Source organism: Salirhabdus salicampi (assembly GCF_024259515.1).
In the GTDB taxonomy this organism is placed as follows: Bacteria; Bacillota; Bacilli; order Bacillales; family Alkalibacillaceae; genus Salirhabdus_A; species Salirhabdus_A salicampi.
Map to the genome: position 1 here is coordinate 1 of NZ_JANBWE010000005.1, position 57,671 is coordinate 57,671.

General features: G+C 38.3%; 52 protein-coding genes, 2 tRNA genes and 2 riboswitches (1 of these 56 running past the window's edge). Of the genes, 46 read left to right on the forward strand and 8 right to left on the reverse strand.

All coding sequences use genetic code 11. The features are described 5' to 3' along the window. Window positions 1-48: 48 nt before the first annotated feature. The 6 genes from NLW78_RS13340 to tsaD all read left to right on the forward strand — a co-directional run bounded on the left by NLW78_RS13340 (window position 49) and on the right by tsaD (window position 3,843). A tRNA-Asp gene (locus NLW78_RS13340) sits at window positions 49-125 on the forward strand. Window positions 126-236: 111 nt separating this feature from the next. Further along, entirely contained in the window at window positions 237-1,202 is a 966-nt protein-coding gene (gene thiL / locus NLW78_RS13345) for a thiamine-phosphate kinase (protein WP_254497652.1), read from the forward strand. Window positions 1,203-1,212: 10 nt separating this feature from the next. Continuing rightward, window positions 1,213-1,671, forward strand: a complete 459-nt coding sequence (tsaE, locus tag NLW78_RS13350) for a tRNA (adenosine(37)-N6)-threonylcarbamoyltransferase complex ATPase subunit type 1 TsaE (RefSeq protein WP_254497653.1) — start codon at window positions 1,213-1,215, stop codon at window positions 1,669-1,671. Then, on the forward strand, window positions 1,668-2,366 hold the full coding sequence (gene tsaB / locus NLW78_RS13355; protein WP_254497654.1) for a tRNA (adenosine(37)-N6)-threonylcarbamoyltransferase complex dimerization subunit type 1 TsaB: 699 nt from the start codon (window positions 1,668-1,670) through the stop codon (window positions 2,364-2,366). The genes tsaE and tsaB overlap by 4 nt, the downstream gene beginning before the upstream one ends. After that, window positions 2,363-2,809, forward strand: a complete 447-nt coding sequence (gene rimI, locus NLW78_RS13360) for a ribosomal protein S18-alanine N-acetyltransferase (protein ID WP_254497655.1) — start codon at window positions 2,363-2,365, stop codon at window positions 2,807-2,809. Before tsaB ends, rimI begins: the two co-directional genes overlap by 4 nt. After that, window positions 2,806-3,843, forward strand: coding sequence for a tRNA (adenosine(37)-N6)-threonylcarbamoyltransferase complex transferase subunit TsaD (gene tsaD / locus NLW78_RS13365; RefSeq protein WP_254497656.1), 1,038 nt, complete (start codon window positions 2,806-2,808; stop codon window positions 3,841-3,843). Before rimI ends, tsaD begins: the two co-directional genes overlap by 4 nt. 317 nt (window positions 3,844-4,160) lie before the next feature. Here tsaD and NLW78_RS13370 read toward each other — a convergent pair whose 3' ends face one another. Then, window positions 4,161-6,113, reverse strand: coding sequence for an ATP-binding cassette domain-containing protein (locus NLW78_RS13370; protein WP_254497657.1), 1,953 nt, complete (start codon window positions 6,111-6,113; stop codon window positions 4,161-4,163). 136 nt (window positions 6,114-6,249) lie between these two features. Between NLW78_RS13370 and NLW78_RS13375 the strand changes: the two genes are divergently transcribed. Then, a complete protein-coding gene (locus NLW78_RS13375) occupies window positions 6,250-6,909 on the forward strand; it encodes a redox-sensing transcriptional repressor Rex (RefSeq protein ID WP_254497658.1) in 660 nt (219 codons plus the stop codon). 109 nt (window positions 6,910-7,018) lie between these two features. Then, window positions 7,019-8,428: an MDR family MFS transporter gene (locus NLW78_RS13380; protein WP_254497659.1), complete on the forward strand. Its 1,410-nt coding sequence runs from the start codon at window positions 7,019-7,021 to the stop codon at window positions 8,426-8,428. Window positions 8,429-8,456: 28 nt separating this feature from the next. Here the strand turns inward: NLW78_RS13380 and NLW78_RS13385 are convergent, their stop codons facing one another. Further along, the gene (locus NLW78_RS13385; RefSeq protein ID WP_254497660.1) at window positions 8,457-8,663 is read right to left on the reverse strand and encodes a YdiK family protein; all 207 of its coding nucleotides are present in this window, start codon (window positions 8,661-8,663) and stop codon (window positions 8,457-8,459) included. Between the two features lie 6 nt (window positions 8,664-8,669). Beyond that, the gene (locus NLW78_RS13390) at window positions 8,670-9,383 is read right to left on the reverse strand and encodes a CPBP family intramembrane glutamic endopeptidase (protein ID WP_254497661.1); all 714 of its coding nucleotides are present in this window, start codon (window positions 9,381-9,383) and stop codon (window positions 8,670-8,672) included. A 270-nt stretch (window positions 9,384-9,653) separates the two neighbouring features. Between NLW78_RS13390 and groES the strand changes: the two genes are divergently transcribed. The 16 genes from groES to NLW78_RS13470 all read left to right on the forward strand — a co-directional run bounded on the left by groES (window position 9,654) and on the right by NLW78_RS13470 (window position 28,361). Continuing rightward, the gene (groES, locus tag NLW78_RS13395; RefSeq protein ID WP_254497662.1) at window positions 9,654-9,938 is read left to right on the forward strand and encodes a co-chaperone GroES; all 285 of its coding nucleotides are present in this window, start codon (window positions 9,654-9,656) and stop codon (window positions 9,936-9,938) included. A gap of 64 nt (window positions 9,939-10,002) precedes the next feature. Continuing rightward, entirely contained in the window at window positions 10,003-11,643 is a 1,641-nt protein-coding gene (gene groL / locus NLW78_RS13400; protein WP_254497663.1) for a chaperonin GroEL, read from the forward strand. 1,044 nt (window positions 11,644-12,687) lie between these two features. Then, a complete protein-coding gene (gene betA / locus NLW78_RS13405; protein WP_254497664.1) occupies window positions 12,688-14,376 on the forward strand; it encodes a choline dehydrogenase in 1,689 nt (562 codons plus the stop codon). Window positions 14,377-14,600: 224 nt separating this feature from the next. Further along, window positions 14,601-15,377, forward strand: coding sequence for an IclR family transcriptional regulator (locus tag NLW78_RS13410; RefSeq protein ID WP_254497665.1), 777 nt, complete (start codon window positions 14,601-14,603; stop codon window positions 15,375-15,377). Between the two features lie 13 nt (window positions 15,378-15,390). Then, entirely contained in the window at window positions 15,391-16,809 is a 1,419-nt protein-coding gene (locus NLW78_RS13415) for a sodium:solute symporter family protein (protein WP_254497666.1), read from the forward strand. Next, on the forward strand, window positions 16,802-16,996 hold the full coding sequence (locus NLW78_RS13420; protein WP_254497667.1) for a hypothetical protein: 195 nt from the start codon (window positions 16,802-16,804) through the stop codon (window positions 16,994-16,996). Before NLW78_RS13415 ends, NLW78_RS13420 begins: the two co-directional genes overlap by 8 nt. A 14-nt stretch (window positions 16,997-17,010) precedes the next feature. After that, window positions 17,011-17,628 carry a pyroglutamyl-peptidase I gene (gene pcp / locus NLW78_RS13425; RefSeq protein WP_254497668.1) on the forward strand — a complete coding sequence of 206 codons (618 nt, stop codon included), beginning with the start codon at window positions 17,011-17,013 and terminating at the stop codon, window positions 17,626-17,628. A gap of 64 nt (window positions 17,629-17,692) precedes the next feature. Continuing rightward, on the forward strand, window positions 17,693-18,409 hold the full coding sequence (pxpB, locus tag NLW78_RS13430) for a 5-oxoprolinase subunit PxpB (RefSeq protein WP_254497669.1): 717 nt from the start codon (window positions 17,693-17,695) through the stop codon (window positions 18,407-18,409). An 18-nt stretch (window positions 18,410-18,427) separates the two neighbouring features. After that, the gene (locus tag NLW78_RS13435) at window positions 18,428-19,195 is read left to right on the forward strand and encodes a 5-oxoprolinase subunit PxpA (protein ID WP_254497670.1); all 768 of its coding nucleotides are present in this window, start codon (window positions 18,428-18,430) and stop codon (window positions 19,193-19,195) included. Next, on the forward strand, window positions 19,195-20,169 hold the full coding sequence (locus NLW78_RS13440; protein ID WP_254497671.1) for a 5-oxoprolinase subunit C family protein: 975 nt from the start codon (window positions 19,195-19,197) through the stop codon (window positions 20,167-20,169). The genes NLW78_RS13435 and NLW78_RS13440 overlap by 1 nt, the downstream gene beginning before the upstream one ends. A gap of 190 nt (window positions 20,170-20,359) precedes the next feature. After that, window positions 20,360-21,322 carry an AAA family ATPase gene (locus NLW78_RS13445; RefSeq protein WP_254497672.1) on the forward strand — a complete coding sequence of 321 codons (963 nt, stop codon included), beginning with the start codon at window positions 20,360-20,362 and terminating at the stop codon, window positions 21,320-21,322. After that, complete coding sequence (locus tag NLW78_RS13450) at window positions 21,319-22,581, forward strand: DUF58 domain-containing protein (protein ID WP_254497673.1); 1,263 nt, start codon at window positions 21,319-21,321, stop codon at window positions 22,579-22,581. Before NLW78_RS13445 ends, NLW78_RS13450 begins: the two co-directional genes overlap by 4 nt. Next, the gene (locus NLW78_RS13455) at window positions 22,581-24,767 is read left to right on the forward strand and encodes a DUF4129 domain-containing transglutaminase family protein (RefSeq protein ID WP_254497674.1); all 2,187 of its coding nucleotides are present in this window, start codon (window positions 22,581-22,583) and stop codon (window positions 24,765-24,767) included. Before NLW78_RS13450 ends, NLW78_RS13455 begins: the two co-directional genes overlap by 1 nt. 33 nt (window positions 24,768-24,800) lie before the next feature. After that, a riboswitch (purine riboswitch) is annotated at window positions 24,801-24,902 on the forward strand. A gap of 89 nt (window positions 24,903-24,991) precedes the next feature. Beyond that, the gene (gene guaA, locus NLW78_RS13460) at window positions 24,992-26,533 is read left to right on the forward strand and encodes a glutamine-hydrolyzing GMP synthase (RefSeq protein ID WP_254497675.1); all 1,542 of its coding nucleotides are present in this window, start codon (window positions 24,992-24,994) and stop codon (window positions 26,531-26,533) included. Window positions 26,534-26,619: 86 nt separating this feature from the next. Beyond that, window positions 26,620-26,721: riboswitch (purine riboswitch) on the forward strand. 111 nt (window positions 26,722-26,832) lie between these two features. Continuing rightward, window positions 26,833-28,179 carry an NCS2 family permease gene (locus tag NLW78_RS13465; protein WP_254497676.1) on the forward strand — a complete coding sequence of 449 codons (1,347 nt, stop codon included), beginning with the start codon at window positions 26,833-26,835 and terminating at the stop codon, window positions 28,177-28,179. 108 nt (window positions 28,180-28,287) lie between these two features. Beyond that, window positions 28,288-28,361: transfer RNA gene (locus NLW78_RS13470), tRNA-Ile, on the forward strand. Between the two features lie 40 nt (window positions 28,362-28,401). Here NLW78_RS13470 and NLW78_RS13475 read toward each other — a convergent pair. Next, on the reverse strand, window positions 28,402-28,833 hold the full coding sequence (locus NLW78_RS13475; RefSeq protein ID WP_254497677.1) for an Hsp20/alpha crystallin family protein: 432 nt from the start codon (window positions 28,831-28,833) through the stop codon (window positions 28,402-28,404). Window positions 28,834-28,958: 125 nt separating this feature from the next. Here NLW78_RS13475 and NLW78_RS13480 point away from each other — a divergent pair, with 125 nt between their 5' ends. Both NLW78_RS13480 and NLW78_RS13485 read left to right on the forward strand, forming a co-directional pair. Next, window positions 28,959-29,507 carry a DUF2179 domain-containing protein gene (locus tag NLW78_RS13480; protein WP_254497678.1) on the forward strand — a complete coding sequence of 183 codons (549 nt, stop codon included), beginning with the start codon at window positions 28,959-28,961 and terminating at the stop codon, window positions 29,505-29,507. A gap of 26 nt (window positions 29,508-29,533) precedes the next feature. Beyond that, the gene (locus NLW78_RS13485; protein WP_254497679.1) at window positions 29,534-29,743 is read left to right on the forward strand and encodes an NETI motif-containing protein; all 210 of its coding nucleotides are present in this window, start codon (window positions 29,534-29,536) and stop codon (window positions 29,741-29,743) included. A gap of 21 nt (window positions 29,744-29,764) precedes the next feature. Here NLW78_RS13485 and NLW78_RS13490 read toward each other — a convergent pair whose 3' ends face one another. Next, window positions 29,765-30,043: a YgaP family membrane protein gene (locus tag NLW78_RS13490; RefSeq protein ID WP_254497680.1), complete on the reverse strand. Its 279-nt coding sequence runs from the start codon at window positions 30,041-30,043 to the stop codon at window positions 29,765-29,767. A 73-nt stretch (window positions 30,044-30,116) separates the two neighbouring features. On the opposite strand from NLW78_RS13490, the gene NLW78_RS13495 reads away from it, so the two are divergent. The 3 genes from NLW78_RS13495 to NLW78_RS13505 are packed head-to-tail and all read left to right on the forward strand — an operon-like array spanning window position 30,117 to window position 33,323. Continuing rightward, window positions 30,117-31,853, forward strand: coding sequence for an adenine deaminase C-terminal domain-containing protein (locus NLW78_RS13495; RefSeq protein ID WP_254497681.1), 1,737 nt, complete (start codon window positions 30,117-30,119; stop codon window positions 31,851-31,853). Window positions 31,854-31,897: 44 nt separating this feature from the next. Further along, window positions 31,898-32,995: a DUF3048 domain-containing protein gene (locus NLW78_RS13500; RefSeq protein ID WP_254497682.1), complete on the forward strand. Its 1,098-nt coding sequence runs from the start codon at window positions 31,898-31,900 to the stop codon at window positions 32,993-32,995. Window positions 32,996-33,026: 31 nt separating this feature from the next. After that, window positions 33,027-33,323 (forward strand): YerC/YecD family TrpR-related protein, encoded by a 297-nt coding sequence (locus NLW78_RS13505; protein ID WP_254497683.1) that lies wholly within the window; start codon window positions 33,027-33,029, stop codon window positions 33,321-33,323. A gap of 39 nt (window positions 33,324-33,362) precedes the next feature. Here the strand turns inward: NLW78_RS13505 and NLW78_RS13510 are convergent, their stop codons facing one another. Further along, a complete protein-coding gene (locus NLW78_RS13510; RefSeq protein WP_254497684.1) occupies window positions 33,363-34,748 on the reverse strand; it encodes a glycine--tRNA ligase in 1,386 nt (461 codons plus the stop codon). Window positions 34,749-35,147: 399 nt separating this feature from the next. Between NLW78_RS13510 and pcrB the strand changes: the two genes are divergently transcribed. The 11 genes from pcrB to rlmD all read left to right on the forward strand — a co-directional run bounded on the left by pcrB (window position 35,148) and on the right by rlmD (window position 50,211). Further along, window positions 35,148-35,849, forward strand: a complete 702-nt coding sequence (gene pcrB, locus NLW78_RS13515; protein ID WP_437181981.1) for a heptaprenylglyceryl phosphate synthase — start codon at window positions 35,148-35,150, stop codon at window positions 35,847-35,849. 29 nt (window positions 35,850-35,878) lie between these two features. Beyond that, window positions 35,879-38,062, forward strand: a complete 2,184-nt coding sequence (pcrA, locus tag NLW78_RS13520) for a DNA helicase PcrA (protein WP_302328578.1) — start codon at window positions 35,879-35,881, stop codon at window positions 38,060-38,062. Between the two features lie 14 nt (window positions 38,063-38,076). Beyond that, window positions 38,077-40,083, forward strand: coding sequence for an NAD-dependent DNA ligase LigA (gene ligA, locus NLW78_RS13525; protein ID WP_254497686.1), 2,007 nt, complete (start codon window positions 38,077-38,079; stop codon window positions 40,081-40,083). Window positions 40,084-40,096: 13 nt separating this feature from the next. After that, window positions 40,097-41,314, forward strand: a complete 1,218-nt coding sequence (locus NLW78_RS13530) for a CamS family sex pheromone protein (RefSeq protein ID WP_254497687.1) — start codon at window positions 40,097-40,099, stop codon at window positions 41,312-41,314. A 135-nt stretch (window positions 41,315-41,449) separates the two neighbouring features. After that, window positions 41,450-43,000, forward strand: coding sequence for an L-glutamate gamma-semialdehyde dehydrogenase (gene pruA, locus NLW78_RS13535; RefSeq protein WP_254497688.1), 1,551 nt, complete (start codon window positions 41,450-41,452; stop codon window positions 42,998-43,000). An 84-nt stretch (window positions 43,001-43,084) separates the two neighbouring features. Continuing rightward, window positions 43,085-44,146, forward strand: coding sequence for a hypothetical protein (locus NLW78_RS13540; RefSeq protein ID WP_254497689.1), 1,062 nt, complete (start codon window positions 43,085-43,087; stop codon window positions 44,144-44,146). 203 nt (window positions 44,147-44,349) lie between these two features. Beyond that, entirely contained in the window at window positions 44,350-44,640 is a 291-nt protein-coding gene (gene gatC / locus NLW78_RS13545; RefSeq protein WP_254497690.1) for an Asp-tRNA(Asn)/Glu-tRNA(Gln) amidotransferase subunit GatC, read from the forward strand. A gap of 15 nt (window positions 44,641-44,655) precedes the next feature. Continuing rightward, window positions 44,656-46,128, forward strand: coding sequence for an Asp-tRNA(Asn)/Glu-tRNA(Gln) amidotransferase subunit GatA (gatA, locus tag NLW78_RS13550; protein WP_254497691.1), 1,473 nt, complete (start codon window positions 44,656-44,658; stop codon window positions 46,126-46,128). Further along, complete coding sequence (gene gatB / locus NLW78_RS13555; RefSeq protein WP_254497692.1) at window positions 46,125-47,555, forward strand: Asp-tRNA(Asn)/Glu-tRNA(Gln) amidotransferase subunit GatB; 1,431 nt, start codon at window positions 46,125-46,127, stop codon at window positions 47,553-47,555. The genes gatA and gatB overlap by 4 nt, the downstream gene beginning before the upstream one ends. Window positions 47,556-47,814: 259 nt before the next feature. After that, on the forward strand, window positions 47,815-48,705 hold the full coding sequence (locus NLW78_RS13560; RefSeq protein ID WP_254497693.1) for a diacylglycerol kinase: 891 nt from the start codon (window positions 47,815-47,817) through the stop codon (window positions 48,703-48,705). 111 nt (window positions 48,706-48,816) lie between these two features. Next, window positions 48,817-50,211 carry a 23S rRNA (uracil(1939)-C(5))-methyltransferase RlmD gene (gene rlmD / locus NLW78_RS13565; RefSeq protein WP_254497694.1) on the forward strand — a complete coding sequence of 465 codons (1,395 nt, stop codon included), beginning with the start codon at window positions 48,817-48,819 and terminating at the stop codon, window positions 50,209-50,211. A 160-nt stretch (window positions 50,212-50,371) separates the two neighbouring features. Here the strand turns inward: rlmD and NLW78_RS13570 are convergent, their stop codons facing one another. Both NLW78_RS13570 and NLW78_RS13575 read right to left on the reverse strand, forming a co-directional pair. Beyond that, window positions 50,372-50,584, reverse strand: coding sequence for a hypothetical protein (locus NLW78_RS13570; protein ID WP_254497695.1), 213 nt, complete (start codon window positions 50,582-50,584; stop codon window positions 50,372-50,374). Continuing rightward, entirely contained in the window at window positions 50,577-50,753 is a 177-nt protein-coding gene (locus tag NLW78_RS13575; RefSeq protein WP_254497696.1) for a hypothetical protein, read from the reverse strand. Before NLW78_RS13575 ends, NLW78_RS13570 begins: the two co-directional genes overlap by 8 nt. Window positions 50,754-51,048: 295 nt before the next feature. Between NLW78_RS13575 and NLW78_RS13580 the strand changes: the two genes are divergently transcribed. The 6 genes from NLW78_RS13580 to NLW78_RS13605 all read left to right on the forward strand — a co-directional run. Further along, window positions 51,049-52,731, forward strand: a complete 1,683-nt coding sequence (locus tag NLW78_RS13580) for a formate--tetrahydrofolate ligase (protein WP_254497697.1) — start codon at window positions 51,049-51,051, stop codon at window positions 52,729-52,731. Between the two features lie 260 nt (window positions 52,732-52,991). After that, window positions 52,992-53,681 (forward strand): beta-phosphoglucomutase, encoded by a 690-nt coding sequence (pgmB, locus tag NLW78_RS13585; protein ID WP_254497698.1) that lies wholly within the window; start codon window positions 52,992-52,994, stop codon window positions 53,679-53,681. Window positions 53,682-53,744: 63 nt separating this feature from the next. Then, window positions 53,745-54,764 carry a LacI family DNA-binding transcriptional regulator gene (locus tag NLW78_RS13590; RefSeq protein ID WP_254497699.1) on the forward strand — a complete coding sequence of 340 codons (1,020 nt, stop codon included), beginning with the start codon at window positions 53,745-53,747 and terminating at the stop codon, window positions 54,762-54,764. A gap of 130 nt (window positions 54,765-54,894) precedes the next feature. Beyond that, complete coding sequence (locus NLW78_RS13595) at window positions 54,895-55,824, forward strand: carbohydrate ABC transporter permease (protein ID WP_254497700.1); 930 nt, start codon at window positions 54,895-54,897, stop codon at window positions 55,822-55,824. Continuing rightward, a complete protein-coding gene (locus NLW78_RS13600; protein ID WP_254497701.1) occupies window positions 55,818-56,660 on the forward strand; it encodes a carbohydrate ABC transporter permease in 843 nt (280 codons plus the stop codon). Before NLW78_RS13595 ends, NLW78_RS13600 begins: the two co-directional genes overlap by 7 nt. 93 nt (window positions 56,661-56,753) lie before the next feature. Next, window positions 56,754-57,671: the 5' portion of a zinc-binding dehydrogenase gene (locus tag NLW78_RS13605; protein ID WP_254497703.1), read on the forward strand. It continues 141 nt past the right edge of the window; the window shows 918 of its 1,059 coding nt (coding positions 1-918); the start codon lies at window positions 56,754-56,756; its stop codon lies off the right edge, out of view.

The following is a 57,671-nucleotide window of genomic DNA, read 5'->3' on the forward strand; positions in this document are numbered from 1 at the left end:
GCTCATAACCCGAAGGTCGTAGGTTCAAATCCTACCCCCGCAACCAATGGTCCGGTAGTTCAGTTGGTTAGAATGCCTGCCTGTCACGCAGGAGGTCGCGGGTTCGAGTCCCGTCCGGACCGCCATTACATAAACATACGATGAATATGATATAATCAAACCTTAGGAGACTCTCCTAAGGTTTTTTCAATACTCAGGAAATGATTAACGATATTAACCATAATAGGGTGAACAACATGGATGAATTTTCATTTATAAAATCAGTAACTCCATCTACTTATTATCAATCCACACTTCAAAAGGGAATTGGTGATGACGCGGCTGTGTTTCAACCGAATTATGAATCAGTCGTAACGTCTGTTGATACAATGGTTGAGGGTGTACACTTTCGGTTGGATACGATGGAGCCTTATCATATTGGCTATCGTGCTCTTGCAGCTAATATTAGTGATCTTGCCGCTATGGGAAGTAGACCAGCATATTACTTAGTTTCTCTCGTGATTCCGAAAACGTGGACTGAAGAACAACTACATGATTTATACACAGGTATGAATACTTTGGCTAACCGTTATCATATGGACCTAATAGGTGGAGATACTGTGTCAGGAGAACAACTTGTTATTTCTATAACAGTAATGGGTTATGTGCAGAACGGGAAAGAGCGATATCGACATAATGCAAAGGCAGGGGATATCATATTTGTGACAGGCAGCCTAGGTGATTCTGCATTTGGTCTTCATTTACTTATGCATGAAAACAGGAGAGACGAATACTTTATAAATCGTCATCGCCTGCCAACACCTCGTGTAGAATTCTCCCTAAAAATGCTTTCAATTAATCGGCTATGTTTAAATGATGTAAGTGACGGTATTGCTAATGAAGCAAATGAAATAGCAGAGGCATCTAACGTTGATATGCATATTGATTACAACAAATTACCAATAACAGGTGATATAAAGGCACTTCCGAAAAATATGCAGAAAAGGTTCGTACTATCCGGCGGAGAAGACTTCGAGTTAATTGGTACAGTTGCACAAGCTGATTGGCAAGATGTTTTACAGGCAGCAAAGAAGGCAAATATAAATGTAAGTAAAATTGGCTATGTTGAAACGAGGTCAAAAAGAGACCCCGTTGTGTATTTATATGACGCAGATGAACAGTTACAACTACAAAAAACAGGTTATACACATATAAAGAAGTAAAGGTGATATGATGGAAAGCACATGTAGTATGAAAACAAATAATCCGGATGAAACAATTCAGTTTGCACAAAAGCTCGGACGATTGTTAAAAGAAGGCGACGTTATTACATTAGAAGGTAATATTGGGGCAGGAAAAACAACATTTACAAAAGGTTTAGCGAAGGCCTTAAACATAAAGAGAACAGTGAACAGCCCAACCTTCACCATTGTTAAGGAATATGAAGGTTCCCTTCCTTTATATCATATGGATGCGTATCGCCTTGAAGATGGTGTAGAAGACATTGGCTTTGATGAATATTTTCATAGTGATGGGATTACGGTAGTAGAGTGGCCACAAAATGTAAGTGAATTTTTGCCACGTGACTATTTGAAAGTTATGATTGAGTATGATGGGGAAGCGCAAAGAAAGATAACATTAGAACCAGTCGGTAGTCGGTTTCAAACCATTTGCAAGGAGTTAACAAAATGAACATACTAGCAATTGATACATCAAATCAAGTTATGAGTGTCGCAGTTTTACGTGATAATGAAATCATAGCTGAATTTACGACAAATATAAAGAAGAATCATTCCGTTCGACTCATGCCTGCGATACATCGGACAATGGAGGAAGCAAACATAAAACCTAAGGAGTTGGACAAAATTGTTGTTGCCAAAGGTCCTGGGTCTTATACCGGTGTAAGGATCGGCGTTACAACAGCCAAAACAATGGCATGGTCACTACAAATTCCACTTGTAGGCGTATCAAGTTTAGAAGTTGCAGCATATAATGGCTGTTTATATGATGGACTTATTTGTCCTTTCTTTGATGCCCGTAGAGGTTTAGTCTATACAGGCTTATATGAAAGTGACGGACATACATTACAGCTTAAATTAGGAGAACAAAACATATTAATGACAGAATGGCTTGAGAAGTTGAAGCATGAAGAAAGAAAAGTGTTGTTCATAAGTCAACACCTTTCCATTCATAAAGATACGATTTCCTCAATATTAGGTTCGGATTCTGTTTTTCCTTTAGATGTCCAGAATACTCCTAAAGCATCATTACTAGGAATCATAGGGGCAAACCGAGACGGTGAAAATATACATACATTTGCACCAAACTATTTACGGCTACCTGAAGCAGAAGCGAAATGGTTAAAGGATAATGAGGGAAAAGGATGAGCGAAGTGAATATTCGTCATATGAGGTGGGAAGACATTGCTGAGGTGATTGAAATAGAGCGTTTGTCTTTCAGCTCCCCATGGACGAAGCAAGCATTTGAAAAAGAAATTGCCAACAATATGTACGCATCCTACTATGTCATGGAGTTTCGTGGGAAAATTGTTGGGTACTGTGGATTATGGATTGTGATTGATAATGCACAAATAACAAATATTGCGATATTACCTAACTATAGAGGAAAAGGTTTAGGAGAGAAACTCTTTCAGTACGTACTTGTACAGGCTAGAAATCAAGGTGTTGAGCTACTATCTCTTGAAGTAAGGGTATCGAATGTTCGAGCCCAAAAGATGTATCGGAAATTTGGATTACAACCAGCCGGTATACGAAAAAATTATTATCAAGACAATAATGAAGATGCTTTAGTAATGTGGGTGAAATTATGATAAACGATAAAAACCAGTATATATTAGCAATAGAAACAAGTTGTGATGAAACAGCTGTTGCGATTATTAAAAATGGACGGGAAATGGTAACGAATCAAGTAGCTTCCCAAGTAGAAAGCCATAAACGGTTTGGTGGTGTTGTACCTGAAATTGCATCACGCCACCACATTGAACAGATTACAATTACGCTAGAAGAGGCACTAATGGATGCCCAACTATCGATGGATGATATTGATGCTGTTGCTGTAACAGAGGGCCCAGGTCTGGTAGGAGCTTTGCTCATAGGGGTAAATGCGGCAAAGGCAATAGCTTTTGCACATCAAAAGCCTTTGATTGGTATCCATCATATCGCAGGCCATATTTATGCCAATCGTTTGATTGAAGAATTTCAGTTTCCCCTTCTGTCCTTAGTTGTATCAGGTGGACATACAGAACTCATTTTAATGCGAGAGCATGGGAATTTTGAGATTATTGGGGAAACCCGGGATGACGCTGCAGGTGAAGCCTATGATAAAGTTGCGAAAACGTTAGGCTTACCCTACCCGGGAGGGCCTCATATCGATCGTTTAGCCCATGAAGGAGAAGCAAATATTGATTTTCCAAGGGCATGGTTGGAGCCAGATTCTTTTGATTTTAGTTTTAGTGGGTTAAAAACAGCAGTATTAAATACATTACATAATGGCAAACAAAAAGGGATTACTTATGCTCAACAGGATATTGCTGCGAGCTTCCAGGATAGTGTTTTAGATGTACTTGTTTCGAAAACAGTAAAAGCCGCTCGAAAGCATAATGTAAAACAACTTCTAGTTGCTGGTGGTGTTGCGGCAAACAAAGGTTTACGAAACAGATTGCAAAACGAATTTACTAACACAGATGTCCAACTCGTTATTCCGCCATTATCGTTATGTACTGATAACGCAGCAATGATAGGGGCAGCTGCAAGTGTTGCCTTTGAACAAGGACACTATGCAGGATGGGAGCTAAATGCTAATCCATCACTCAGCTTAGAAAAGTATGCTAAGAGATCAAAATAGGGGAAAAACGGCACTGATTACAGTGTCGTTTTTGGTTGAAAGGTAAAAAGATGTTTAACTGCATAATGTTACGGATAATGAGAAGGGATACAGAAAGGTAAAATAGTTATTCACAATATAATCATAAAAATGTGGATAAGATTTTAAATTATTGTCATACCAACTCTAGTACTTGTGCACAAAACCTGTGGATAAGGGATGTTATTCCTGTGGATAATGTGAATAACACTAAAAAAACCCAAAATTATAAGGGTTAATATGTGGATTTCTTTGTGGATAAATATGAAAAAGCCCTCCTATATAGGAGGGCTTTTGATTTATCTTTCTAGATCTTCTATTTGTTCTTGTATTGCACTCCACTGTTCTAAGCTTTTTTCAAGCTTCAAATCTAGCTCATCATTTTCTTTCGCAATTTCACCTAATCGATTAGCGTCACTAGCAATGTCAGGAGAACTCATCTTTTCTCCGTTTGCCTCAATTTGAGCTTCTAACTGTTCAATCTCTTCTTCTAAGGTTTCAATTTTTCTCTTTAACTTCCGCAATTCCCGTTGCTGTTCTTTATTAATTTGATACTGATTTTTTCCATCAGGCTTCTCTTTTTCGTTAGTTGTTCTTTGCTCGGCTTCTATTAATAACTGACGTTCTTTTTCTTCTTGCTTTTTATTAGCATAGTAATCATAATCCCCTAAAAAAGTTTCCGTACCAGTAGGTAACATTTCCACAACAGTCGTAGCTAATCGATTAATAAAGTAACGATCGTGGGATACAAACAGTATTGTCCCTGGAAAGTCAATTAGTGCAGACTCTAATACCTCTTTACTATCAAGGTCCAAATGGTTTGTAGGTTCATCCATGATCAAGAAATTTGCATGTTTCAACATTAATTTCGCAAGAACAACTCTGGCTTTTTCGCCACCACTTAACGTGGATATAGGTTTAAGTACGTCATCACCAGAAAATAAGAAGTTCCCTAAAAGTGTTCGAATTTCTTTCTCAGGTTTATTTGGGTAATCGTCCCAAAGTTCATGTAATACGGTTTTGTTACCCGTTAACTCGGTTTGCTCTTGATCATAGTACCCAATTTGAACATTCGTACCATGCTGAATATGACCACCACTAGGCTTCAACATTCCAACAATAGTCTTAAGAATTGTCGATTTTCCTACACCGTTTGGTCCGATTAGGGCAATACAATCCCCTTTATTAATGTTGAGATCAACGTGTTGAAAAATAGGATGTTCTTCATTTGGATAATGGAAAGATAAATCCCTGACTTTTAATACGTCATTTCCACTTTGTCGTTCAACAGAAAAGGAAAACTTTGCTGATTTATCATCCAGTTTAGGTCTGTCCATAAGCTCCATTTTCTCAAGTTGTTTGCGTCGGCTCTGAGCCCGTTTTGAAGTCGAATCACGTGCAATATTTTTTTGAATAAATTCCTCAAGCTGTTTTACTTCGGCTTGTTGCTTTTCGTACTGTTTTAAATGACGTTCGTATTCTTCAGCCTTCAATGTTAAATAATTACTGTAGTTACCGTAATACTTTTTCGATGTTTGAAACGCGATTTCATAAACAATGTTAACCGTTTTATCAAGAAAATAACGATCGTGGGAGACAATAACAACTGCACCTGGATAATTTTGAATGTATTGTTCGAGCCAATGTAATGTTTCAATATCTAAGTGATTTGTAGGCTCGTCCAAAATTAGAACATCAGGCTTTGATAGGAGTAACTTACCAAGGGCAAGTCGTGTTTTTTGTCCACCGCTTAATGTTTGAATAGGTGTTTGAACATCATAATCTTGAAATTGTAACCCATTTAATACGTTTTTAATCTCTGCTTCATATTGGAAGCCGCCTTCACGTTTGAACTTATCCTGAAGCTCATCATAGGCAGCTAGTAATTGATTATACTTATCCTCATTTTCCATATAGGATGAATCGGCCATTTTTAATTCCATGTTACGTAATTTTTGTTCCATTTTCTTCAGGTGGGCAAAGATCGACTCTAACTCTTCCCACATTGTTGCATTTGACTCTAGCCCTGTATGTTGGGCTAGATACCCTATTGTTACGTCTTTCGGTTTATAGATTTCGCCACCATCATAATTCATCTGATCAGACATAATTTTCAACAACGTAGATTTTCCTGCACCATTGCGGCCAACTATGGCTAATCGATCACGGCTGTGTACTTCTAATTTAATATTCGATAAAATAAGGTCAGCACCAAAATATTTTTTTATATTGTTTAATTGCATTAAAATCATAAAATTTTCACCCCAACGTGAATAAGTGTACCTTATAAGATACAATAAAGGAAGAATTCCGCAATAAATGGTCGGCAATGCAACTTAACATATATAGATATCAGGTTGTTGATTGTTAAGGAGGAGGAGCCAGTAGATGAATAATATTGAACATACGAAAATCCCTCAGGCAACTGCAAAGCGTTTACCACTATATTATCGTTTTATAAACAATTTATATAACCAAGGAAAAACGAGAGTATCCTCTAAAGAATTAAGTGAAGCGGTAAAAGTAGATTCTGCTACGATACGTAGAGATTTTTCCTACTTCGGAGCACTAGGGAAAAAAGGATATGGGTATAATGTGGATCATTTATTAACGTTTTTCCGAGAAACATTAAGTCAAGATGAAGTAACGAAGGTAACGTTAATTGGCGTAGGAAACTTAGGGACAGCCTTTCTTAACTACAACTTTACAAAAAATAATAATACAAAGATCGAAATAGCCTTTGATACTACACCTGAAAAAGTAGAGACAAACATTGGTGGTGTACCTGTATATCACATTAATCAATTGGAAGAAAAAATTGGTGAGGATATATCTGTTGCTATTTTAACTGTGCCAGCACAGGCGGCACAACCGATAGCTGACAGACTTGTGAAAGCTGGTATTCAAGGGATATTAAATTTTACTCCAGCAAGAATTACAGTGCGTGAACATGTGCGTGTTCACCACATTGATTTATCAGTTGAATTACAAGCGCTCGTCTATTTTTTAAAGCATTATCCACTGTATGAAAATAATGAAGCAGAATAAAAAAAAGGCGGTAAGCCTTTTTTTTACGTCGTGAATTAATCTTATGTTATAGTAGTATTTAGTTCGGGTATCGAAGCAATTTCATTGAACATGAATTGGGGGAAATGCCGTGAGTAAAATACCGGCGAAATGGCTAGTTGTCATATCGGTTTTGTTTGGGACGTTTACCGTCATTTTAAATAATAGTATGTTAAATCCTGTTTTACCTTACTTTATGGATTTATTTAATGCTGATGCAGTTTCTGTTGGATGGGTATTAACGATCTTCATGGTTGCTATGGGGATTACCATGCCGATTACTGGCTATGTAGGTGATCGATTCGGGAAAAAGAAAGTTTATATTTATGGGTTAATGTTATTTATGATTGGTTCTACTCTAGGAGCATTATCTCAATCTTTAAGCTTTATTATCATGTCCCGTGCTATCCAGGGTATTGCTGGTGGGTTAATGATGCCTAATGCGATGGCGCTCATTTTTCATGCATTCCCTCGTAATGAGAGAGGACTAGCTGTTGGCATTTATGGTATTGCGGCTATGGTTGCTCCCGCAATCGGTCCTACAATTGGAGGATTGATTACTGAATTTTTCGCATGGCAATTTTTATTTGCATTTAATATTCCGTTTGCCCTTGTAGGGGTGTTATTTTCGACTAAGTATTTAAAGCCGACACCTGCAAAGCCGGAACTGAAATTCGATTACATAGGCTTTATTCTTGTGACGATAGGTGTAGGATCAATTTTGTTTGCCTTAAGCAGAGGGTCAACCTTGGAACTTATTACAGCACCAAGTAATATAGCATTAATTGTAATTGGTATTCTATTTGTAATTTCGTTCGTGTTCTATGAATTAAAGCAACCTCAACCATTGTTAGAATTACGTGTCTTTAAAGTACGAACATATCGTATGTCAATTATCGTCACATCTGCTGCTTCCATCGGTTTATTTTCTGGCTTGTTTTTATTACCTTTATTAATACAACAAGTGTATGGGCTCAGCTTAACGATGACTGGGCTACTCTTTTTACCTGCTGCACTTTTAAGTGGTGTGTTCATGACGGTAGGGGGAAAACTATTAGATTTAAAAGGGCCACGTGCAGTTGTGCCCCCTGGTTTAGTGATCATGGGTATAGCAACATTAGCTTTAGGATTTGTCGATTTAACGAGCTCTTATTGGTACATTTTGTTGTTAAATTGTATTCGTGGAGTTGGGATGGGATTAGGTAATATGCCTGCGACGACAGCAGGCATGAACTCCATCCCCGAAAAGCTTGTAGCACAAGGATCAGCTATGAATAACGTATTACGCCAAATTACATCCTCGTTTGGAATTGTATTTTTTGCCATTTATTATGAACTAAGACGTGGTTATATAATATTACAGAATAAAACGATGGAAGAAGCAAGTTTGCAGGCTATTAATGAAGCTTTTATCGTTTCCGCAGTAGTTATATTGTTAGCAGTCCCTGCTGGATTCCTATTAAAGGGAACAGTAGAACAAGAGAAAAAAGAAACCGAATGATAAATCCTTCGGTTTCTTTTTTTATAAGCTATTCTTTTTTGTTATTCGCATTTTTTAAGCGAAAGTGTATGTTAACGAGTTTAATGCCAACTGCAAAATCGAAAGTTGCTACAATGGTCAGGACGATTGTAGTGAAGTTCCATACCGTTTCGTCCGCACTTTGGATAGCGATATAAGTGAATACAACTCCCATAAAGAAATAGATTGCAGCCATAAACAATGGTGATGCACGCATATGAAATTATCCTCCAATAAAAATAGTTTGAAGCTGCTCCAGTTGTTGTCTCATTTTTTCAATATCTTCAGGTGATAAATTGTACTGAACTATAGCAACTAGTCCATTCATAGACATATGAGCAACAATTGGAACAATAATTCGCTTTGTCTTTACATAAAGATACGCAAACACAATTCCCATTGAAGCGTAGCGTAATAAATGTTCGAACTCACCATGTAGTACTCCGAATATTAAAGCTGAAATGACCGCAGCGATGAGAAAGCTATTTGTCCTTTTATATATACTTCCAAAAATAACTTTTCGGAATACGAGCTCTTCTAATATGGGAGCAAGCAATGCTAAAACAATAAGGAAAATTGGACTTTGTCGTGCAATTTCCATCATACCTATTGTGTTTTCTGACGCAGCATCAATATTTAATACATAAATTTCAAATAAGGCAACGAAATATTGCGTAAAGAAGGCCATGACAATTCCGAGAAGTGACCATTTCAAAACATAACCAACACTTGCGTTACGTTCGTTAACTTGTCTCATGTCAGGTTTTAATAAAAGTAACAAAATAATGAAGGCTGTTGAAAAACTAAATAAGTTCCACCATACTGCTGCTGATAGTCTGTCAGGGGCACCTAAAGCTTGTAATAAAGGTGCACCAATGATGATGGAGAATTGAGCTAGAACATAAGTTAAAATAACATACCAATATCTTTTCGGCAATTGGGACGACTCCTTTACAAAATGTAATCTAATCTCCTATTTTATTATTCCTTTTAAGATTATATGTGTTTAATCATATTATAAAAGGGAAAGAATAATTCGGGTATTATCTCGTTCCATTATATAGTAAAACTTGTACGAAAAAAAATAATGGATAATACTTGCAAAATGAACGTGATTTCATTATTATAATAATTGGTATTAGCACTCGTTGTTGATGAGTGCTAATAAACAAAATTTAATATTAAATATTTTGAGGAGGGTGTCCGTATGTTAAAACCACTAGGTGATCGAGTTGTCATCGAAGTTGTAGAGCAAGAGGAAAAAACTTCAAGCGGTATTGTACTTCCTGACTCCGCGAAGGAAAAGCCACAGGAGGGCAAAGTCGTTGCGGTTGGAACAGGGCGCATAACAGATAATGGAGAAAAGGTTGCTCTTGAAGTATCAGAAGGCGACCGTGTCGTATACTCCAAATATGCAGGTACAGAAGTGAAATATGATGGTAAAGAATACTTAATTCTTCGTGAAAATGATATTTTAGCGATTGTAGGCTAATCTCATCTTAGAAGAGTAGATAGTTATATCATAAACATTAAATATTATTAGGGAGGTTACATTCATGGCTAAGGAAATTAAATTTAGCGAAGAAGCTCGCCGTGCGATGCTTCGTGGTGTAGATACATTAGCTAATGCGGTAAAAGTTACATTAGGTCCTAAAGGACGTAACGTAGTATTGGAGAAGAAATTTGGTTCACCACTTATTACGAACGATGGTGTAACAATTGCGAAAGAAATCGAGTTAGAGAACCATTTCGAAAACATGGGTGCTCAACTTGTATCTGAAGTTGCATCTAAAACAAACGATGTTGCTGGTGACGGTACTACGACTGCAACAGTTCTTGCACAAGCAATGATTCGTGAAGGTTTGAAAAACGTAGCTTCTGGTGCAAACCCTGTAGGGGTACGCCGCGGTATTGAAAAGGCTGTAGGTGTAGCTACTGAAGAATTACGTAGTATCTCTAAACCTATCGAAGGTAAAGATTCTATTGCACAAGTAGCAGCTATTTCTGCGGCTGATGAAGAAGTAGGTCAACTAATTGCTGAAGCAATGGAGCGTGTTGGTAACGATGGTGTTATTACAATTGAAGAATCTAAAGGATTTAACACTGAGCTAGAAGTTGTAGAAGGTATGCAGTTTGACCGTGGTTATGCATCTCCATACATGGTTACCGACCAAGACAAAATGGAAGCTGAGCTAGAAGATCCATATATTTTAATTACAGATAAGAAGATTTCTAATATTCAAGAAGTACTACCAGTACTAGAACAAGTAGTACAACAAGGTAAACCAATCTTAATTATTGCTGAAGATGTTGAAGGGGAAGCTCTTGCAACATTGGTTGTGAACAAACTACGTGGAACGTTCAATGCTGTAGCTGTAAAGGCTCCAGGCTTCGGTGACCGCCGTAAAGCAATGCTTGAAGACATTGCAACACTAACTGGTGGTCAAGTCATTACAGAAGATCTTGGTCTTGACCTGAAGGGTGCATCAATTGAGCAACTAGGTCGCGCATCTAAAGTTGTTGTAACAAAAGAAAATACGACAATCGTTGAAGGTGCTGGAGAAGCAGACCAAATCTCTGCACGTGTAAGCCAAATTCGTACACAGTTAGAAGAAACAACTTCTGACTTTGATAAAGAAAAATTACAAGAGCGTCTAGCAAAACTTGCAGGTGGAGTAGCAGTCATTAAGGTTGGTGCGGCTACTGAAACTGAGCTAAAAGAGCGTAAACTTCGTATTGAAGATGCGTTAAACTCTACCCGCGCTGCAGTAGAAGAAGGAATTGTGTCTGGTGGTGGAACGGCTCTTGTGAACATTTACAATAAAGTAAATGGAATTACAGCGGAAGGCGATGAGCAAACTGGTGTTAACATCGTACTTCGTGCTCTAGAAGAGCCAGTGCGTCAAATCGCTCACAACGCTGGTCTTGAAGGTTCTGTAATTGTTGAGCGTCTGAAGAAAGAAGATGTAGGTGTTGGCTTTAACGCTGCAAACGGCGAGTGGGTAAACATGATCGAAAAAGGTATCGTTGACCCTACAAAAGTTACACGTTCTGCACTTCAAAACGCAGCATCTGTAGCAGCAATGTTCCTAACTACTGAAGCTGTAGTTGCAGATCTTCCTGAAGAAGACGACAACGCTGGTGCGCCAGACATGGGCGGCATGGGCGGCATGGGTGGAATGGGCGGCATGATGTAATAGCCGCTACACCCTTATTATGAACGGGTTCATTGAGAGGGAGAAAAAACGAAATAACATAGCTTTTGGAGGTGCAATTAGTTTACTAATTCGCACCTCCTTTTTTTCGTTGTTATATCAACGTTTATAAGAAAAGAATAGTATTTTATTATCTGCTTTAGCACCTCTTTTAGCATACGAAACCGCTAATGTATAATAATTTTTATACACTTGTTAAAACCATATGGTTTAATGACCAAAAAGAAATTCTACATTGGGTAACATTACTACTTAAATAAAAAGGGCGTTAGTTGAAGAAGACTATTATTCAGAAAAGGATCAGATTTAATCTGATCCTTTTTGGTCTATTGATTTGTTGCTAAATCCTATGTTGATTTATAGGTTATTTAGCCAAAACAATTGCTAACATTAAGGATGTTAACGGAGGCTTCCCATAAGTTCATTGGACTTATGGGAAGCCTTATATTGTATATAATTTCTTCTATTACTTATAAATAGATGGCCATTGCATGTCCATTCGGTCATTTATATCCCCTAATTTGGCTATGTGACTTCTGCAGTATTCTCCTCTTAAATGTTAATTTGATTCATCAACCGAGTAAGATTTACCACCACATTTAATCGAACAATTCATCTGCGTAATTGACAATCAATCTTTCATTATTCCCCTTGTTGATTACTGGTGCAGCCATTCCTTTCTGTAATGAATAAAAAATTGGGAAAGAATACAGGCACCGGTTTACAAAAAAAATACGCTGTGATATATTTAAAACTGTTAAAAATGTTTAAAATGTTAAATAAAAATTTAACGAAGTTAACGAACGGAGCAATATCAACGATTTTTTTGTGAATACCAATGGTAAGATAAACATTCAGTCTTGAGGGGGAGTTAAACAAATCAAGATTGGAAGATGCATCGAAACAAAACATAATAAACTATCAAACTATTATTTAGTTTCAATTACTTAAAATAAATTTAATGAATGCTTTATATATAAGTTTGATGACTGCATTCAATTTTCAACATCTTAGGAGGTCTGTAATATGAGCGAAAAATATGATTACGTAATTATAGGTGGCGGTAGTGCGGGTTCAGTACTCGGTGACCGCTTAAGTGCAGATGGAAAACACACTGTCCTTGTTTTAGAGGCTGGACGGAGTGATTATGCGTGGGATCTATTAATCCAAATGCCAGCAGCTTTGCCGTTCCCTGCAGGGAAACGCTTATACGACTGGAGATATAAATCTGACCCGGAACCACATATGAAAGGACGACGTGTCAAGCATGCCCGGGGAAAGGTGCTCGGAGGTTCAAGCTCAATCAATGGTATGATCTATCAACGTGGTAATCCATTGGATTATGAACGTTGGGGGGCAGATCCGGGTATGGAATCGTGGAGCTTTGCGCACTGTCTCCCGTATTTCAAACGATTGGAAAATGCCTTAGCTGCCGATCCAGATGATGAATTCCGTGGCCACGATGGCCCTGTCAAGTTGGAGCGCGGCCCAGCTACGAATCCTTTATTCCAAGCATTTTTTGAGGCAGCTGTCGAGGCGGGCTATTCCCGAACTCCTGATGTGAACGGTTTTAGACAAGAGGGATTTGGACCGTTTGATAAGCATGTGTATAAAGGTAGAAGAATGTCAGCTTCACGTGCATACCTGCGTCCAGCTATGAAGCGGAAAAACCTGACTGTGAAAACTCGTGCTTTTGTTACAGGTATTGATTTTAATGGTACACGAGCAAATGGAGTGAAATACAGACGAGACGGGAAGGATCAATATGTCGCTGCAGGTGAAGTTGTACTAGCCGGCGGTGCAATTAACACGCCGCAACTACTCCAATTGTCAGGTGTCGGTGATGCTGAACACTTGAGTTCACTTGGCATTAAACCAGTAGTTGATCTTCCGGGTGTAGGTGAAAACCTTCAGGATCACCTTGAAGCTTACATCCAATACTCTTGTCCATTACCGGTTTCCGAGCAACCTAACTTAAATAAAGCGAAGATGCCTTGGATCGGTTTGCAGTGGTTGCTCGGACGGAAAGGTCCAGCAGCAACGAACCATTTTGAAGGTGGAGGTTTTGTTCGTTCGAACGAAGAAGTCAAATACCCTAACTTAATGTTCCACTTCCTTCCGGTAGCCGTACGTTATGATGGACAAAAAGCGGATACGAAGCACGGATTCCAGGTACACGTAGGACCTATGTACTCTGATGCTCGAGGTTCATTAAAGATTCGTTCGACAAATCCTAAAGAGCATCCAAGTATGGTCTACAATTACCTTTCAACCGAACAGGATCGACGTGAGTGGATTGAAGCGGTAAAAATTACACGTGAAATCATGTCCCAGCCAGCTATGGCACCATATAATTCGGGAGAAATTTCACCTGGCCCTTCCGTTCAAACAGATCAGGAGATTTTGGACTGGGTGGCGAAAGATGCGGAAACTGCACTTCACCCATCATGTACGGCAAAAATGGGACCAGCTTCAGACCCTATGGCTGTTGTAGATCCAGAAACAATGAAGGTTCATGGGCTTGACAATGTACGAGTGGTTGATGCGTCTGCCATGCCATATGTTACGAACGGAAATATCCATGCACCAGTGTTAATGTTAGCGGAAAAAGCTGCGGACTTAATTCTTGGACGTAAACCGTTAGATCCTATTGATATCGAATTCTATCAACATGGAAAACATCCAGCCGATGCAGGCACAGTAAAAAGTAACTAAATCATGATTCATAGAGAAGGTCTCTTTCTAAATGTTAAAGCAAACATTTCGGATAGAGTGCCTTCTCTTTTTTTTGTTATTTAACCTTCTTTTTCGTAATGCAACCCAACTATGTAACCGATTTTAACATAGAAAATTTTCTGAAACTTTGGTAACATGAAAGTATAGTTTCAAATAATGGCATTTCGTCTCGAATAACGAGACAGGATAATCTGGGGGGATATATGGACTATTTCAATAAAACGGTCTTAAAAAGTATAGAAGTGTTAGAGTTATTTAAACAAAGCCCAGAATTAACATTAAAGGAATTGGAATGTAAGTCGGAACTACCGAAAAGCACACTTCATCGGGTTGTCCGAACGCTCGAACATAAAGGGTTATTGCAAAGGAACAGAAATCAATCAAAACAAACATACCAGTTAGGACTAGCTTTTTTGCAATATGGTCAAATGGTAAAAAACCAGCTCGAGATTCGAAAAATTGCTCTTCCTTATATGCAGCAGTTAAAAGATCAAGTAAATGAATCGGTAAACCTTATCATTAGAGACCAAGATAAGGCGATTTACATAGAAAAAGTAGACACGAATCAACCTGTAAGAGTCTATACGCAAGTGGGGCGGAGTGCACCCTTATATGCAGGAGCTTGTCCACGGGTACTACTATCTTTTTTAAAAGAAGATGAATTAAACGATTATGTTCATCGGATTACTCTTCACCCGATAGGTAGTGGCACCATCACCGACCCCGAAAAGCTATATGACAAAATTTATGAAACTCGAAAACTAGGATTCACCGTGAGTCATAGTGAGTTAGAGAATGAATCATCAGCAGTAGGTGTACCGATTCGTGACTATACAGGAGAGGTTATTGCAGGTTTAAGTATTGCTGGTCCAAGTCACCGTTTTACAAACGAAAATATTAAAGCAATTGTTCAAGCCGGTAAGAATACAGCAAATAAGGTATCAGCCCAATTGGGTTTTTATACAAATCATCATCAATAAGGGGGAAATGATATTGCGAACAGATGTAGCAATAGTGGTAGGAATTTATTTCTGTTTATTAATTGGATGGGGGCTTATTAACTTTATTCGAAATAACAGAAAAGAAGGAGTTACGTTAGAAAGCCAGTTTATTGGTCAACGTTCTTTTGGTTTTGGCCGTTTGTTGGCAACCTTAGTAGCTGCTTGGGCAAGTAACTATACGTTACTGGCCGCTGCTGAAAGTGGATTTACGAACGGTATTTCTGGTCCTATTTGGTATGCTTTAGGTGTGGCTTTACCAATATTGTTCTTCGTATGGCCTGTAAATATCGTAGCGAAAATTCGGGAAGCAATGCCACATGGCGTAACAATTGTAGAATATGTAGGAAAGCGCTATGATGAAAAATCGAGGGTTGCTTCACTTATTATCGTATTAATATCAAATATTTTATATTTAATTTCTGTCGTTATGGCGATTGGAATTGTTCTAGCTTCACTCTTAAATATCAAAATTAGTACAGCTACCATTATTGGTGGCGCAGTACTCGTAATTTATACTGCTTTAGGTGGATTTGAAGGGGTCGTATGGACTCACGTTTACCAGTTAGTTTTAGCAGGACTATCTATTATGGTAGCGTTAATCTTAACAATTCAAAATACAGGATTCTCCGGATTTGTAACTCAAATACCAGAACAAAACTTAAATGCATTAGCGTGGGGACCATTACAAATGGTCGATTTCTTCTTAGCGCTAACAGCATTAACTATTGCATCACCTGTTATTTGGCAACGAATTTTCTCAGCTAAAGATTCGAAGTCGGCGGAAAAGGCCATTTGGTGGTTCGGTCCCGTATGGGCACCGTTTGCTGTTGGTGCAGGATTGATTGGTATGGCAGCATTTATGCTCATGCCGGAAGTAGCACCTAGTGAATCAGCTACACGGTTTGTTATGGAACTGTTTCCTAACTGGGCGGCTGTTCTATTCCTCCTAGGTGGTATGGCGCTAGTATTTTCTTCTGGTGATGCCACGGTCAATAATATTGCATCGATTCTTCAGTTTGACATAATTAAAAAGGTAAGAAAGAAACCGTTAACGAAAAAGCAAAACTTATATGTGAGCTTCTTATTACAAATTGTTCTTGGGGTTTTCAGTATTGCTGGTGCCTTAGGCTTTAGTAGTATACTCGGGTTACTCGTATTAAATAGTGCTGTAAATATTGCTCTGATTTTCCCGTTGTACCTTGGCCTCGTTTGGAAAGGTACAAGTTCAAATGGTGCCTTTTGGTCGATGATTTTAAGTATTAGTATTGGTGGAACAATGCTAGTCCTTGACTTAGGACCAGTCGCGAACTTAACTGCATTAATAATTTCCGTATCAACGATTATCGGCATCTCTTATTTATCAAAAAACGAACAGATCGATTTAACAAAAAGGGGGGAGTACAGTGCCTAAAGTAGTAAAAGGAACAATTCTAGCAGTAGTCATATATACAATCTTTTACATCTTGGCGACAACAAATCAGGAAGCAAGTTTAACTATTCCTGCTGAAACAATGTATCTATTATTCATATACTCCATTGTTGGGTCAATAGGTATGGTTGTGGTACTCCCAATTATTATATTTAAAAACAGGAAGTGAGGGATTATGAAGTCTTGAAAGTACTAGTTTCCGGTTTTGAACCTTTTGGCGAGATGAACATTAACCCTACACAACAACTTGTTGAAAAAATAGCAGAAGTCGAGTTTGAAGGGGTTGACGTAAAGACAGTTTTATTACCTGTAAACTATGATGAATGTGTAGAAAAGATCACGAAAAAAATCGAAAAAGTGAACCCAGACATTGTTATATCCTGTGGTTTATTTGCAGGACGAACAGCAATCACCCCTGAACGAATTGGAATTAATGTGAAGGATACAATGGCAGAGGATCCGATTCCAGATAATAAGGGAACTAAACCTGTTGATGTCCCAGTAGTGAAGAACGGCCCAGATGGACTGTTTTCAACTATTCCAAATCGGCAGATTGTCGAACAACTTCAACAGGAGGCAATCCCGGCATTTATTTCTAACACTGCAGGAACTTATATTTGTAACAATACGTTATATGGAGTTTTACACTATATCCAAACGAATAAGTTAAAGGTAAAAGCGGGTTTTGTACATTTCCCTGCTAGTACAGAGATGGGGATTGAGAAGCCTACGCTACCTACATTACCAATGGAAACAATGATAAAAGGATTAGAAGTTATTATTCGAACATGTATAAAATAGCATTTACGAAAAGAATACCAAGCAACTATACTTGGTATTCTTTTCAAATTGTAGGTGATGAACTGTGCTAACGATTAAACCAATCGGGGATGTTGCCATTCGAATTCAATTTTCATCCGATATTCGAGAAGAAGTAAATCATCAGCTTCAAGCGTTTATTCAAAAGATTGAAGGTGAAAATGTCCCTGGAATTATTGAATGTATTCCGACGTATAATACGGTGGCGATTTACTATAATCCAAATTTAATAGAATATCGTAACCTTGTACAATTAGTAGAAACGATGTATGAAAAACCATCACTAGTCCAAAGTGTACGTCCAACTGTTTTTGAAATTCCTGTCTTGTATGGAAATGATTATGGTCCAGACTTACAGTTTGTGGCGGATTATCACAACATTACAATAGATGAAGTCATTGATGAACATGCCAATAAGGAGTATTTAATTTTTATGATGGGATTTGTGCCTGGTTTTCCGTATTTAGGCGGCTTATCCGAAAATGTGTCCGTACCAAGACTAGAGAATCCACGACCAAAAGTGGCAAGTGGTTCTGTCGGCATCGGAGGAAAGCAAACAGGTATTTATCCTGTTTCTGTACCATCTGGTTGGAGAATTATCGGGCGAACACCACTGCAGTTGATTAATATGAACAAAATGCCTCCTACTTTTTTAAAGTCGGGGAATTATATTAAATTTTTACCGGTTAGTGAAAAAGAATATATAGAAATTGAAAATCTCGTTTATCGAAACCAATATGAAGTCAAAACATATTATAAATAATTATTGGAAGTGATACTGATGACAAAAGTCGATTTAAATTGTGATTTAGGCGAAAGCTACGGAATTTTTAAACTAGGCAATGATGAAGAGGTTTTACAATATGTCTCATCAGCAAATGTTGCCTGTGGTTTTCATGCAGGAGATCATAACGTCATGAACCATACAGTGCAATTGGCGAAAAAATACGGTGTTAGCATCGGTGCTCATCCGGGCTTTTTAGATTTGCATGGGTTTGGTAGACGGGAAATGAATGTACCACCGAATGAAATTTTTAATCTAGTTGTCTACCAAATAGGTGCTCTACAAGCGGTAGCAAGCATTCATAATGTTTCTGTGAACCATGTGAAACCACATGGAGCACTATACAATCTAGCAGCAAAAAATAAGGAAGTGGCTGAAGCGGTAGCAGAAGCAGTCAAACAAGTAAATCCAAACCTAGTTCTTTTCGCCTTGCCTAACAGCCAATTGATGAAGGCTGGAAAGGATAGAGGGGTAAAGGTTGCTTCAGAAGTATTTGCTGATCGTACCTATCAACCTGATGGAACATTGACCCCGAGGACGATGCCAAATGCAATGATTCATGATAGTGAGGAAGCAGCTATGCAAGTGATCAAAATGGTTACAGAAGGGAAAGTAACGGCGGTAAACGGAGAACAAGTAGCCGTTGAAGCAAATACAATTTGTGTCCATGGGGATGGACCGAAAGCATTACAATTTGTTATGCAATTAAAACAAACATTAGAAGAACATAACGTTATTATCGAGAATAACTGGAGTGGCGCTTAATGGGTGCCCCTCTATTTAGAGTAGTGAAACCAGGACTCCAAACTACAATCCAAGATTTAGGGCGTTATGGATATCAAAAGTTTGGGGTTAACCCTTCAGGAGTTATGGATACATTTTCAGCCCAGGTAGCCAATATTTTAGTAGGAAACAAACCTAATGATGCAGTTATTGAAGCGACATTGATCGGGCCTGCAATGGAAGCGTTACGCGATATGAAAATTGCCATCTGTGGTGGAGATCTATCACCTGCATTGGACGGTGATAGTATAATGATGTGGAAAACAGTATTCGTAAAAAAAGGGCAATGCTTGTCCTTTGGTAATCCTGAAAATGGAGCTAGGGCTTATATTAGTGTAGTCGGCGGATTTAATGTACCGAAAGTAATGGGAAGTCGTTCGACAAATATGAGTATTGGATTTGGTGGATACGAAGGTCGACCGTTAAAAAAAGGAGATCTATTATTAGGCTATTCTTCAGCAACAGAGATGCAAAGGAATATTCGAACTAAATGGTTAAGCCAAAAGCATATTCCCTCTCTCTTTCCTGAACATGTGAACGTTAGAGTGATACCGGGACCACATGAAGAACAATTTACAGAAGAGGGAATTGAGACTTTTTATTCGAAAACGTATACCGTATCATCCCAATCAAATCGAATGGGCTATCGATTAGAGGGACCGCCTATAACACATAAACATCGAGCAGACATTATATCAGATGCGACCCCTTTCGGAGGTATTCAAATTCCAGCTGATGGTAAGCCAATCATTTTAATGGCAGATCGTCAAACTACTGGTGGATATACAAGAATAGGAACGGTCATATCCTACGACCTTCCTTTACTAGCACAGGCTTCTCCTGGGAAGAAGATTACCTTCTCACCAATCACTCTTGAGGAGGCACACAAGCTTTATCGAAATAGGCATAGATTCTTAAAGAAAATAACAATCGGATCTGAAGTGATGAAATACTGAAAACCTGCCATTCCTCTGGAAAGGCAGGTTTTCATTTGTAACCAACGCAATTCGTATGCGTCTAACGTAAAAAACACGTCTTAGAACTAATAGTAAAATAATGTAATAACTTTGTTTAAGTTGTATGATTATAGTATATTTATAGTAGTACTTTTGCAGAAAATTTAGATTTTAGGAGGCGTCTCAATTAATGGTGCAGCAAACAATAGTTTTTCATGAGAAGGCCGGCAAATTATTAAACAATATTCAAAAAGTAATTATCGGAAAAGATGAAGTAGCGACTCTCAGTATCGTAGCATTATTAGCGAAAGGGCACGTCCTGTTAGAAGATGTCCCTGGAGTTGGAAAAACGATGCTGGTTCGTACATTAGCTAAATCAGTAGACTGTGATTTTAAAAGAATTCAATTTACACCTGATCTTCTACCATCAGACGTAACGGGGGTTTCCATTTATAATCCCCAGGAATTAAAGTTCGAGTTCCGTCCAGGGCCAATTCTGGGAAATGTTGTATTGGCGGACGAAATTAATAGAACGTCTCCGAAAACTCAATCTGCCTTGCTGGAGGGTATGGAAGAAAGCAACATAACGGTTGACGGTACACCTGTACCTTTGAAAAAGCCGTTTTTTGTTATGGCAACACAAAACCCTATTGAATACGAAGGAACATATCCACTACCAGAAGCTCAACTTGATCGTTTCTTATTAAAGTTAAATATGGGTTATCCAACGCCGCATGAGGAGATGGAAATGTTAAACCGTATTTCCAATAATCATCCTGTCGATACGGTTGAAGCTGTAATGACTAAAGAAGAGCTCGTACAGTTACAGGAAGAGGTAGCGGAAATATACATTAGTCCTGAAGTACAACGTTATATTGTCAATATCGTGAATGGGACAAGAAGGCACGAAAAGGTCTATTTGGGGGCTAGTCCAAGGGGTTCAATAGCTTTGATGAAGGCTGCAAAAGCTTATGCGTTGTTACATGACCGGGACTACGTGATTCCTGATGATGTGAAATATTTGGCTCCATTCGTGTTAGCTCATCGAATTATTTTAACTTCTGAAGGGAAATTCGAAGCTAAAGGGGAAAAGGCAATTATTAATGAAGTGATTACCTATACAAATGTACCGATGGATAGGGGATCAGAATGAAAAAATGGTTTTCATACACGCTTAAAACGATAGGGGTAGTAGTAGCCCTCGCATCGCTTTTTTCATATGCGATGTTTCAAGGGGGATTCGTAAGCTGGTTTCTGTTCTTTAGTTTTCTTCCCGTATTACTGTACAGTTTTTCGATACTCGTTTACCCCCTTTCACGAATTCGTGTGGAACGCAAAATCTCTCGCAGGTTTGTAGAAGCGGGGAGCACGACTATGATAAAAGTAACAGTAAAGAGAAGTGGATTTTTCCCTTTGTATTATTGTGTTTTGGAAGACATTATTCCGGAGACCCTCTTTTGGAAGGATACGAGAGAACATAAATTTAAGTATATGCTTACTCCCGGTGTTTTGTTTGAAAAAAAAGGTGCGAAAAGAATCATCTTTCCTCTGTTTCGTAAAGAGTTCTCCTTCGAATATGGGATAGAGTATATTCCGAGGGGAGAACACCGGTTTGAACAAGTACAAGTGAAAATTGGGGATTTAATCGGGTTAGTAAGAAAGGAAAAGTGTTTTGCTGTGCATACGAATATGACAGCATATCCCGTTGAGCGTAATATTTCTATTCATAAGGAAGCACAAAGCTTTGAGGAAGGGGTTGCACCTTCTTTTAACCGACTCGTTAATAATACGACAGTTGTCTCAGGTGTACGTGAATATGCGCCGGGGGACCGCGTTTCCTGGATTGACTGGAAAGCGAGTGCACGCAAAAATGAAATGATGACAAAAGAGTTTGAGCAGGAGAAAAGTCATGACATGCTTATCACATTAGATACAACGTATAAGCAGCCATTTAATTGGCTCACTTTTGAGGGGGCTATCGAAACTACGTTCGCTCTTGTGAATGAATTGCGAAAAGAAGCATCTCAACTTGTATTTACTTCATTAGGTGCCCGTAGATACACTTTTCAAGTCCAGCACAACTCATTAAGCCAAGAAAAAATACGGCACCATTTAACAAAATTAAGACCGAGTGAAGGCAATTATGCGGAACTGTTGAAGGCGGAAGTGGGCAGGATGCCGCAAGGATTTATTCTTCTAAGCGTCACTTCTACCGTTACGGAGGAATTGTTTTTAATCCTTAGTCAGTTAAAACAACGTTGCCCGCGAATCATCGTGTTTGTCGTAAAACCGAAAAAATCCATTACAGATGAGGAACAAAAATGGTTTAAATTTTTAACGTCTAATGGAATTGTCGTAAATCTAGTAACTGAAAATAAACTGTTGAACAAAAGTATTGAGGTGAACGCATAATGCGTTTCAAAAGTTTAGGATATGACCAGTTGTTTATCAATATTATCATCTACTTATGTAGTTTCTTGCTATTTTTAGAATGGCTTAAACCGTTAACAGAATTTACAGACACGAGTAATATTGGCATCTTCGTTTTTTATGCCGCTTTTTGTTTCTTTATATCCTTTTTACGGCTTCGTTGGTGGATTAGTACGCCGCTAAAATTATTCGGGTTATTCTTCTTACTAAACGGTTTATATTTTGCTGCAGTACCTCTTTCCCCGTATTGGTTTCAAACATTGTCTTTAGAAATACAGCACAATGTTAGTGCGCTTTTCTCACAACAATGGTGGAGTATGACACCAATGTTTCGCACATTATTATTCCTTATTTTACTGTGGCTAATGAGTTATTTACTTTATTACTGGTTTATCGTTGCGAAAAAAACGTTCTTTTTCATTTTGCTAACTTTTATTTATTTAACCGTTATTGACACGTTTACCATGTTTGATGGAACATATGCGATTATTCGTTCATTTATCATCGCAATCATCGTATTAGGTGTAAGTAATATTTACAGCGTTTTACAAAGGGAACATATTCACCGGTTACCAAAAGGCAAGTATGCAGCGTGGATGTTGCCATTACTTTTTGTTGTCTTATTTTCCAGCCTGGTAGGTTTTGCAACACCAAAGTATGAACCAATTTGGCCAGACCCTGTCCCATTTCTAAAAAGTACGGCCGAAAGTGTATCAGGTACAGGACCTGGACCAGGTGTGAAGAAAATAGGTTATGGAGAAGATGATACACAACTAGGTGGGGCCTTCATTCAAGACGAAACGGTTGTTTTTTATGCCTATGCCGAAGAAGACCAATATTGGAGAATTGAAACAAAAGACGTATATACCGGTAAGGGCTGGGTTCGGAGTGATACGGATTATTCCCAACGAAGAGATGGGAACATTGATATGAGGACGTTTACGAATAACGTTGATACGGATTCAAAAACAGCTTCCATTACTTTTGAAGAAGGACAGGAATTGCCAAAAGTAGTGTATCCATATGGTTTGACGGGGATTGATTTAGGGCCGGGAATGAGTGCAAACTACTTCCAGTACAGCCCTGACACAGGAGAAATTTTATTACCGTTGAATAGTTATACAGTACGTTTTGAACAACCGAACTTTACATTTAATGCTCTCCGAAGTGCACCTGAAACAGACCCGAGAGAAATAAAAGAACAGTTTACCCAACTGCCAGATGACCTCCCTGATAGAGTGAGGGAATTGGCGCTAGATATTTCCGATGGAGAAGATAATCGATACGACATTGCAAAATCAATCGAAAGATATTTAGGATCAAGGTATAGCTACACCACAAAGGATGTTCCGGTTCCAACCGAAGACGAGGACTATGTCGATCAGTTTTTATTTGAATCATTAAAAGGTTATTGTGATAACTTTTCGTCTTCCATGGTTGTGATGTTGAGGACGTTAGATATCCCGGCTCGTTGGGTAAAGGGATTTACGGCAGGAGAAAGAGTCGAACAAAATTTAGTAGAGACGCCAATCGGCGAAAAATATTTATATGAGATACAAAATGCTAATGCCCATTCCTGGGTTGAAGTGTACTTCCCTGAAATTGGTTGGGTACCATTTGAACCAACTAGAGGCTTCATTAACGAGGCAAACTTTAGTTCTGGTCGTTCAATAGATGATATTTTGAATAATGATGATGATAACAACGAAGAGGAAGAAGAGGAAAAAAAACCTGAACAAGAAGAGGCGGGGCCCGCGGGACAAGATGATCAAAATGATTCCGGTTCATTTTTATCAGAAAAGGCAGTAAAAACAATTGCGATCGTAGGTTCTGTGTTACTCGTTCTATCTATTATCTTATATTTAAACAGGTATAAGTGGCTAGCATGGTATAATGTACGAAAGTATCGAAAAAAAGAGGATATACAGTCCTATCGAAAGGCCTATCGATTCCTTCTAGCTCTGCTTTCCCATAAAGGGATGAAGAAAAACAACGGTCAAACGTTGCGGGAGTATGCGCGTCAAATTGACCAAACCTTGGGAACGATCGAAATGCAAAGATTAACACATGAATATGAACGAATTGTCTACCGAAATGAGCAGGATGAAGGTCAGTGGAAAAAAATGAAGGATTTATGGGAACAAATGGTTATTCGGGTAATGTCTTGACCACCTTTGACTCCACTGTTAAAATGTTTTAAAAGTAAATAGATTCTATTTCCTCATATATGCTTGAAGATACGGTTCGAGCGTTTCTACTAGGACACCGTAAATGTCCTTGCTATGAGACTGAATGCTAGTATGACGAAGAATGCATATATACTGGATTTCTGTCTATCATAGGGAGAAATCCAGTTTTTTGTGTAAACTACTACATAGGAGTGACAGAAAATATGGCACATCAAAATGATGAATTAATACTCGTTTTAGATTTCGGAAGCCAATACAATCAGTTAATAACCCGTAGAATACGGGAATTTGGAGTTTACAGTGAACTTCATTCCCATAAGTTAACTGCCGATGAGATTCGTAAGATGAACCCGAAGGGCATTATTTTTTCCGGTGGTCCGAATAGTGTTTATGCGGAAGATAGTATGAGATGTGATGAGGAAATCTTTGAGTTAGGTATACCTGTCCTTGGTATTTGCTACGGAATGCAGCTTATGACACACCATTTCGGTGGTAAAGTAGAACGGGCTAGTAAACGGGAGTATGGTAAAGCGAACATTTCACTTCAAAATGATCCGAAACTATTTGCGAATCAGCCATCAGAGCAAACGGTTTGGATGAGCCATAGCGATAAAGTAAATGAAACACCAGAAGGATTCCAAGTAGATGCAACGAGTCCATCCTGCCCAATCGCCGCTATGTCTGATGAAAGCCGTCAAATGTATGGCGTTCAATTTCACCCTGAAGTACGTCATACTGAATTTGGAACGAAATTACTAGAAAACTTCGTATTCAATATTTGTAATTGCGCAGGGAACTGGACAATTGAAAACTTTATTGAAATGGAAATTCAAAAAATTCGCGATGAAGTCGGCGATGGAAAAGTGTTATGCGCATTAAGTGGAGGTGTTGACTCTTCAGTCGTAGCCGCACTATTGCATAAAGCGATTGGGAAACAATTAACTTGTATCTTCGTTGACCATGGCCTATTACGTAAAGGCGAAGCTGACAGTGTAATGGAAACGTTCCAAGATGGCTTCGATATGAACGTCATTAAAATTGATGCTAAGGATCGCTTTTTATCCAAGCTAGCAGGCGTAGCCGACCCGGAAAAGAAACGGAAAATTATCGGCAATGAGTTTATTCATGTTTTTGATGATGAAGCTGCACGACTGAAAGACATGGACTATTTGGCACAAGGAACGTTATATACGGATATTATTGAAAGTGGTACAGATACAGCGAAAACAATCAAGTCCCATCATAACGTAGGTGGACTTCCGGAAGATATGCGTTTTCAGTTAATTGAGCCATTAAATACTTTATTTAAAGATGAAGTCCGTGAACTAGGTACACAACTTGGGCTACCAGATGAAATTGTTTGGCGCCAGCCATTCCCTGGTCCAGGTTTAGCGATTCGTGTATTAGGTGAAGTAACGGAAGAAAAGTTGAAAATTGTCAGAGAATCGGATGCTATTTTGCGCGAGGAAATGAAAAATTCTGGTCAAGAAAAAGAAGTATGGCAGTTCTTTACTGTACTACCGAATATTAAGAGTGTAGGGGTAATGGGTGACGAAAGAACATATGATCATACTATCGGTATTCGTGCGGTAACGTCTATTGATGGAATGACATCAGACTGGGCTCGAATTCCCTATGAAGTACTAGAAAGAATATCAAGCCGTATCGTAAACGAAGTAGAACATATTAACCGAGTCGTTTATGATATAACAAGTAAGCCTCCAGCTACTATCGAGTGGGAATAAGCGAACTATCTACAAAAAAACAACTAAATCATTCGTATTTTAGTTGACAAACTCATACTTTAGTCTATAATAAAGAAGTATCATTCATAATAATTATTATATACCGTCGTATAATTTTGGGAATATGGCCCATGAGTTTCTACCAAACCACCGTAAATGGTTTGACTACGAGGGTTAATTGCACCTAAATAGACTTTTTGTGTGCGATTTTCCTTCTGTACGTTCAGAAACTCCTGGCCTAATGGTTGGGAGTTTTTTATTTTACGATTTTAAAAACAAACTGAGGAGGATGACTAACGATGAAAAAGTATTTTCAATTTGATGAGTTAGGAACTAATTATAAAACAGAATTTATTGCTGGTTTAACTACGTTCTTATCTATGGCTTATATTTTATTCTTAAATCCAATTATTTTAACACTTGATGGTGTACCTGATGAAGCGTTGGCAGAAGGAGTTACTAGAATCGACGGTGGAGCAGTATTTACGGCTACTGCTTTAGCGGCTGCAATTGGTACATTGATTATGGGACTATTAGCGAAGTACCCGATAGCTCTAGCCCCGGGTATGGGTCTAAACGCATTTTTTGCTTTCTCTGTTTCTTTAGGAATGGGGATTAATTGGGATACAGCGTTAGCTGGTGTTCTAGTATCTGGTCTCATTTTTATTCTCTTAACAGTAACTGGTTTACGTGAAAAAATTATTAACGCAATACCGTCTAATTTAAAACATGCAGTAGGTGCTGGTATTGGATTATTTATTGCGTTTATCGGTTTGCAAGGTGCGGGGATCATTGAGGCTGATGGAGCTACACTAGTTGGGTTAGGTGACTTAAGCGAACCAACGACATTACTTGCTATATTTGGACTGATTGCAACTGTAGTATTGCTAACCATTGGTTTTAAAGCAGGTATTTTTTATGGAATGATTTTAACGGCAATTGCCGGTATGATGTTCGGATTGATTGATACTCCGAAAGCAGTTAGTGACGTAGTGGGAAGTGTTCCAAGTATTGCACCGACGTTCGGTCAGGCGATTGCCCATCTAGGTGACATCTTTACAATTGAAATGTTAATTGTTATTTTAACATTCTTATTCGTAGATTTCTTTGATACTGCTGGTACTTTAGTAGCGGTAGCATCACAAGCAGGATTTATTAAGGATAATAAACTGCCACGTGCAAACAAAGCGTTATTAGCAGATTCAACAGCGACTGTTGCAGGATCTATTTTAGGTACATCTACAACTACATCTTATATTGAGTCTTCTGCAGGTGTTGGTGCAGGTGGTCGTACAGGATTTACTTCTGTTGTTACAGCCGGATTTTTCTTAATTGCGCTATTCTTTTCACCATTACTAGCAGTCGTTACCACTCAAGTAACAGCCGCTGCACTAATTATTGTGGGTGTGCTAATGGCTTCTAATTTAAAGCATATTGAGTGGGATCGCTTTGAAATTGCTGTTCCAGCCTTTTTAACAATGTTTGCTATGCCATTAACGTATAGTATTGCAAATGGGATTGCCATTGGATTTATTCTATATCCAGTGCTTATGTTGTTAAAAGGACGTGGGAAAGAAATTAACCCGGTTATGTATGTACTATTTATTATCTTTGTCTTATACTTCTTATTCTTGCCACAAGTTTAATAGAGTAAAAGCTTAGCCGTTTTTAATGGCTAAGCTTTTATTATTTTTCCTACTTTTTTATTGACCAGCTTGTTTTCAGATGGTATATTCATTACGTATTTTCCAAGAGGGCCTGTAGCTTAGCTGGTTAGAGCGCACGCCTGATAAGCGTGAGGTCGGTGGTTCAAGTCCACTTAGGCCCATCCATAAGAGAGAAGCCAGAAAGTTCTTGCTTTCTGGCTTTTATTTATTTTTTAGTATTTTAATAGGGACGCGATGTTTGTTTGATTGTTTCGTGATTAGCCGATAGAGATTCATAATTAATAACCCGTTTTTATAAGTCGCATCAATTTTGTCACTTCGAACAGGAAACGGGAGATCAATTTTCCGGTCAAAGGAACCTTGAACGATTTCCTCTTGAACGAGTTGCCCTGACTGATGTATTGGAATTTCCCCCCGAACTTCCAATGTAGCATAGTCTACGTAAACATTAATATTTTTGACATCTTCAATTCCGGGTATATTAAATATACAACATACTTCGTTATCGTATTGATATACATTTACTTGTGGGATTGGGGGCTTTAAAACGTGATCAAATTCGTTCCAAAAGCTCTCTCCAAAGAAACGGTCCATATTCTTTTTCCAATCTTGCATATTTTGAAAAGGATCCATTCACTACCCTCCTAAACAAGTCACACCGATGTTTAGGCATCAGCATAAGTGTAAACAATGCGTTATATAGTATGCGTCTCATATAGAGTTGGTTCATTTTATTTTAAGAGGAGGAAATAATAATAATGCTGGAAAATGCATTTATAATGATAGTCATTATTTTGGCGGTAAATATTACGTATGTTTCGTTATTTACAGTTCGGATGATTTTAACTTTGAAAGGGCAACGTTATACTGCAGCCTTTGTAAGTACAGTAGAAGTTGTTATATACATATTTGGTTTAGGTCTCGTTTTAGATAATTTAGATCAAATTCACAATTTATTAGCTTACGCGATTGGGTACGGCTTAGGTGTTATAGCCGGTATGAAAATAGAAGAAAAATTAGCTTTAGGCTATATTACTGTAAATGTCATTTCTTCAGATCCCGACATTGAATTTACAAAAAAATTAAGAGATAAAGGTTATGGTGTGACAAGCTGGTTTGCGTATGGAATGGATGGAGATCGCTTAGCCATGCAAATTTTAACGCCAAGAAAGTATGAATTAAACTTATACAGCACAATTAAGGAGTTAGATCCAAAAGCATTTATCATCGCATACGAGCCGAAAAGTATTCACGGTGGATTTTGGGTGAAACAAGTTCGTAAAGGCCGACTAAAGAAAAAGGCGTAATCGTTAAGGAAGGAGGCAATTTTGTTTTGGGTAAAAAGAAGAAGAAGGAAAGGTTTTATGTAAAAGATGGAGAGACAATTGATCAATGTTTAGAGCGGATCAAGAAAGAAGGATATATGCCGGTAAAACGATTAGAGAAACCGATATTTCAAGAGATAAAAGAAAATGGCTCTACTACAGTAGAACCAGTTAAGAGAGAAATCATGTTTGAAGCTCTATTAATGGACCAAGAATAATCATGATCGCATTTAGGAGGCCTAAGATTGGCCTTCTTCATTTTCAGTAACCGTTTGACTCGGATTTTCCTTTTGCGACTGCTTTGTTGTTGAGTTTTCGAGAGTTCTTTCTGTAAGGTCTGTTACAGGACAATAACGTAAAATCCCTTCACCAACCTTCATAGCGCTTAACAACATAATTAAGATATTGCTTTGGCGCCACGGCCGTCTAATTAAACTAACTGTTGCATAACTTAACAATGTTAACCCTGTTGTAATTCGGATCAACCCGTTTATAAGTCCAATGTTAGGTTTTACCAACTTAACCCTTCCCTTCACAGTTTTAATGTATTAAAATTTTATATACAATGATTTTTTATTAAGGGGGATTGTTATGAGTGAGCATCGCTACAAATGGCGTAACCGACAACTAAGGGAACACGTTGCCGTAATAGATGGTAAATTAGCACCTTCCATCGTACTAAAGGATGCTACCTATTTAAATGTTTACTTAAAAAGGTGGATGAGTGGGCATATATGGATTTACGACGATCGTATTGTCTACGTTGGTGATCAGCTTCCAAGTATGCTTGAAGGCACAGAAATTGTGAATTGTGAGTCCCTTTATCTAGTCCCTGGGTACATTGAGCCTCATGCCCATCCGTTTCAATTATATAATCCCCATAACTTATCCGAATATGCAGCTAAGACTGGCACCACTGTATTTATTAACGATAATTTACCGCTTCTTTTTTTAATGGATAAAAAGAAAGCGTTTTCTTTAATAGATCGGTTTCATCAGCTGCCGTCATCTCTATATTGGTGGTCCAGGTTTGATTCACAATCTGCATTGCAGGATGAAGAATCCTTTATTAAAAATGCGAATATTTTATCCTGGTTAAAACACGATGCGGTTTTACAAGGGGGAGAACTCACATCATGGCCATCTGTATTAAAAGATGATGACCGCATGTTGCACTGGATGCAAGAAGCAAAGCGATTAAAGAAGCCTGTAGAAGGTCACTTTCCCGGGTCATCAACTGAAACTTTAACGAAAATGAAATTGTTAGGCGCAGATGGTGACCATGAAGCTATTACAGGCGAAGAAGTTTACCGTAGACTGATTCTCGGTTATTATGTAGCATTGCGCAACTCATCCATACGACCAGACTTAAGAAGACTGTTTCAGGAGTTAAAATCATTTCAGATTACCGAGTTTGATCAAATGATGCTTACTACTGATGGTGCGACACCTTCGTTTTATAAGGAAGGTGTCATGAATAAATGTATTGAAATTGCCATAGATGAAGGTGTACGTCCGGAAGAGGCGTATCGGATGGGATCCTATAATGCGGCAAAGTATTTTGGTATTGATCATCATACAGGAAGCATTGGACCTGGAAGATTGGCACATATTAACTTTTTAGAAGCTTTGGATAATCCCACACCAGTACGCGTACTTGCAAAAGGGAATTGGGTAGATCAAACAAGTCAAAAAACGAAAGTGAATTGGCATGAATATGGGATTCAACCATTACAAATTGATTGGTCTTTAAATGACAGTGACTTCCGTTTTTACGTGCCTGTAGGTTTGGAAATGGTGAACGATGTTATTATGAAGCCGTTTACGATAAAAGCGAAATATGAAAATGAACTAAATAAGTTAGACGATGGTGACAATCTATCCTTTCTCATTATGTTAGATCAAAAAGGCAGTTGGCGTATATCAACGTTATTAAAGGGGTTTACGAAGTCACTTGGTGGTTTAGTGAGTTCTTATTCTAACACGGGTGACATTATTTTAACTGGTGTACGAAAATCGGATATGAACTTAGCCTTTGAACGCATGAAGGAGATTGGCGGAGGTATTGTGTTAGCGAATGAAGGGGATATCATTTTTGAGCTCCCTTTAACTTTAAGTGGTATGATGTACGATGGTAATATGGAAACGTTAATGGAGAAAGAAGCTCGATTAACGAAGTTGTTAAAACAATATGGATACGCTTTTGATGACCCTATTTATACAATTTTATTCTTATCAGCGATACATTTGCCTTATATTCGGATTACACCTCAAGGAATTATCGATGTGAAAAAGAAAGAGGTACTCTTTCCTTCGATTATGCGTTAAAATATAAAAGTGGTAACGTTTAAACGTAATAAAGGTGGGATAAAGTGAAACAGAAAGCTTGGTTGATGGTTTACTTCATCGTATTCTTGTTCGTCTTGATGACTGCATGCTCAAGTGAAAAATCATCGACAGACGAAGATACAGAGCCCGTAAATGCACCAGTAGAAAATCGTGATCCCGAGCCGGATCCGGAACCAGACCCTGAACCAGAGGCTGAGCCCGAACCCGAACCTGAATATACTTACCCTTTCACAGGTATAAAGACTGATGAGCCAATCGATAACCGTTTAGTTAGTGTAATGATAAATAATCATACAAAAGCCCGCCCGCAAACAGGGCTGTCTAAGGCAGATATCGTCTATGAAATATTAGCAGAAGGGCCGATCACAAGATTTTTGGCATTCTTCCATAGTGACCAACCTGAACTTGTTGGTCCTGTACGCAGTGCAAGAGAATATTACGCTGATCTCGCGCTAGGTATGGATTCCATATATATTTATCACGGCGCAGCAACACATGTAGAACAAAATATCATCAATACAGGGTTAAATCTTATCAGTGGAGCAATTTATGATAATGATCAATTTTTGTTCAAACGTGAAGATTTTCGTAATGCTCCACACGATTCGTATTTAATATTTCCGAATGTGTATACGGTGGCAGAGCAAAAGAATTATGATGTGAAAAAGAATTATGAACCGTATCCGTTTTTAACGAAAGATGGCGCAAACGAGATATCAGGAGAAAGTGCAAATGAAATTCATATCACATATCGAGAGGGTTTAGAAGAGGTTTCGTACGAATTTGATTCTACGGAGAAAAAGTATATTCGATTCAATGATGGGGAAAAAACAGTTGAACTAGAAAACGAGGAGCCGGTTTATATTGATAACATCTTCATTGTTGAGACACCGCACCGTGTCATAGACTCGGCAAATCGTCGTTCCATCGATTTAAACTCCGGCGGAAATGGCTATTTAATCCGCAATGGCATTGTTGAAGAAGTTGAATGGAAAAACGTCAATGGACGCATTTTGCCATTTTATAAGGACGGGACAGAAGCGAAGTTTAGTCCGGGTAAAACATGGATTAACGTTATTCCTACTTCTCCAGGATTACAACATGCAGTCCAAATCAAATAAATGTACCATGAAATAAAGGAGCGTGAGCCTAATGCAAATTGATAAACTTCGAGGAAAAGAACTAGACCAATTATTTAATGCCATTTTGTCATTGCAAGATATCGAAGAATGTTATCGCTTATTTGATGACTTAGCTACTGTAAATGAAATTCAATCACTTGCGCAGCGGCTGGAAGTGGCGCGAATGTTACGGGAAGGGTACACATATCATAAGATTGAAACAGAAACAGGGGCATCGACGGCGACCATTTCCCGTGTAAAACGATGCTTAAACTACGGTAACGATGCTTATGAAATGGTGCTGAATCGTATTCATAATGCAGAATAAAAGGAGTGTGACAGAACGTCACACTCCTTTTTTCTATCATTAAAATTGTGTTTTTTCTAGCAAAAACTGTTTCAAATCGGCAATTGGCATACGGTTCTGTTCCATCGTGTCACGGTTCCGTACAGTAACTTGTTGATCTTCCACAGAGTCAAAATCAAAGGTAATACAATATGGAGTTCCGATTTCATCGTGGCGACGGTATCGTTTACCAATTGATCCAGATTCATCATAGTCCACCATGAAGTCCTTTGCTAAGTCAGCGAACACCTTTTGGGCTTCTTCAGATAATTTCTTTGAAAGTGGGAAAATAGCTGCTTTAAAAGGTGCAACAGCAGGATGGAAACGCATGACAGTACGAGTTGATCCATCTTCTAATTCTTCGACCTCATATGCATCTGTTAAGTAAGCAAGTGCAAGGCGGTCGGCACCTAGTGCCGGCTCAATGACGTATGGAATATAACGCTCGTTATTGTTTTCTTGATCAATATACTGGAAATCCTCACCGGAGTGTTCAGCGTGTTTGCTTAAATCAAAGTCTGTTCGTGAAGCGATTCCCCATAGTTCACCCCATCCAAATGGGAAATTATATTCCAAGTCTGTTGTTGCATTACTATAGTGGGAAAGTTCATCATCACCATGGTCACGCTTACGTACATTTTCAGCTGTTAGACCTAAGGACAATAACCAGTTATAACAGAATTCTAACCAATATTTTTGCCATTCTTTTTCTGTACCCGGTTTACAGAAAAACTCCATTTCCATCTGTTCGAATTCTCTTGTACGAAAGATGAAGTTACCCGGTGTAATTTCGTTTCGGAAACTTTTTCCGATTTGGGCAATTCCGAATGGGAGTTTTTTTCTCATGCTTCGCTGTACATTTTTAAAGTTAACGAATATACCTTGGGCTGTTTCTGGGCGTAAGTAAATTTCGTTTGTAGAATCTTCTGTAACTCCTTGGTATGTTTTAAACATTAAATTAAACTGACGAACCTCAGTAAAGTTGGTTGAGCCACACTCCGGACAAGAGATTCCCTCGTCTTTGATCATGCTTTCCATCTCTTCAAACGGTAGTCCGTCTACGATTATCTCTTGTCCCTTAGCAGCAAAATGGTCCTCAATTAATTTGTCGGCACGGTGACGAGATTTACAATCTTTACAATCAATCATAGGATCGTTAAAGTTCCCTAAGTGACCAGAAGCTTCCCATGTTTTTGGATTCATTAATATTGCAGCGTCTAGTCCTACGTTATAGGGCGATTCCTGAACGAACTTTTTCCACCAAGCATCTTTTAAGTTTCGTTTTAACTCAACACCTAAAGGACCATAATCCCAAGTGTTCGCCAAACCTCCGTAAATTTCTGACCCTTGAAAGACAAAGCCTCTATGTTTGGCGTGATTGACGACATCATCCATGTTTTTCGTCATCGTTATTCCTCCTTTTAATTTGAAAACTTACAATAATATAAAAAACTCTCGTCCTTGGGCTGCTGTGCCCAGGGACGAGAGTTGACTCCCGCGGTTCCACCCTGATTGACGTTCAAAGTTGCTGAAACGTCCTCTTTCGGTCTAAGTACTCTGGAATGCCGTTTCGCTAAATCTTACTTCGAGCTCCCACCAACCTCGAATCGCTATTAGAGTAGAGGATTTAGTTACTATTGTTCCTTCATAGTACGACTTTATTTTAGTTATTTTATATTAGCATACGGAAAAGATGGAAACAAGTTACTGCCTTCTAATTTTATCAAAAAGGGGATCCAATTCAAAGAAGGGGAGAATTTTTGATATAATAATGAAGCGGAAATGATATTGGAGGCTTGGATAATCATGGAATGGAAACAGTGGCGACATGTTTTTAAGTTAGACCCAAACAAAGAAATTTCAGACGAAGAATTAGAACGGGTATGTGAGTCAGGGACGGACGCGATTATCGTTGGAGGCACAGATGCAGTTACATTAGATGATGTACTGAATCTTCTGGCGAGAGTCAGGCGTTATTCAGTTCCTTGTGCAATGGAAATTTCCAATTTAGAGTCCGTTAGTCCAGGTTTCGATTACTATTTCATCCCCTCTGTCTTAAATAGTAAAGAGACAAAATGGATTATCGACTTACATCACGAAGCAGTCAAAGAATTTGGGGATGTAATGAACTGGGATGAGATTGTAATGGAAGGATATTGTATTTTAAACCAAGAAGCGAAAGCTTTTCAATATACAAACAGTACTATGCCAAATCAAGAAGATGTGGTGGCATATGCACAATTAGTTGAACGGATGTTCCGATTCCCAATTTTTTATTTAGAGTACAGTGGTACATATGGGGATCCGGAATTAGTAAAGGAAGTTAAAAATTATTTACATGATACGAAGCTTATATACGGTGGCGGTATTTCTGGAGCTAAAGAGGCGGAAGAAATGGCCAGGCACGCAGATATAGTAGTTGTCGGGAACATTATATATGATGACATCAAAAACGCATTACGTACGGTGAAAGCTGTTAAAAATACAAGTAAGGATGGGATATTGTGAGCTTTACGGCAAAAGACGTTATTAAAGGTATGAATCAACCACAGGCAAAAGCAGTTCAACATACAGAAGGCCCTTTATTAATTATGGCCGGTGCCGGCAGTGGGAAAACAAGAGTATTAACACACCGTATCGCATACTTATTAGGAGAAAAACAAGTGTCTCCTAAAAGTATACTGGCGATTACGTTTACAAATAAAGCAGCTAAAGAAATGAAAGAGCGTGTGTATCGTTTAGTTGGAAGTGAAGCGAATGATATTTGGATATCAACATTCCACTCCCTTTGTGTACGGATTTTACGTTACGATATTGACCGTATTGGATATAGCCGTAACTTCACAATTCTAGATACCGGTGACCAATTAACAGTAATTAAACAAGCGTTGAAAGATTTAAATATCGACCCGAAACGTTTGGAGCCGAGGGCTGTTTTAGGTGCAATTAGTTCAGCGAAAAACAAGCTGATGGGACCGGAAGAGTATGAGAAAGAAGCAGGACAAAATTTTTATGAACAACAAATTGCAGATGTGTACAAAATATATCAGAAAACACTGCAACAAAACCAGGCACTCGATTTTGATGATTTGATTATGCAAACGATTGTATTATTTGAGCGTGTACCAGAAGTGTTACACAACTACCAACGACGCTTTCAATATATTCACGTGGATGAGTATCAAGATACGAACCATGCTCAGTATCAGTTAGTGAAAATGTTAGCGCAACGCTATCAAAATATTTGTGTCGTTGGTGACTCTGATCAGTCTATTTACCGCTGGCGTGGTGCAGATATAAGCAACATATTGTCATTTGAAGAAGATTATCCAAATGCCCATGTCGTTATGCTAGAACAAAACTATCGTTCTACGAAGAAAATTTTGGATGCAGCAAACCACGTGATTAAAAAGAATACATCAAGGAAACCGAAAAAATTATGGACTGAAAATGATGATGGAGACAAGATCCAATACTTTCAAGCGGGAAGTGAAAAAGAAGAGGCATTGTTTGTAGCGGATGAGATTGACAAGTTAAAAAGGGAAGAACGGGTAAGCTATCGAGACGTAGCTGTTTTATATCGAACGAATGCCCAATCCCGAGCAATTGAAGACGTTTTTGTTAAAGCGAATATTCCGTATCAAATCGTTGGTGGGACGAAGTTCTATGACAGAAAAGAAATTAAAGACTTGTTAGCCTATTTACGATTAGTGGTGAATCCATCCGATGATATTAGTTTTCAGCGAGTTGTAAACGAGCCTAAACGAGGGATTGGCCGGACGTCACTAGATAAAGTGGTAGCTTATGCCGCCAGTAACGGAATTTCTCTTTACAATGCTGCTGCTGAAGCTGATTTTATTGGCGTGAGCAAAAAGGCGGCCAATGCCCTCGTATCGTTTCATAACCTTATTCGAAACTTTCACCAAATGCAGGAGTACTTATCTGTAACGGAATTAGTGGAAGAAGTGTTAGATAAAACAGGTTATATTGAAATGCTTCGTAATGATAAGACGCTAGAAGCGCAAAGCAGACTTGAAAACATCGATGAATTTAAAACCGTTACACAAATGTTTGAAAAAGATAGCGAAGAAGATAAAAGCCTTGTAGCCTTTTTAACAGATCTAGCATTAATTGCAGATATCAATAATGAGGAAGAAGATGAAGAGAAAGTTGTACTAATGACTTTACACTCGGCAAAGGGGTTAGAGTTCCCGGTTGTCTTTTTAATTGGAATGGAAGAAACAATTTTTCCACATAATCGATCGTTGCAAGATGAGGAGGAAATGGAAGAAGAACGACGTCTAGCATATGTAGGGATTACACGTGCGGAACAAAAGCTCTATTTAACCCATGCAAAAATGCGTACATTGTATGGTCGTACGAATATGAACCCTATTAGTCGATTTATTGAAGAGATTCCAAGTGAATTAATTGATCGTGAAGAAGAAGCCAACCCATTTGTCGGATTTCAATCGAATAGTTCTAACCAGTCATCTGTCGGACAATCAAAACGAAAACCTCAACGATTACAAAAGAAGAAATCTACTGGAGGAGAAAGTATTGATTGGGCGCCGGGAGATAAAGTGCAGCATAAAAAATGGGGAGAGGGTACGGTAGTGAAAGTACAAAGTTCAGGGGACGATATGGAACTGGACATTGCTTTTCCTAATATTGGTATTAAACGGTTGCTAGCTAAGTTTGCGCCAATTTCGAAAGGATAAATGAGGTGAACGACGTGGATACCCATCAAGCGAAAGAGAAAATAACCAAACTACGAGAAGAGCTAAATGAATATAACTATGAGTATTATGTACTTGACCGCCCAACGATTTCCGACCACGAGTACGATGAAAAGATGCGTGAGCTAATCCAGTTAGAAAATGAACATCCAGAACTAAAAACGGAAGACTCTCCTTCCCAACGTGTTGGGGGAGAACCCCTTGACGAGTTCGTAAAAGTTCAACATAAACTTCCGATGCTCAGTTTAGGAAATGCTTTCAATGAAACGGATTTACGTGATTTCGATAGACGGGTTCGAGAAGGTTCGGATCAACCTGTCTCTTATGTTTGTGAACTGAAAATTGATGGTCTTGCCGTTTCATTAACATATGAAAACGGAAAGTTTGTCCGTGGTGCTACTAGGGGTGACGGGAAAACAGGAGAAGATATTACGCATAATCTGAAAACCGTAAAAAGTATCCCGTTAAAGCTACAACAAGATGAAACCATTGAAGTGAGGGGAGAAGCGTTTATGCCAAAACGCTCCTTTGACTCCTTGAATGACGCACGTGCACAAAAAGGTGAGGAGTTGTTTGCGAATCCCCGTAACGCTGCAGCAGGCTCTTTACGTCAATTGGATCCGAAAATTGCTGCAAAACGAAATTTGGATATATTTATTTATAGCGTAGGTGAATGGCAAGGAGAACATTTGAATGCACACAGTGAACGGCTAGATTACTTAAAGCAACTAGGTTTTAAAACAAACCCAGAGTGGAAACGTTGCGAGACAATTGACCAAGTGATTGATTATGTTAAACATTGGACAGAAGATCGTCCACATTTAAGTTATGAAATTGACGGTATCGTTATTAAAGTAGACCAGATTGATGTCCAGGACGCATTAGGCTTTACGGCAAAAAGTCCTAGGTGGGCAATCGCTTATAAATTTCCGGCAGAAGAAGCGATTACGAAGCTTGTCGATATTGAATTAAGTGTTGGCAGAACAGGCGTTGTTACACCTACCGCCATCTTAGAACCTGTTAAAGTTGCAGGCACGACAGTGAAACGGGCTTCTTTACATAATGAAGACCTAATTCAAGAAAAGGATATCCGTATCGGTGATACTGTCGTCATTAAAAAAGCAGGGGACATTATTCCTGAGGTCGTAAGGGTTATCACAGAAAAGCGAACAGAAGACCTAGAACCATTTCAAATGCCAACACATTGTCCAGAGTGCGGGAGCGACTTGGTCCGTCTGGAAGAAGAGGTTGCTTTAAGATGTATTAACCCGAATTGTCCTGCACAATTACGTGAAGGATTAATTCATTTTGTATCCAGAAATGCGATGAATATCGATGGACTAGGTGAGAAAGTAATCGCTCAATTGTTTAAAGAAGACCTCGTTCATACGATTGCAGACCTATACAAACTAAACAAGGAACAACTGTTACAATTAGAGCGAATGGGTGAGAAATCGGTTAACAATCTATTATCGGCGATAGAAAAATCTAAGGAAAATTCGTTAGAACGGTTACTGTTTGGTTTAGGAATTCGATATGTAGGAAGTAAAGTAGCAGATACGTTAGCGCAACATTTTAAAACGATTGATGCCTTGATGAAGGCTGATAAGGAAGATTTAGAAGCAATTCAAGACATTGGGGAGAAAGTAGCTGATTCCATTGTCCGTTATTTTCAAAAGCCTCAAGTTGCATCACTGATAGAAGAGTTAAAACAATTAGGTATTAATACGAAATATAATGGGATAACAATGGAAGAAATAACGGAAGATTCACCGTTTGCAGGAAAAACCGTCGTCTTAACGGGAAAGCTCGAAGTGTATGGACGTTCAGAGGCGAAAAAGAAGATCGAAACGTTAGGTGGAAAAGTTACGGGTAGTGTAAGTAAAAAAACAGACCTATTGATTGCTGGGGAGGATGCAGGTTCTAAATTAGAAAAGGCAACCTCCTTAGGAGTTGAAGTTTGGGATGAAAACCGCTTTATAAGAGTATTACAAGAGGAATAAAGGAGGTGGAAGAATGAAAAGGTTTGTTACCACAATTGCCGCCTTTTTAACGATTGTTGCTGGTTGCGCACCGACATATGAAACGGAAGAAGAAATTGTACAGGAAAATGAAGAACAGCAAAACGAAACAGCGATTGTGCCTAAGGTGAATATTTCTGATGACTACTACCGCGTTATTCTCCCATATAAACAAGGGAAAGGTGAAGGGGTAATTTATGAACCGAGTGCGGCGAGGGGAGTCATCGTGAATCAGATGGCAAATCGGTTTGATATTGATGAAATTGAAACAGGCTTGCAAAGGCATGCTACAACTTATTTCTCAACGAACCAATATTACTTTCAAGAAGGGCAATATTTATCTGCTAACGTCATTTATGATTGGCTTGGACGAAGTATGAGCGATAAACAAGCGGAAGAATATATAAAGAAAAATCAAAATGTTAAAAAGGAAAATTTACAAATCGGTTTAAACCCACCTTTGGAAGACGATAAAGATGTTGAGGCATACCGGGAAGCCCCTAGGTATTTGTCCCATATATTAGAGCATAATTATTTATCTCGCACGGATGAAAATAAAGTAGTTTTAGGGGGACTTAGCATCGCCCTTGCTTTAAAATCATCCTATCGTTTTCAGTTAGAGGCGGGGCCAGATTATTACTATGAACCGATTGGTACGGATGAAATGGTAAGAGAAGGGAAGCAAATGGCACAAACGATACTCGAACGTGTACGAAATATGCAAAGCCTCCAAGACATACCGGTCATGATTGCCTTATATCGAGAACAGTCACACTCTTCATTAGTACCAGGAAACTTTGTAGCAAAAACCTACGTGTCAGCAGGTGATATGACGATTGATGAATGGGAGACTGTTAACGAAAAATATGTTTTATTCCCTTCAAAGACAGCGGAGCGGGAACATTATGAAGATGCAGTAAACGTTGAAGATTTCAAGCGAGAAGTAACGAAGTATTTTCCGAATTATATTGGAGTTATTGGAAAAGGTTTTTATATAGATGATGAACTCCGACAGCTAAAAATAAACATTCCAATTGAATTCCAAGGAAAAGCAGAAGTAGTAGGGTTTACCCAGTACGCATATGGACTTTTAGTCGATATCTTCCCAAATTATTATGATATTGAGGTTACTATTGAGTCGACCGAGAAACAAGAAGCCTTAATTACAAGAGATGCTGGAGAAGACGAACCATTCGTTTATATTTATCAATAAACAAATTCGTGAAAATGTTCAAAAAATTAAACAAACTTATTTGAAGAGTTCTGACTATTGCGTTAGAATGATAAAGGTGAAATGCTTTTATTTTACAAAAAGCGACATGATCGATACTAAAAGGAGGCGTTAATGGTGGTAGTACCTTATACTCATGAACCTTTTACGGATTTTTCTGATGAGAAAAATCGTAAAGTGATGGAAGAAGCTATTAATCAAGTAGAAAAAGAACTAGGCCAAGAGTATCCTTTAATTATTGGTGGGGAAAGAGTTACAACGGAAGATAAAATTGTTTCCTATAACCCTGCTAATAAAGAAGAGGTTGTTGGTGTTGTTTCTAAGGCTAATCAAGAACTTGCTGAAAAGGCAATGAAAATAGCAGATGAAACATTCCAATGGTGGAGAAAATCGAAGCCAGAAATGAGAGCCGACATCTTATTCCGGGCTGCAGCGATTGTTCGTCGCCGTAAGTTTGAATTTACTGCATGGCTTGTAAAAGAAGGCGGTAAGCCTTGGAAAGAAGCGGATGCAGATACTGCTGAGGCAATTGACTTCTTAGAGTACTATGGTCGCCAAATGTTACGTCTTAAAGATGGTGCTCCAATCAACAGCCGTCCAATCGAGTTTAACCGCTATAATTATATTCCGTTAGGTGTTGGTGTTGTTATTTCACCTTGGAACTTCCTATTTGCAATTATGGCTGGTACAACTGTTTCTGCAATGGTTACTGGTAACACAGTACTATTGAAACCAGCTAGTGCAACTCCTGTTATTGCATATAAATTAATGGAAGTTCTTGAAGAGGCAGGCATGCCTGCAGGTGTTGTTAACTACGTACCTGGTAGCGGTTCAGAAGTTGGAGATTACTTAGTAGATCACCCAAGAACACGCTTTATCAGCTTTACTGGATCCCGTGATGTTGGAACACGCATTTTCGAACGTGCAGCAAAAGTAAATGAAGGCCAAATTTGGTTGAAACGTGTTGTAGCTGAAATGGGTGGTAAAGATACAATTGTCGTTGACAAAGAGTCTGACCTTGAACTAGCAGCACAATCTATCACATATTCAGCTTTCGGTTTCTCAGGACAAAAATGTTCAGCTTGTTCCCGTGTTGTAGCACATGAGGATGTATACGACGAGTTGGTTGCACGTGTGAAAGAGCTAACTGAAGAAAACGTTAATGTAGCTGATCCTGCAGACGCTAATACTTATATGGGTCCTGTCATTGACCAAGGTGCTTTTGATAAGATTATGAACTATATTGAAATTGGTAAGAGTGAAGGTAAGCTCGTTACTGGTGGAGAAGGCGATGACTCTAAAGGGTACTTCGTGAAACCAACAGTATTTGCTGACCTCGACCAAAACGCTCGTATTATGCAGGAAGAAATTTTCGGTCCTGTAGTTGGATTTACAAAAGCTAAAAATTTCGATGAAGCGATTGAAATTGCAAATAATACTGATTACGGCTTAACAGGTGCTGTTATTACAAACAATCGTGAACACATCGAAAAAGCTAGAGAAGATTTCCATGTAGGTAACCTATACTTCAACCGCGGATGTACAGCTGCTATTGTTGGATACCATCCATTTGGTGGATTTAACATGTCAGGTACTGATTCAAAAGCAGGTGGGCCGGATTACCTATTAAACTTTATGCAAGGCAAAACGACTTCAGAAATGTTATAATAGAATAATATAAAGAAAGGCTCGCAATGATATTGCGAGTTTTTCTTTATGAAAAACTAACATTATATGGTAGGAGAGGGAAAAATGAGGAAGAGTTTTGCGTTGTTTTTCGTATTCTTATTTACAATAGGGACATTACTAGCTGGATGCAGCAGTCTCCCAAGTGCAAAAGAATCACTAGAAGATTCTTTCGACAAAACGTTAGAAGCCGAATCTTACGCTTTTGATACGTCGTTTTCATTGAACTTAAGCGTGCCTGAAGAACTGGTGACATCTTACGAAGAACAAATGGTTTTTAATATGTTAAAAGATGCGGAAGTTAATGTATCTGGTGTATATCAAAAGAACCCTTATATGATTGATAGTGAAATAGATGTAAGTTTAAAAGGTGCACTATCTATGAATCTTACAGTACCTTTTGTTATGACAGAAAATAAAATGTGGGTTCAAGTGCCAAGCATTCCGATGGCACAACTGCCAGATGGCCTGGAGGGTAGCTGGATTGAATTTGACTTTGAAGAGTTAGAGCAACTTGCAGCACAAACAGGAGAAGAAGTTGTACTTCCTAACTCTGATGACTATGAGTTGGCCGAAGAGTTTGGTAAAGAATTCACAAGTCTTCTATGGAAACATTTTGATGAAGAAGAATACTTTGAAGTAATGAAAGGCAAAGATACAGAAATTGAAGGAATTGACCATGCAGTTATATTTGAGGTTAAAGATGAACAACTGGAAAGCACTGTAACAACAGTAATTAATGACTTCCTTCCAGATATGTTAGCGTTGTTCGGAGAGGACAAGTACGCTGACCTAACTGGTATTTCAGAAGAAGACCTGGAAGTTGTCAAGGCGGAATTAGAAGCTGAAAAAGCTGAAATTGATGAAGCAGTTGCGGAGTTAAACGAAACGGTCTCTATTAATACTCTTGAATATTTACATGGTGTTAACAAAGATGGTTATGTCTCTTATCAAAAAGTAGATGTAAACCTCAACGTGAATGATGATTTTGGTTCTGCTGATGTTGGTTTTATCATTGAAACCAATTCTTATAACTTTAATAATGTTGACGAAAATATTTCAACACCAAGTGGCGATAATGTCATTCCGTTTCAACAATTAATGGAATTCTTCATGTACGGTTATTAAGAGTAAAAAAGGGAAGCGAGGAAAGGCCTATGATGAACATAGGTCTTTTTCCTATTTTTCAATAGGTAATGATTTTTCGGTTCGTGTACACCGTGGTAAAATAAAAGAGCTAAAGGAAATAGATAAATTGGTATTTCATAAGGAAATTTGCTATTATCAATAGTATTGTAAGGATGTTCGAATAATGTGGAGGTGAAATGAAAATGGCAAATATTTCGAAGGATCAAGTAAAGCACGTAGCAAAACTTGCGCGTCTTGCCATTACAGAAGAAGAAGCTGAAATGTTTACAGATCAGCTAAGCTCTATCATCGATTTTGCTGAGGAATTGAATGAATTAAATACAGATGACGTAAAACCAACGACACACGTCTTAGATTTAAAAAATGTCATGCGTAAAGACGAAGCTAGAAAATGGATTAGCCAAGAAGAAGCATTGAAAAATGCACCAGATCAGAAAGATGGTCAATTCCGGGTACCATCAATCTTAGAATAAAAGGAGGTAAATGACGTGTCACTATTTGACCATTCCATATCCGAAATTAAAGATATGTTACATAAGAAAGAAATAACGGTAAGTGATTTAGTGAATACATCACTAAAAAGAATTAAAGAAGTAGAGAATGAAGTGAAATCCTTCATTACGTTAGATGAAGAAAACGCACGAGCACTGGCAAAAACAATGGATGATAACATCGAAAAATCCAACAACCCATTATATGGACTGCCAGTTGGAATTAAAGACAACATCGTAACTAAGGGGTTACGTACAACGTGTGCCAGTCAATTTTTAGATAACTTTCATGACCCATTGTATGATGCGACCGTAACTGAGAAGTTAAAGGATGCCCAAGCTGTGACGATTGGTAAGCTAAATATGGACGAGTTTGCTATGGGTTCATCAAATGAAAACTCTTCTTACTATACTACTCGAAACCCTTGGAATACAGATTATGTGCCAGGCGGTTCCAGTGGAGGTTCTGCTGCCTCTGTTGCGGCTGGGGAAGTATTATTTTCTTTAGGATCTGATACAGGTGGTTCAATTCGTCAACCTGCAGCTTATTGTGGAGTAGTAGGTTTGAAACCGACATATGGACGTGTTTCCCGCTTCGGTCTAGTCGCCTTTGCCTCATCATTAGACCAAATTGGTCCAATTACAAAAACGGTAGAAGATAGCGCCCGCGTTTTAGAAGTGATCGCAGGCCACGACAAAATGGATGCTACTAGTGCAGATGTAGAAGTTCCAAAGTATTCTGATGCACTGACAGGTGATGTGAAAGGACTTAAGATAGCAGTGCCGAAAGAATATTTAGGAGAAGGCGTTTCTGAAGAAGTAAAGCATGCTGTTTTAGCAGCATTAAAGAAATACGAAGAGCTTGGAGCACAGTGGGAAGAGGTATCTTTACCTCATTCAAAATATGCACTCGCAACATACTATTTGCTATCTTCATCTGAAGCATCTGCGAATTTAGCACGTTTTGATGGAGTTCGTTACGGTGTCCGTTCCGAAAAAGCGAAAACGATGGATGAAATGTTTACATTATCCAGAAGTGAAGGGTTTGGTGACGAAGTTAAACGCCGTATTATGCTTGGAACGTTTGCACTAAGCTCAGGTTACTATGATGCGTATTATAAGAAAGCTCAAAAGGTCCGTACGTTAATTAAACAAGATTTTGATAAAGTGTTCGAACAGTATGATGTTGTCGTTGGACCGACAACGCCAACTCCGGCTTTTAAAGTTGGCGAGAAAATCGATGATCCGTTAACAATGTATGCGAACGATATTTTAACCATTCCTGTAAACCTTGCAGGTGTACCGGGAATGTCGATTCCTTGTGGTTTCTCATCAGAAGGCTTACCGATTGGACTACAGTTAATTGGAAAGCATTTTGATGAAAGTACAGTGTTCCGTGCAGCGCACGCTTATGAACAAGCTACTGACCACCATAAAAGAAAGCCGGATCTTGGAGGTGTGAAGTCATGAACTTTGAAACAATCATTGGATTAGAAGTACACGTTGAATTAAAAACACAATCGAAAATATTTAGTCCTGCAGCCAATGCTTTTGGATCTGAACCAAATACTAATGTAACCCCAATAGATTTAGGTTACCCAGGGGTATTACCGGTGTTGAACGAAGAGGCTGTCAATTTTGCAATGAAAGCTGCTATGGCTTTGAATTGTGAAATAGCCACAGATACAAAATTCGATCGAAAAAATTACTTTTATCCAGATAACCCGAAAGCTTATCAGATTTCTCAATTTGATCAACCGATTGGAGAAAACGGCTGGATTGAAATTGAAGTAGATGGTGTGAAAAAGAAAATCGGGATTACACGCATTCATATGGAAGAGGATGCAGGTAAATTAACACATAGTGATGACGGTTATTCCCTTGTAGACTTTAATCGCCAAGGTACACCGTTAATTGAAATTGTATCTGAGCCGGATATCCGTACCCCGAAGGAAGCATATGCGTACTTGGAAAAGTTGAAAAACATTATTCAATATACTGGTGTTTCCGATTGTAAAATGGAGGAAGGCTCTTTACGTTGTGATGCTAACATATCTCTACGTCCAGTTGGGCAAGAGAAGTTTGGTGTGAAAACAGAGTTGAAAAACTTAAACTCCTTTAACTTTGTACAAAAAGGCTTAGAGTTTGAGGAGAAACGTCAAGAAAAAGTGTTATTAACAGGCGGAGTTATCGAACAAGAAACGAGACGTTATGACGAACAAACGAAAGAAACAATCTTAATGCGTGTCAAAGAAGGTTCAGATGATTATCGCTACTTCCCAGAGCCCGATTTAGTTCCACTTTATATTGATGAACAGTGGAAAGAGGAAGTTCGCAAACAAATTCCTGAATTGCCTGATGCTAGGAAAAAACGTTACATTGAAGAGTTAGATTTGCCTGCGTATGATGCAATGGTATTAACGAGTACAAAGGAAATGTCCGATTTCTTCGAGGAAACCATTGCAGCAGGTGGAGATGCGAAACAAGCATCCAACTGGATTATGGGTGAAGTTTCAGGTTATTTGAACAAGCATCAAAAAGAACTTGCAGACATAGCATTAACACCAAACGGATTAGCAAAACTAATTGACTTAATTGAAAAGGGAACCATTTCCTCTAAAATTGCCAAGAAAGTGTTTAGTGAACTTGTAGAAAAGGGTGGCGATCCAGAGAAAATCGTAAAAGATAAAGGGCTCGTCCAAATTTCCGATGAAGGGCAATTAACAGAGATTATTTCTCGTATTTTAGATGAAAATGAACAGTCCATTATTGACTATAAAAATGGTAAAGATCGAGCACTAGGATTTTTAGTTGGACAAGTAATGAAACAAACAAAAGGCCAGGCAAACCCGCAAATGGTGAATAAAATCATCTTAGCGGAAATGGATAAGAGGTAGGACAATGACATTAGCACTTAACGTTAGTGCTAATGTCTAATTTATGCTTGTTTTGTATATTACAAAACAAGCATTTTTATAACCCTATATTTTAAGCAAGTTCATCGTTGGACATGAATATAAATAAAATAGAAAAGTTTTCCGTATGTCGAAAGTCCTAATCATATGTTGGAAACTTTCTATTTTTTGTGAAAAGATATATGATAGTAACTGGATTTCTTTTCCTTGTGTTTAATCTCATTTTTGTAGGTGAATATATATGAAAAGGGCAAGAATAATTTATAATCCAACTTCAGGTAGGGAAGCGTTCAAGAGAGAACTTCCTTATGTTATGGAGCAGCTTGAAAAGGCCGGGTACGAAACTTCTGCACACGCTACTGTGGGGAAAGGCGACGCAGCGAAGGCTGCTGAAGTAGCAGTACAACGAGAATATGATATCGTAATTGCAGCAGGTGGAGATGGAACGATTAATGAAGTTGTCCACGGTTTGGCGGGTAAAGAGTACCGTCCAAAATTAGGTGTTATTCCAGTTGGTACAACGAATGACTTCGCAAGAGCTATCCGGATTCCACGGGACATAAAACATGCTTTAGCGATTATCATAGACGGCCATTCCAGACCGCTGGATATTGGGCAAGTAAATGACTCACACTTCGTAAATATAGCCGGCGGAGGGAAAATAACGGAGCTAACCTATGATGTCCCAAGTAAGTTGAAAACTGCACTTGGACAGTTAGCATATTATTTAAAGGGTGTTGAAATACTTCCTTCCATCCGGCCAACAAAAGTCCGGATTTCGTACAATGATATAGTATATGAAGATGAAATTATGATGTTTTTAATATCAAATACAAATTCTGTAGGTGGATTTGAAAAGCTTGCCCCAGATGCAAAATTAGACGACGGCTTATTTGATATGATTATTTTGAAAAAAACAAATGTTGCAGATTTTGTTCGCTTAGCAGCAGCTGCATTAAGAGGCGCTCATATAAATGATGAACGAGTTATTTATGCGAAAACGGCTCACGTAACCATTGAATCTGAAGATGACATGCAATTAAATATTGACGGGGAATATGGCGGATTATTACCTGGGAAATTTGTCAACTTGCATCGACATATTGATTTTTTTGTGCCCGAGGACTACTAATAAAAGACAGCTGATCGAAAGCTGTCTTTTTTAATGTAGTTTTTCGTCAGCATTTGGAAAAACTATGTGGTAAAATGCTAAAGGATATATAAGTGAAAAGGGCGATTATACATGACAAAAGTGAAACCACCAGTATCAAAAAATGAGACAATTGAGTTAACTTTTGAAGATTTAACTCATGAAGGGTCTGGAGTCGGAAAAGTAAATGGTTATCCATTATTTGTTCCATATGCTCTTCCAGGTGAAACAGCAAAAGTTAAGGTAATTAAGGTAAAGAAAAATTTCGGTTTTGGAAAATTGATTGAGATTCAAGAAAAGAATGAGGATAGAATTGAGCCTCCTTGTGATGTGTTTTACCAATGTGGAGGTTGTCAAATACAACATATGAGTTATAATATGCAACTGCAAATGAAACAAAAGCAAGTACGGGATAACTTAAGGAAAATTGCGCATTTAGACAATGTTCCAGTTCGTAATGTAATTGGAATGGAGGACCCTTGGCGTTACCGAAATAAAGTCCAAATTCCTGTAGGTGCCAAGGACGGAGAAATCGTAACAGGATTTTATCAAAAAAAGTCTCATCGAATTATAGATATGGATACATGTCCCATTACGGATGAGCAAAATGATCGTATGGTGGAAGCTGTTAGAAGACTGGCCGAGGACGTAGGGATTGAACCTTATGATGAAGAAACCCATAAAGGGACACTCCGTCACATTATGGTACGAAACGGCAAAGAAACGAATGATTTAATGGTTGTACTCGTAACGAGAACCGAAAAATTGCCTTATAAAGAGAAGATTGTCGCTGATTTGCGTAAAGCCTTTCCGAATGTGAAATCAATTTTGCAAAATGTAAACACAAAAAAAACCAATGTCATATTAGGAAATAAAAACATTACACTATGGGGAGAAGACCATATTTATGACATGATTGGTGATATTAAATTTAAAATCTCTGCTAAATCATTTTATCAAGTAAATCCGGTCCAAACGAAGAAGTTATATGACAAAGCATTAGAATATGCGAATTTAACTGGGAGTGAAACAGTTATTGATGCCTACTGTGGGATTGGTACAATTTCTCTCTTCCTAGCCCAAAAAGCGAAAAAGGTATATGGGGTTGAAGTCGTACCTGAAGCGATTACAGATGCGAAAGTGAATGCACAACTTAACAAAATTGATAATGCCGAATTTTTCGTTGGACAAGCTGAAAAGGTGATGGACTGGTGGAAAGCACAAGGCCTGAGACCTGATGTCATTGTCGTGGACCCTCCTCGTAAAGGGTGTGACGAAACATTGTTACGAGCTATGATTGAAATGAAACCGAAACGAATTGTGTATGTTTCATGTAATCCTTCTACCTTAGCTCGTGACATCAACATCTTAAAAGAAGGTAGTTACGAAATGAAAGAAGTACAACCTGTAGATATGTTTCCGCAGACTACACACGTTGAAGCAGTTGCGCAGTTAGTATTAAAAGAAGAATCAGCGGATTCCATGTAAGGGATTCTGCTGTTTTTTTGTGCAATATTGGATATGCAAACAACATTTTGAAGGCATGGGGACTATTCTGTTAATGATCTAAGGACGACAACAGAATAGTCCCCTTCCTGAAGAAGAAAATGGAGGAGCGGTAAGTATAAACATTATGGAACTTGTAAATTTATCTTTTCCTGCCTTGTCTGTTCCAATCGTCACTAAACTTTTGACCATGTTGTTCCAGGCCGTGAATAGCAAAAAATAACGGTGTTGATATTATAAATGTTAAAAACAAAAACCCTTCCAGACCATAATAAAAGTAGTATTTAGGTGCAAGTAAGCTGATCCCCAGCATAGTTACTAATACACTAGTAATCCACACTATAAAGTTAAACATTATACTTATCCCCCTTGGCCTCTTTAAGTTTCGCGGCCAATAACTCAATCAGAGCATGTTGACTTTCAATTAGTTCCTTATGCTTCTTAACCTCATCATTATTATTTTTTTCATTAAAATATAACAAAGTTAATGCAAGTATAGTTGTGAATAGAAATAGTAGTTCCATTTTTTTCACCCTTTCGAATTAGGGATATTGAGTAAAATTTTTTTTATTAGATAGTATTTTAACCTCAATTTCCCATTTTCTCAAAAACGCTTACTGAAAACCGACCTAAATGGATATGATTTATATAAATGGAGAGCCTCTTTTTTATGATGACTAGTTTGTGGACCTATTGCAAAGAAAAGGAATTCACCTTCCCATCAATTTGCAGTTACTTTTGCTTTGAAACCATCTTTATAATACAATTTGAACTATAATCTATTAATGTTTTTCATATCGTTACGTTGGGGGCTAAAAGATGACAGTTGAAATTAAAAATGATATTGAAATAGCACGAGAAACAAAGCTAAAGCCGATTAAGGAAATTGCGAATGGTCTGAATCTTTTAGAAGAAGAATTAGAACCATATGGTCATTATAAAGCTAAAGTTTCTCTTGATTTAATGGAACGTTTAAGTGAAAAACCTGACGGAAAAGTAATATTAGTGACTGCGATTAACCCTACGCCTGCGGGTGAAGGGAAATCGACGGTAACAGTCGGGCTCGGACAGGCACTACAGAAACTTGGAAAAAATGCAATGGTTGCTATGCGTGAACCATCACTTGGTCCAACAATGGGATTGAAAGGTGGAGCTGCAGGGGGTGGCTACTCACAAGTGTTACCAATGGAAGAAATTAATCTTCATTTCACTGGAGATATTCACGCCATTACAACCGCTAATAATGCTTTATCCGCTTTTATCGATAACCACATCCATCAAGGGAATGAATTAAAGATCGATTCTCGGCGCATTGTGTGGAAGCGTGTCGTGGATATGAACGATCGAGCACTTAGGAACGTTATCGTTGGTTTAGGTGGCCCAGTTCAAGGTGTACCTCGTGAAGATGGTTTTGATATAACTGTTGCATCTGAAATAATGGCGGTTTTATGCCTGGCAACAGATTTGAACGATTTAAAACAACGTCTCGCTAAAATGGTTGTTGCGTATAACATAGATAAACAACCTGTTACAGTATCAGACCTTGGTGTTCAAGGTGCGCTAACCCTGTTGTTAAAGGATGCACTAAAACCTAACCTCGTCCAAACAATCGAACATACACCTGCGCTCGTTCATGGCGGCCCTTTCGCCAATATTGCCCATGGTTGTAATAGTGTTGTAGCAACAAAAATGGCACAAAAATTAAGTGACTTCGTTGTGACGGAGGCTGGCTTCGGTGCCGACTTAGGGGCTGAAAAGTTTTTCAATATCAAGGCACGATTAGCCGAAATTGAACCTGAGGCAGTTGTCATAGTAGCAACCGTTAGGGCTCTAAAAATGCATGGTGGTGCTGCAAAGCAAGACTTACATAAAGAGAATCTCAAAGCATTACAAGCTGGATTTCATAATTTAAAAAAACATATTGAAACAATCCAAGCTATCGGTCTCCCGTTCGTCGTGTCGATTAATCGTTTTGCGACGGATACAGAGGAAGAGCTTGAAGCATTACAAAAGTTGTGTTCGGAAAATAATTATACTCATGCGGTAACGGAAGTTTGGGAAAAAGGAGGTTTAGGAGGAATTGATTTAGCGGAACAATTACTACATGGAATCGACAATAGTAACGCTTCCTTTACTCCTTTATATGACGTAAACGAACCGATTGTTGATAAAATTGATAAGATAGCCAAAATTGTTTATGGAGCAGAAGGTGTGACATTTACAGAGAAGGCTAAAAAGCAAATTGAACAATTTCAGTCGTTAGGCTGGAATAATATGCCGATTTGCATGGCAAAAACACCATTTTCTCTCTCAGATGACCCCACAAAACAAGGGAGACCAACTAATTTTACAATTACAGTACGTGAACTAAAGCCTTCGATAGGAGCGGGATTCATCGTAGCATTAACAGGTGATGTTTTGACAATGCCAGGATTACCGAAAAAGCCCGCCGCATTACAGATGGATGTAGATGAAAGTGGAAATGTGTACGGACTCTTTTAAAAAACTATCCATCTAGCTAAGACAGAATAAGCAGATCATAAGGATCTGCTTATTTTTCATGTGAAGATATATTTGTTGTATACATTGAGTAATATCAAGAACTATGAGTCCAACCGTCGAAATAAATGAAAAAAGATTTATTGAAAACGTTTTCGCAGGGTGGTATAGTTTTTGGTAGAAAGTGTTGAATTATTCTTAAAATATGAAAAACTATTAGCGTTGTAAATTAAGCAATTATGAAATTATGAAAGGGGCATCATATGGATAGTAGAGTAAAAGCAGTTATTTTTGACTTGGATGGGGTTATTACAGATACTGCAGAGTTTCATTACGTTGCATGGGGAAATCTAGCCTCCTCACTCGGAATATCTTTTGACCGTGAATTTAATGAGAACTTAAAAGGCATCAGTCGAATGGAATCATTAGAAAAAATACTTAAATATGGCCAAAAGGCAAATGAATTCACCCTTGAACAAAAACAAGAGTTAGCCTATAAGAAAAATGAGTATTACAAACAGTTGATAAAGCAAGTTACTCCCGCTCACATATTGCCCGGTATTAAGGAACTAATAGAGGAACTGAAAAGAAATAATCTTAAATTAGCAGTAGCTTCTGCAAGCAAAAATGCTACGACAATCTTAACAAGTTTAGGCTTATTAGATTATTTTGATTACATTGTCGATGTAGAGAAAATCAAGAACGGGAAACCTGATCCTGAAATCTTTTTAAATGCAGCCAAACATTTAGATGTTCCGAAAGAAAATTGTATAGGAGTTGAGGATGCAGCAGCAGGAGTTGAAGCGATAAAAGCAGCCTCAATGTTTGCTGTAGGTGTAGGCCAACGAGAAATCTTATCGAGGGCGGATTTGGTTGTTAATAGTACAGTTGAATTGACATATTCGAAGTTGATAAAAGCTTTCATAGAATGTCAAAATAGTTTGACGAGTTAACGTAATCTTGTTAAAATGAAAACGTTAACAAAAACGTTTTTGTAATAGAATAGGGTGAAGAAGTTGACGTCTATAAAAGATATTGCCAGGTTAGCAGGAGTATCAATTTCAACTGTTTCTAGAACATTGAATAATTATTCTGATGTTAAGCCAGAAACAAAGGAAAAAGTTATAAAAATTGCTGAGGAACTAAACTATTTTCCAAATGCGGTTGCAAAGAGTTTAGTTCAGAAGAAGACGCATACAATTGGCGTGTTTTTCGGAAATAACATGAACTTAGGATTTGACCATCCATTTTTTTTGGATATCATTTCCGCTGTTCGAGAGGTAGTTGGTAATGCCGGTTATGACCTTATTATTTTTACAAATAAAAATAAAGAGAGAGCAACATATACGACACTATGTCGAGAGAGAAGTGTCGATGGCGTTGTCCTTCTATTAACCGGTGAAGGTAAGAAGAAGAACGAGCAGTTTATTGAACTTCAGGAAAGTGGCATACCGTGTATTGCGATCGATTTACCACTAAAGGGCGACAAATGTACCTATGTGGAATCGGATAACTATTTTGGTTCAAAGTTAGCAATGGAGCATTTAGCTAATTTAGGGCATCAAGTCATAGCATTTATTGGTGGGGATGAAATTAGTAAGACGAGTTATGATCGTTTAAGAGCATATCAAGATTCAATGATGGAATATGGGATTGGTTATAATCCTAATCTTGTCTACTTAGGGTATTTTTCTAAGGGAATTGCTCAAAAGGCTACAAAGGAACTTATGAGACAGAGGCCTGATATTACGGCTTTTTTTGTAGCAAGTGATGAAATGGCCATAACTGTTATAGAAACATTAAAAGCATTGGGAAAAAACGTTCCAAATGATGTCTCCGTTGTAGGCTTTGATGATATACGAGAGGCGAGCTTTTGTACTCCGCCGTTAACTACAGTGAAGCAAAACAAACACGACATTGGAAGTGAGGCAGCGAAAATGCTGTTAGAAATCATTGAAAAGAGCGACATAAAACCGAAGCCGAAAACATTAGATTGTGATCTCGTTATAAGAGATTCTACTGCTCCACCAAAATAGGATATTTTTTTTAACTCATACCAAAAACGTTTTCGGGTAGTTGGGTGTATCTGCAAATAGATGACAATAAGCAGCAAGGGGAAATACAAACAAATAGTGGAAAAGTTTATTTTAGGGGGATGTGTGAACCATGCAAAAGGGTGTACCAAAACAAGAAGTTAGCCCCTTTGAAGAGGGTGTATCAAAAAAGAAAACGAGTTCCTTTAAGAAAGGCGAAGCTAGATTAGGTTATTTATTAATCGCACCTGCACTTATACTTATCGTTGCAATTATTTTTTATCCGGTTATATACAACATTTGGTTAAGTCTTCACGAAGTGTCATTGAACCCGAACCGACCTAATACATTTGTTGGGTTGCAAAATTATATTAACTTAATTACGGACAGCTCTTTCTGGCATTCCGTTTGGATTACCATAATTTTCACAGTATTGACTGTAGCAGGGGCAACAATTGTTGGCTTAGCTGTAGCCCTCCTTTTAAATAATTCGTTTAAAGGAAGAGGATTTGTACGATCTGTTGTGTTGTTACCATATGTTGCTCCACTAATCTCAGTAGTTTTTGTGTGGCAATATATGTTTAATCCGGTATACGGAATGGTCAATTATACTCTTGGTGAAAAGTTAGGAATCATGAGTCAAAGTATTGATTGGTTAAACGATCCGACAGCAGCTTTATGGTTAGTTATCATCTTTGACATTTGGCATCTATTTCCATTCTCATTCATGATGATTTTAGCGAAGCTTCAATCAATAGACAAATCATTGTATGAGGCAGCAGAGATTGATGGGGCTAATTTATGGCATAAAATACGCCATGTTACACTGCCTGAATTAACGTTAGTATTAGGATCACTAGTTATCCTTCGCTTTATTTGGAATTTCTACAAGTTTGATGAAATCTATTTATTAACAAAACAAGTACCGGTAGTAGGAGTTTACACATATCAGACAGCATTTGCTACCTACGACCATGGTTTAGCTGCAGCAATTACTGCAACGTTATTTATCATTGTGATGGGATTTGTCTTAGTGGCAGTTAGGAGGGTATTAAAATGGTAACGAAAAATAAAAAAATAAACCGAATTATCCTTTATTGCTTAATTACACTTACCGTTGTGACAACTGTATTTCCATTCCTTGTCATGTTAAGTACGTCCCTGAAAACGGGTCAGGAAGCTACGTCAACGACACCAACATTGTTACCAAAAGATATCACATTTGAACACTTTATAGATGTGTTAAATCCAGCGGTATTCCCGTTTTGGTCATATTTTTCAAACAGTATGATTATTTCCCTCTCTACAGCGTTTTTAGCAGTTGTTATTGGCACTTTAGGGGCATATAGTTTTGCAAGACTAGAGTATAAGGGTAGAGGAGCATTCCAAAAAGGGGTTCTTATGATTTACATGTTTTCAGGAATTCTATTAGTCGTTCCATTGTTCCAAATGATTACATCAGTTAATCTTTATGACACAAAACTTTCTTTAGTCATAACATACCTCGTCCTAACAATGCCTGTTGCACTGTATATGCTAGGAAACTATTTTAGAACAATACCTATTTCACTGGAAGAAGCAGCGATGATTGACGGCTTAAGCAGATTTAAAGTAATTTTTAAAATCGTTATTCCGTTGTCTATTCCTGCAATCGCTTCCGTATTTATATACGTGTTCATGATATCGTGGAATGAATATTTATTTGCGTCCGTATTTATTACTTCTGAAGAAAACATGACACTACCTATTGGGTTGAGTCACTTATTCCATACAAAACACTATGTATGGGGAAGAATGATGGCAGCTTCACTATTAACCGCCGTTCCAGTTGTTGTTCTATTCGGATTGTTAGAAAAATATTTTACCGGTGGTTTAACGGAAGGTGGAGTAAAGGAATAGGTTGTTTCTTCATTTCTTTTATAAGACGAGTTATGGGAGAAGTAAACTTTTTTACAAACGAACACTACTTAAAAGGCAATAGGGGGATTTATGATGTACGAACAATTAGTAGCGGTTGCACCTAGGAAAGCAGAGATATTACCGTATGAAGATAGGGAGATACAACCAAATGAGGTGAGGGTGAAAATCAAATACGCCTCCCCGAAACATGGATCTGAGTTAGCTGATTTTCGCGGTGAAACCCCATTTTTAAATGAATACTTCGATTCGGAATGGAATCTATTCATGAAACGAGAGCAGCCAGGTGAAGGTGTTAAATTCGGCGAGTGGAATCTAGGTAACCAATGGGTTGGAGAAATTATTGAAGTTGGGTCTGAAGTAAAAGACTACCAACTTGGAGATACAGTTTGTAGTTATGGAGGAATTCGTGAGACACATATTGTAAACGCAGTCGATAACCATCGTCTCCTGAATGTGCCTGAAAATATGTCATGGAAAAATGCTGTTTGTTATGACCCAGCTCAGTTTGCATTAGGAGGAGTTCGGGATAGCGGATTCCGTCCAGGTGATCGAGTTGCAGTAATCGGACTTGGCGCTATTGGCCAACTTGCTGCACAGATGGTGAAGAAAGCAGGGGCCAGCTATGTTGCAGTTGTAGACCCAATCGAAGTTCGCCGAGAAGCAGCTTTAAAAGCTGGTGCAGATGTGGCATTCGATTCTATCAAGGATGATGTTGGATTTGAACTAAAAAAAGCAACAGACAGAATGGGTGTAGATATTATCATTGAGACTAGCGCAAACCAATATGCCCTTCAAGATTCATTACGAGGTCTTGCATATGGAGGAACGATTGCCTTTGTAGGATGGGCTAGAGAATTTAGAGCTGGTTTAAACCTTGGCCGGGAAGCACATTTTAACAACGCTAAGATTGTTTTCTCCCGTGCTGCAAGCGAACCGAACCCTGATTATCCACGTTGGAACCGACGTCGTATTGAAGAGGTAAGCTGGGAA

What these genes read in the sequence shown, in the direction of transcription:
- NLW78_RS13450 (WP_254497673.1), top strand. Translation starts at nt 21,319, where the DNA reads ATGAAAAAATGGTTTTCATACACGCTTAAAACGATAGGGGTAGTAGTA.
- NLW78_RS13540 (WP_254497689.1), top strand. Translation starts at nt 43,085, where the DNA reads ATGAGGAAGAGTTTTGCGTTGTTTTTCGTATTCTTATTTACAATAGGG.
- NLW78_RS13600 (WP_254497701.1), top strand. Translation starts at nt 55,818, where the DNA reads ATGGTAACGAAAAATAAAAAAATAAACCGAATTATCCTTTATTGCTTA.
- NLW78_RS13480 (WP_254497678.1), top strand. Translation starts at nt 28,959, where the DNA reads ATGCTGGAAAATGCATTTATAATGATAGTCATTATTTTGGCGGTAAAT.
- NLW78_RS13595 (WP_254497700.1), top strand. Translation starts at nt 54,895, where the DNA reads ATGCAAAAGGGTGTACCAAAACAAGAAGTTAGCCCCTTTGAAGAGGGT.
- NLW78_RS13570 (WP_254497695.1), bottom strand. Translation starts at nt 50,584, where the DNA reads ATGTTTAACTTTATAGTGTGGATTACTAGTGTATTAGTAACTATGCTG.
- betA (WP_254497664.1), top strand. Translation starts at nt 12,688, where the DNA reads ATGAGCGAAAAATATGATTACGTAATTATAGGTGGCGGTAGTGCGGGT.
- NLW78_RS13385 (WP_254497660.1), bottom strand. Translation starts at nt 8,663, where the DNA reads ATGCGTGCATCACCATTGTTTATGGCTGCAATCTATTTCTTTATGGGA.
- pcrB (WP_437181981.1), top strand. Translation starts at nt 35,148, where the DNA reads ATGGAATGGAAACAGTGGCGACATGTTTTTAAGTTAGACCCAAACAAA.
- guaA (WP_254497675.1), top strand. Translation starts at nt 24,992, where the DNA reads ATGGCACATCAAAATGATGAATTAATACTCGTTTTAGATTTCGGAAGC.
- pcrA (WP_302328578.1), top strand. Translation starts at nt 35,879, where the DNA reads ATGAATCAACCACAGGCAAAAGCAGTTCAACATACAGAAGGCCCTTTA.
- gatB (WP_254497692.1), top strand. Translation starts at nt 46,125, where the DNA reads ATGAACTTTGAAACAATCATTGGATTAGAAGTACACGTTGAATTAAAA.
- tsaD (WP_254497656.1), top strand. Translation starts at nt 2,806, where the DNA reads ATGATAAACGATAAAAACCAGTATATATTAGCAATAGAAACAAGTTGT.
- gatC (WP_254497690.1), top strand. Translation starts at nt 44,350, where the DNA reads ATGGCAAATATTTCGAAGGATCAAGTAAAGCACGTAGCAAAACTTGCG.
- NLW78_RS13445 (WP_254497672.1), top strand. Translation starts at nt 20,360, where the DNA reads ATGGTGCAGCAAACAATAGTTTTTCATGAGAAGGCCGGCAAATTATTA.
- NLW78_RS13530 (WP_254497687.1), top strand. Translation starts at nt 40,097, where the DNA reads ATGAAAAGGTTTGTTACCACAATTGCCGCCTTTTTAACGATTGTTGCT.
- NLW78_RS13475 (WP_254497677.1), bottom strand. Translation starts at nt 28,833, where the DNA reads ATGGATCCTTTTCAAAATATGCAAGATTGGAAAAAGAATATGGACCGT.
- NLW78_RS13465 (WP_254497676.1), top strand. Translation starts at nt 26,833, where the DNA reads ATGAAAAAGTATTTTCAATTTGATGAGTTAGGAACTAATTATAAAACA.
- NLW78_RS13375 (WP_254497658.1), top strand. Translation starts at nt 6,250, where the DNA reads ATGAATAATATTGAACATACGAAAATCCCTCAGGCAACTGCAAAGCGT.
- NLW78_RS13435 (WP_254497670.1), top strand. Translation starts at nt 18,428, where the DNA reads ATGACAAAAGTCGATTTAAATTGTGATTTAGGCGAAAGCTACGGAATT.
- NLW78_RS13455 (WP_254497674.1), top strand. Translation starts at nt 22,581, where the DNA reads ATGCGTTTCAAAAGTTTAGGATATGACCAGTTGTTTATCAATATTATC.
- tsaB (WP_254497654.1), top strand. Translation starts at nt 1,668, where the DNA reads ATGAACATACTAGCAATTGATACATCAAATCAAGTTATGAGTGTCGCA.
- NLW78_RS13575 (WP_254497696.1), bottom strand. Translation starts at nt 50,753, where the DNA reads ATGGAACTACTATTTCTATTCACAACTATACTTGCATTAACTTTGTTA.
- pgmB (WP_254497698.1), top strand. Translation starts at nt 52,992, where the DNA reads ATGGATAGTAGAGTAAAAGCAGTTATTTTTGACTTGGATGGGGTTATT.
- NLW78_RS13510 (WP_254497684.1), bottom strand. Translation starts at nt 34,748, where the DNA reads ATGACGAAAAACATGGATGATGTCGTCAATCACGCCAAACATAGAGGC.
- NLW78_RS13370 (WP_254497657.1), bottom strand. Translation starts at nt 6,113, where the DNA reads ATGATTTTAATGCAATTAAACAATATAAAAAAATATTTTGGTGCTGAC.
- NLW78_RS13495 (WP_254497681.1), top strand. Translation starts at nt 30,117, where the DNA reads ATGAGTGAGCATCGCTACAAATGGCGTAACCGACAACTAAGGGAACAC.
- groES (WP_254497662.1), top strand. Translation starts at nt 9,654, where the DNA reads ATGTTAAAACCACTAGGTGATCGAGTTGTCATCGAAGTTGTAGAGCAA.
- tsaE (WP_254497653.1), top strand. Translation starts at nt 1,213, where the DNA reads ATGGAAAGCACATGTAGTATGAAAACAAATAATCCGGATGAAACAATT.
- NLW78_RS13440 (WP_254497671.1), top strand. Translation starts at nt 19,195, where the DNA reads ATGGGTGCCCCTCTATTTAGAGTAGTGAAACCAGGACTCCAAACTACA.
- groL (WP_254497663.1), top strand. Translation starts at nt 10,003, where the DNA reads ATGGCTAAGGAAATTAAATTTAGCGAAGAAGCTCGCCGTGCGATGCTT.
- rimI (WP_254497655.1), top strand. Translation starts at nt 2,363, where the DNA reads ATGAGCGAAGTGAATATTCGTCATATGAGGTGGGAAGACATTGCTGAG.
- NLW78_RS13560 (WP_254497693.1), top strand. Translation starts at nt 47,815, where the DNA reads ATGAAAAGGGCAAGAATAATTTATAATCCAACTTCAGGTAGGGAAGCG.
- NLW78_RS13410 (WP_254497665.1), top strand. Translation starts at nt 14,601, where the DNA reads ATGGACTATTTCAATAAAACGGTCTTAAAAAGTATAGAAGTGTTAGAG.
- rlmD (WP_254497694.1), top strand. Translation starts at nt 48,817, where the DNA reads ATGACAAAAGTGAAACCACCAGTATCAAAAAATGAGACAATTGAGTTA.
- NLW78_RS13580 (WP_254497697.1), top strand. Translation starts at nt 51,049, where the DNA reads ATGACAGTTGAAATTAAAAATGATATTGAAATAGCACGAGAAACAAAG.
- NLW78_RS13505 (WP_254497683.1), top strand. Translation starts at nt 33,027, where the DNA reads ATGCAAATTGATAAACTTCGAGGAAAAGAACTAGACCAATTATTTAAT.
- thiL (WP_254497652.1), top strand. Translation starts at nt 237, where the DNA reads ATGGATGAATTTTCATTTATAAAATCAGTAACTCCATCTACTTATTAT.